At 35.2% G+C, this 41114-nt stretch carries 40 protein-coding genes and 1 pseudogene (1 of these 41 running past the window's edge); 7 read left to right on the top strand and 34 right to left on the bottom strand.

What is annotated here, in order from left to right; translation table 11 throughout:
* Nucleotides 1–434 precede the first annotated feature (434 nt).
* The 6 genes from J2W48_RS14515 to J2W48_RS14490 all read right to left on the bottom strand — a co-directional run bounded on the left by J2W48_RS14515 (nucleotide 435) and on the right by J2W48_RS14490 (nucleotide 8842).
* Nucleotides 435–1172, bottom strand: a complete 738-nt coding sequence (locus J2W48_RS14515; protein ID WP_310282356.1) for a GNAT family N-acetyltransferase — start codon at nucleotides 1170–1172, stop codon at nucleotides 435–437.
* 72 nt (nucleotides 1173–1244) lie between these two features.
* The gene (locus tag J2W48_RS14510) at nucleotides 1245–1850 is read right to left on the bottom strand and encodes a Crp/Fnr family transcriptional regulator (protein ID WP_310282355.1); all 606 of its coding nucleotides are present in this window, start codon (nucleotides 1848–1850) and stop codon (nucleotides 1245–1247) included.
* A gap of 221 nt (nucleotides 1851–2071) precedes the next feature.
* Complete coding sequence (locus J2W48_RS14505) at nucleotides 2072–3490, bottom strand: TolC family protein (protein ID WP_310282354.1); 1419 nt, start codon at nucleotides 3488–3490, stop codon at nucleotides 2072–2074.
* Nucleotides 3491–3620: 130 nt separating this feature from the next.
* Nucleotides 3621–6785: an efflux RND transporter permease subunit gene (locus tag J2W48_RS14500; protein WP_310282353.1), complete on the bottom strand. Its 3165-nt coding sequence runs from the start codon at nucleotides 6783–6785 to the stop codon at nucleotides 3621–3623.
* 11 nt (nucleotides 6786–6796) lie between these two features.
* Nucleotides 6797–7939 (bottom strand): efflux RND transporter periplasmic adaptor subunit, encoded by a 1143-nt coding sequence (locus tag J2W48_RS14495; protein ID WP_475690762.1) that lies wholly within the window; start codon nucleotides 7937–7939, stop codon nucleotides 6797–6799.
* A 309-nt stretch (nucleotides 7940–8248) separates the two neighbouring features.
* Nucleotides 8249–8842 carry a TetR/AcrR family transcriptional regulator gene (locus J2W48_RS14490; RefSeq protein WP_310282351.1) on the bottom strand — a complete coding sequence of 198 codons (594 nt, stop codon included), beginning with the start codon at nucleotides 8840–8842 and terminating at the stop codon, nucleotides 8249–8251.
* Between the two features lie 417 nt (nucleotides 8843–9259).
* On the opposite strand from J2W48_RS14490, the gene J2W48_RS14485 reads away from it, so the two are divergent.
* From J2W48_RS14485 to J2W48_RS14475, 3 genes are read left to right on the top strand one after another with little or no spacing between them, the layout of a single operon-like run.
* The gene (locus tag J2W48_RS14485; RefSeq protein ID WP_310282350.1) at nucleotides 9260–9439 is read left to right on the top strand and encodes a type II toxin-antitoxin system HicA family toxin; all 180 of its coding nucleotides are present in this window, start codon (nucleotides 9260–9262) and stop codon (nucleotides 9437–9439) included.
* 21 nt (nucleotides 9440–9460) lie between these two features.
* On the top strand, nucleotides 9461–9856 hold the full coding sequence (locus J2W48_RS14480; protein WP_310282349.1) for a type II toxin-antitoxin system HicB family antitoxin: 396 nt from the start codon (nucleotides 9461–9463) through the stop codon (nucleotides 9854–9856).
* 44 nt (nucleotides 9857–9900) lie between these two features.
* Nucleotides 9901–10341: a cupin domain-containing protein gene (locus J2W48_RS14475; RefSeq protein ID WP_310282348.1), complete on the top strand. Its 441-nt coding sequence runs from the start codon at nucleotides 9901–9903 to the stop codon at nucleotides 10339–10341.
* A gap of 31 nt (nucleotides 10342–10372) precedes the next feature.
* On the opposite strand, the gene J2W48_RS14470 is transcribed toward J2W48_RS14475, so the two are convergent.
* From J2W48_RS14470 to J2W48_RS14410, 13 genes are all read right to left on the bottom strand, one after another.
* Entirely contained in the window at nucleotides 10373–10930 is a 558-nt protein-coding gene (locus J2W48_RS14470; protein WP_310282347.1) for a glycosyl-4,4'-diaponeurosporenoate acyltransferase CrtO family protein, read from the bottom strand.
* 77 nt (nucleotides 10931–11007) lie between these two features.
* Nucleotides 11008–12678 (bottom strand): serine hydrolase, encoded by a 1671-nt coding sequence (locus tag J2W48_RS14465; RefSeq protein WP_310282346.1) that lies wholly within the window; start codon nucleotides 12676–12678, stop codon nucleotides 11008–11010.
* Nucleotides 12679–12956: 278 nt separating this feature from the next.
* Nucleotides 12957–13331, bottom strand: a complete 375-nt coding sequence (locus J2W48_RS14460) for a DoxX family protein (protein WP_310282345.1) — start codon at nucleotides 13329–13331, stop codon at nucleotides 12957–12959.
* 6 nt (nucleotides 13332–13337) lie between these two features.
* The gene (locus J2W48_RS14455; RefSeq protein ID WP_310282344.1) at nucleotides 13338–13802 is read right to left on the bottom strand and encodes an SRPBCC family protein; all 465 of its coding nucleotides are present in this window, start codon (nucleotides 13800–13802) and stop codon (nucleotides 13338–13340) included.
* A 1-nt stretch (nucleotide 13803) separates the two neighbouring features.
* Nucleotides 13804–14124, bottom strand: a complete 321-nt coding sequence (locus J2W48_RS14450) for an ArsR/SmtB family transcription factor (RefSeq protein WP_310282343.1) — start codon at nucleotides 14122–14124, stop codon at nucleotides 13804–13806.
* Nucleotides 14125–14258: 134 nt separating this feature from the next.
* Complete coding sequence (locus tag J2W48_RS14445) at nucleotides 14259–15119, bottom strand: hypothetical protein (RefSeq protein ID WP_310282342.1); 861 nt, start codon at nucleotides 15117–15119, stop codon at nucleotides 14259–14261.
* 62 nt (nucleotides 15120–15181) lie between these two features.
* Complete coding sequence (locus J2W48_RS14440) at nucleotides 15182–16024, bottom strand: SMP-30/gluconolactonase/LRE family protein (protein WP_310282341.1); 843 nt, start codon at nucleotides 16022–16024, stop codon at nucleotides 15182–15184.
* Between the two features lie 135 nt (nucleotides 16025–16159).
* Nucleotides 16160–16492 (bottom strand): DNA alkylation repair protein, encoded by a 333-nt coding sequence (locus J2W48_RS14435; RefSeq protein ID WP_310282340.1) that lies wholly within the window; start codon nucleotides 16490–16492, stop codon nucleotides 16160–16162.
* On the bottom strand, nucleotides 16492–16800 hold the full coding sequence (locus tag J2W48_RS14430; RefSeq protein WP_310282339.1) for a hypothetical protein: 309 nt from the start codon (nucleotides 16798–16800) through the stop codon (nucleotides 16492–16494). Before J2W48_RS14430 ends, J2W48_RS14435 begins: the two co-directional genes overlap by 1 nt.
* Nucleotides 16801–16972: 172 nt before the next feature.
* Nucleotides 16973–17272, bottom strand: a complete 300-nt coding sequence (locus J2W48_RS14425; RefSeq protein ID WP_310282338.1) for a hypothetical protein — start codon at nucleotides 17270–17272, stop codon at nucleotides 16973–16975.
* A gap of 357 nt (nucleotides 17273–17629) precedes the next feature.
* Nucleotides 17630–18307: a hypothetical protein gene (locus tag J2W48_RS14420; RefSeq protein WP_310282337.1), complete on the bottom strand. Its 678-nt coding sequence runs from the start codon at nucleotides 18305–18307 to the stop codon at nucleotides 17630–17632.
* On the bottom strand, nucleotides 18307–18621 hold the full coding sequence (locus J2W48_RS14415; RefSeq protein ID WP_310282336.1) for a hypothetical protein: 315 nt from the start codon (nucleotides 18619–18621) through the stop codon (nucleotides 18307–18309). Before J2W48_RS14415 ends, J2W48_RS14420 begins: the two co-directional genes overlap by 1 nt.
* A 38-nt stretch (nucleotides 18622–18659) precedes the next feature.
* The gene (locus tag J2W48_RS14410) at nucleotides 18660–19175 is read right to left on the bottom strand and encodes a hypothetical protein (protein ID WP_310282335.1); all 516 of its coding nucleotides are present in this window, start codon (nucleotides 19173–19175) and stop codon (nucleotides 18660–18662) included.
* Between the two features lie 385 nt (nucleotides 19176–19560).
* Here J2W48_RS14410 and gnd point away from each other — a divergent pair, with 385 nt between their 5' ends.
* The 3 genes from gnd (at nucleotide 19561) to J2W48_RS14395 (ending at nucleotide 23271) form a co-directional block, all read left to right on the top strand.
* Entirely contained in the window at nucleotides 19561–20460 is a 900-nt protein-coding gene (gene gnd / locus J2W48_RS14405; RefSeq protein WP_310282334.1) for a phosphogluconate dehydrogenase (NAD(+)-dependent, decarboxylating), read from the top strand.
* A gap of 67 nt (nucleotides 20461–20527) precedes the next feature.
* Nucleotides 20528–21847: a gluconate:H+ symporter gene (locus J2W48_RS14400; RefSeq protein WP_310282333.1), complete on the top strand. Its 1320-nt coding sequence runs from the start codon at nucleotides 20528–20530 to the stop codon at nucleotides 21845–21847.
* A gap of 5 nt (nucleotides 21848–21852) precedes the next feature.
* Entirely contained in the window at nucleotides 21853–23271 is a 1419-nt protein-coding gene (locus J2W48_RS14395; RefSeq protein WP_310282332.1) for a gluconokinase, read from the top strand.
* Nucleotides 23272–23527: 256 nt separating this feature from the next.
* Here J2W48_RS14395 and J2W48_RS14390 read toward each other — a convergent pair whose 3' ends face one another.
* The 9 genes from J2W48_RS14390 to J2W48_RS14350 form a co-directional block, all read right to left on the bottom strand.
* On the bottom strand, nucleotides 23528–24211 hold the full coding sequence (locus J2W48_RS14390) for a YiiX family permuted papain-like enzyme (RefSeq protein ID WP_310282331.1): 684 nt from the start codon (nucleotides 24209–24211) through the stop codon (nucleotides 23528–23530).
* A 219-nt stretch (nucleotides 24212–24430) separates the two neighbouring features.
* Complete coding sequence (locus tag J2W48_RS14385; protein WP_310282330.1) at nucleotides 24431–24928, bottom strand: hypothetical protein; 498 nt, start codon at nucleotides 24926–24928, stop codon at nucleotides 24431–24433.
* 336 nt (nucleotides 24929–25264) lie between these two features.
* Nucleotides 25265–25720 (bottom strand): response regulator, encoded by a 456-nt coding sequence (locus J2W48_RS14380; RefSeq protein WP_310282329.1) that lies wholly within the window; start codon nucleotides 25718–25720, stop codon nucleotides 25265–25267.
* A 171-nt stretch (nucleotides 25721–25891) separates the two neighbouring features.
* Entirely contained in the window at nucleotides 25892–27136 is a 1245-nt protein-coding gene (locus tag J2W48_RS14375) for a cation:proton antiporter (protein WP_310282328.1), read from the bottom strand.
* 104 nt (nucleotides 27137–27240) lie between these two features.
* The gene (locus J2W48_RS14370; protein WP_310282327.1) at nucleotides 27241–28497 is read right to left on the bottom strand and encodes a glycosyltransferase; all 1257 of its coding nucleotides are present in this window, start codon (nucleotides 28495–28497) and stop codon (nucleotides 27241–27243) included.
* Between the two features lie 191 nt (nucleotides 28498–28688).
* On the bottom strand, nucleotides 28689–29507 hold the full coding sequence (locus J2W48_RS14365; RefSeq protein ID WP_310282326.1) for a helix-turn-helix domain-containing protein: 819 nt from the start codon (nucleotides 29505–29507) through the stop codon (nucleotides 28689–28691).
* A 275-nt stretch (nucleotides 29508–29782) separates the two neighbouring features.
* Nucleotides 29783–30778, bottom strand: a complete 996-nt coding sequence (locus J2W48_RS14360) for an SDR family NAD(P)-dependent oxidoreductase (protein ID WP_310282325.1) — start codon at nucleotides 30776–30778, stop codon at nucleotides 29783–29785.
* A 118-nt stretch (nucleotides 30779–30896) separates the two neighbouring features.
* Nucleotides 30897–31361 (bottom strand): 2-dehydro-3-deoxyphosphooctonate aldolase, encoded by a 465-nt coding sequence (locus J2W48_RS14355; RefSeq protein WP_310282324.1) that lies wholly within the window; start codon nucleotides 31359–31361, stop codon nucleotides 30897–30899.
* A 115-nt stretch (nucleotides 31362–31476) separates the two neighbouring features.
* The gene (locus J2W48_RS14350) at nucleotides 31477–32079 is read right to left on the bottom strand and encodes a hypothetical protein (RefSeq protein WP_310282323.1); all 603 of its coding nucleotides are present in this window, start codon (nucleotides 32077–32079) and stop codon (nucleotides 31477–31479) included.
* Nucleotides 32080–32561: 482 nt separating this feature from the next.
* Between J2W48_RS14350 and J2W48_RS14345 the strand changes: the two genes are divergently transcribed.
* On the top strand, nucleotides 32562–33128 hold the full coding sequence (locus tag J2W48_RS14345) for an REP-associated tyrosine transposase (protein ID WP_310282322.1): 567 nt from the start codon (nucleotides 32562–32564) through the stop codon (nucleotides 33126–33128).
* Nucleotides 33129–33434: 306 nt separating this feature from the next.
* On the opposite strand, the gene J2W48_RS14340 is transcribed toward J2W48_RS14345, so the two are convergent.
* The 6 genes and pseudogenes from J2W48_RS14340 to J2W48_RS14315 form a co-directional block, all read right to left on the bottom strand.
* A complete protein-coding gene (locus J2W48_RS14340) occupies nucleotides 33435–34301 on the bottom strand; it encodes a pirin family protein (protein ID WP_310282321.1) in 867 nt (288 codons plus the stop codon).
* 9 nt (nucleotides 34302–34310) lie between these two features.
* Nucleotides 34311–34835, bottom strand: a complete 525-nt coding sequence (locus tag J2W48_RS14335; RefSeq protein ID WP_310282320.1) for a YceI family protein — start codon at nucleotides 34833–34835, stop codon at nucleotides 34311–34313.
* 15 nt (nucleotides 34836–34850) lie between these two features.
* Nucleotides 34851–35237 (bottom strand): DoxX family membrane protein, encoded by a 387-nt coding sequence (locus tag J2W48_RS14330; protein ID WP_310282319.1) that lies wholly within the window; start codon nucleotides 35235–35237, stop codon nucleotides 34851–34853.
* Between the two features lie 146 nt (nucleotides 35238–35383).
* Nucleotides 35384–35566, bottom strand: a pseudogene (locus tag J2W48_RS14325) (helix-turn-helix domain-containing protein); the annotation flags it as partial.
* A 243-nt stretch (nucleotides 35567–35809) separates the two neighbouring features.
* On the bottom strand, nucleotides 35810–36610 hold the full coding sequence (locus J2W48_RS14320; RefSeq protein ID WP_310282318.1) for a ThuA domain-containing protein: 801 nt from the start codon (nucleotides 36608–36610) through the stop codon (nucleotides 35810–35812).
* A 224-nt stretch (nucleotides 36611–36834) separates the two neighbouring features.
* A protein-coding gene (locus J2W48_RS14315) for a RecQ family ATP-dependent DNA helicase (RefSeq protein WP_310282317.1) crosses the window boundary here: on the bottom strand, nucleotides 36835–41114 show its 3' portion. Its footprint extends 541 nt past the window's final position; 4280 of the gene's 4821 nt are visible here — the last part of the coding sequence; its start codon lies off the right edge, out of view — the gene reads right to left on this strand; it ends in the stop codon at nucleotides 36835–36837.

Here is a 41114-nt window from a genome sequence, read left to right as displayed (position 1 = left end):
GAGTAAAGAGTAAAGAGTAAAGAGTAAAGAGTAAAGAGTAAAGAGTAAAGAGTAAAGAGTAAAGAGTAAAGAGTAAAGAGTAAAGAGTAAAGAGTAAAGAGTGAAGAGTGAAGAGTAAAGAGAATGGAAAATAGAAGGAAGGGCATAGATGTGTTTAATACCCTTTAGAAATATAAAATAATCCGATTTTTTAACTTCTTTGGAGAGGGCTGGGATGAGGGAAACAAAAAACTGTTTTATATTTCAAATGGTATAAATCTGTGGAATTAGGGTGAAATTTTTTAGATAAAGTAATCACACTAGTAACTCGACAACAGTGCGTTGCTCTCCCTCAGTGATTTGCTACGCCTGTTCGCTATCGCTCGAGTCTCCTTTCGTCGAAATGACAAAAAATCCGTGTTTTCGCTTAGCGAATCTGTGTCATCAGTGTTCCGTTACTCAGTTTTCAAAACATAATTCTTAATCACAAATAAATCCTCAAAACCCAGCCTTGTATATATGTCTTTGCCCATTGCAGATGCTTGCAACAAAGCATATTCGATATTAGAATCAATTGCTAAATTAAGAGCAGACTTCATGATTTCTTCGGCAAAACCTTTTCTTCGCATTTCCGGAATTACACCAACACCATGAATTCCAATATTATTTCCGGTTTGGAATAACATGCAAGTTCCAATTGGCTGATTTTCCAAAGAAAACAAATAGAATTGAACATTCTCGTTATTTTGAACCAGGATTTCTTTGCTGATTACATAACCAAATGCATCAGGATAAATATCCGTCCATATTTTGGCATCTTCATTATTTAAAACGCGTTTACAACTGAGATTATTTTGCTGTTCAAATTTTTGATCCAGTTTCAGTGACATGCCGACCTGTTCTGTTTTTTTGGTTAAACCTTTATTTTCCAGGATTTCATAAGAATTGGTTCCGAAGATATCCAAATACGGAAGTACCAACCCCGAATTAGATTGCATGGTTTCAATCGCTTTTTCAGCATCGTTTTCGGTAATATCCTGACAAAACCACAACTTATTGGGCCAGCCGGAATTTTCGATTTTGCAATATTCGAAAGCGTCGTTTTTATGATAGGCAAGAAAAGGAATTCCAACAGTTTTCCATAAACCGGTAAGATTGTTTATGTTGCCTTCGATAAGAGATTTATTTTTCATTTCAGGAGTAATTATAGAAATATAAAACAAAGATAAGTCTCGTTTTTATCGAAAACCTTTACATATGTTGATTTACAAATCTTTTTCCAGTGCTTTTCTGATTCGGCTTAATTGTGTTGGCGTGATTCCTAAATGTGAAGCGATATGATGCAATGCAATTCTTTCGGAGATATCAGGATACTTGGATAACAATTGAAGATATCTTTCAGTTGCGTTTTCCATAACCAATGAAATTTCCCTCTGTTCTTTTTCGATTACCCAGTTTTTTTCTAAATAAGCAATATAAAAGTTTTTTAAATCCTCATTTTGGAAAATCAATTCACGATATTTTTTATAATTTATTTTTAGAAGAATAGCATCTTCTAGCGCTTCAATTGCAAATTCAGAAGGTGTTTTTTGCAATGATGAAGCCATTGATCCGGCAAAATCGCCTTCCAGAAAAATATTTTTGTTGTAGCTATTTCCTGTTGCGTCTGTAATAAAAGCCCTTGCACAACCTTGGGCGATGAAATAAATTTCTGTTGCAATTTGCCCGTTTCCTAAAAGTAATTCTCCTTTTTTGGCTGATTGAAATTCAATACTATTTTCAATTAATTGCCAGGAAGTTTCCGAAATAGGAGCGTAGCTGTTGAAAGTTAGTTTTAGGTTGTTGAGGTATTTTTCTTTATTCAGCGTCATTTTTCCTGAAGGTTTTTTAGCTTATCAAAAGTAAAGAAATAAGCGCATAAATTTTACTGAATTTCTTTGAGCAGAACAAAAACAGGAATAAAAAATCCGTTTAAATCCGCGTCTTCGCTTAGCGAATCCGCGTCATCCGCGTACCATGACAAAAATAAAAAACACTGCAAAACCTAAGTCTTACAGCGCTTTCAAAAAATAAATAATAATTAAAACGGGTATTATCTCCAGCCTCCGCCCAATGCCCGGTATAAATCGGTATTGGCAGAAAGTTGTTCTCTTTTCATGTTCGCCAGTTCTAACTCGCTTTGCAATAAATTTGCTTGCGCAGATAAAACTTCAAGGTATTCCGCCATTCCGTTTTTGAATAACAAATTCGAATTTTTAATGGCTTGTTGCAATGTTTTTACTCGTTCTTGTAAAAAAGCTTCCTGTTGTTCTAATTTCTCCACTTTTACCAAAGCATCAGCTACTTCGCTAACGGCAACCAGAACGGATTGTCTAAAATTTAAAACCGCTTTTTCTCTTTCTGCAACGGCAATATTGTATTGTGTCCTTACTCTTTTATTATTGAGCAAAGGCTGTGTTAAACCTCCGGCAACAGTTCCGAATAATGAAGCCGGAATGTTGAACCAACTGCTGGTTTCGAACGAATTTAATCCTCCCTGAGCGGTAATTTTAAGCGAAGGATACAAATCGGCTTTTGTGATTCCAACATTTGCATTGGCTACTTTTAAAGCCAATTCAGCACTTTTTACATCCGGTCTTCTGCTTACTAAGGATGACGGAATTCCGATAGATGCGTTATCCTTCACTTCAAGTGAACTTAAACGAATCGTTCTCTCTTTCGAATTTGGAAAAGAGCCTGTCAAAACACTCAATGCATTTTCCTGAATCGCAATATTTTGTTCCAATAACGGAATCAATTGTGCGGCACTTAATTTCTGTGCTTCCGATTGTTGAATCCCTAATGATGTCACTTGTCCGGCATCAAATTTTAATTTGATAATGTTCGTTGTACTGTCATTCAATTTCAGGTTTTGTCTGGCAATTTCTAATTGCGCATCCAACATTAAAAGATTATAATATCCTTTAGAAACATTCGCTACTATATTAGTCTGCAATGCCTTTTTTACTTCTTCAGATTGAAGGTAAGTGGCAAAAGCACCTTGTTTTTGACTTCTGATTTTTCCCCAGATATCAGCTTCCCAGGAAAGGGAAACTCCGGCAGAATAATCATCAATGTGTTTTTGACCTAAAGCCTGATTCAGGTTCATTCCGGTAAAACTATTGTCAGATGGGTTGCTGGTACTGGCATTTACAAACAAATTAGCCTGAGGCACATTTCCCCATTTCGATTGTGTAAATCTGTATTGAGCGATTTCAATGTTTTTAACAGCGATTTGCAAATCGTTATTTCTGGCGACTGCACTATCAATTAACTGGATAATATCTTTTTCTGTAAAGAAATTTTTCCACTCCAAATCGGCGATACTTGTCGTATCTGTTGAAACCGATGCATTCCTGAAATTCTCAGGAAATGCATCTTTTGGAGTTTCAATATCCTTCGAAACGGTACAGGATAGTACTGTGACGATCAAAATAGCGATCATCACAATTTTGGTTATATACTTTTTCATTTTATATGTTGTCATTAAATTTCTTTACAAGTATCTTTTCTGGTTTCAAGATCTCTTGAAATTTTATAGGATATGTAGGCGATGCCAATAATAATGGTCACCAGTATTGTCGTTATATAATTTTCCATTTTTATTTTTCTTCGTTATGAATTACGGCAACGGGTTTTCCGGAAGCCTTTTCTTGTAAATGTTGAAATACGATGAATAAAACCGGGATGATCAACAACCCCAGAATTACTCCTGAAAGCATACCTCCGGCGGCACCAATACTAATGGAGTGGTTACCCTGAGCTGACGGTCCTGTAGCACTCATCATCGGAATTAATCCCACAACAAAAGCAAGAGATGTCATGATAATTGGTCGTAAACGTAGTTTCGCAGCATCTATAGAAGCTTTGACCAATGACTGGCCGGATTTTCGTTTTTGAACGGCAAACTCGACAATCAGGATGGCATTTTTGGACAACAGTCCTATCAGCATGACAAGGGCAACTTGTACGTAAATGTTGTTTTCAATTCCGGTCAGGCCGATGGCTACGAAAACTCCAAATATACCTGCAGGAATTGAAAAGATTACTGCTAACGGCAAAATGTAACTTTCATACTGTGCGGCAAGTAAGAAATAGATAAATATCAAACACAGTAAGAAAATTGTTGCCGACTGACCTCCCGAAGAAATTTCTTCACGGGTTTGTCCTGAGAACTCAAATCCGTAACCCGCAGGTAATTGTTGTGCTGCTACTTCTTCGATTGCTTTAATGGCATCTCCGGAACTAAATCCGGGTTTCGGAATCGCATTAATCGAAATCGAATTAAATAAGTTATACCTCGAAGCTGTTTCAGAACCATAAATACGGGTCAGTTTTACCAAAGTATTGATCGGAACCATTTCACCATTTTTGTTTTTCACATATACACGATCAATCGCTGACGGATCTGCCCTGTCGGCAATATCAGCCTGAACAACCACTCTGTAATATTTACCAAATCGGTTAAAGTCGGATGCCTGTGCGCTACCAAAGTAAGCCTGCATGGTTTGCAGAATATCTTTGACCTTTACACCCAATTGATCTGCTTTGGCATCATTAATATCCAATTGCAATTGAGGATAATCAGCTTTGAAACTGGTAAAAGCTACAGCAATTTCCGGACGTTTCATCAATTCTCCAATAAAGTTTTGAGAGATACCGCTAAACTTATCCAGTTTTCCTCCGGTTTTATCCTGAAGAACCAAATCTAAAGCCTCAACGTTACTGAAACCAGGAACGGTTGGGAAACTAAATACGAAGAAACTTCCACCTGAAATTTCGCCTAACTTGCCACGAACCAGATTCATAATTTCGTCGATATTTTTAACATCGCCACGTTCTTCATTTGGTTTAAGCAATACGAAAACAACTGCTGATGACGGACTTGTAGAATTCGTCAATAAGTTGAAACCTGAAATAGCGGTTACAAATCGTGAAGCATCCAAACCTCGTAAAGTGTTTTCTGCATCGGTCATTACTTTTTGGGTTCCGTCAAGAGATGTTCCGGATGGTGTATTTACCGCAATCGCAATAAATCCCTGATCTTCTGTTGGTATAAATCCTGAAGGCGTAGTTTTAACCATTACAACCGTAGCGAACGTAATTAAAGCCAATCCGCCTAAACTAACCCATTTGTTACGAATTAAGAATTTTAATCCGCCTACATAACGGTTGGTTAAAGAGTTAAAACTATTGTTGAATCCGGTAAAGAATTTCTCTTTAAAACCTTTTTTAACGTATGGAGTATTTCCATCGTGATTTGTGTGATTATCTTTTAAGAATAAAGCGGCCAGGGCAGGACTTAAAGTCAAAGCGTTAACAGCTGAAATTACAATTGCAATAGCCATTGTAAAAGCAAACTGACGATAGAAAACTCCGGTTGAACCTTCCATAAAACCAACCGGAAGGAATACAGCAGCCATTACCAGCGTAATCGAGATAATAGCACCCGTAATTTCGTGCATTGCTTCATGTGTTGCCACTTTTGGAGACAAATGTTTATGCTCCATTTTAGCATGCACGGCCTCGACGACCACAATGGCATCATCAACCACAATACCAATCGCCAGAATTAAAGCGAATAATGTCAATAAGTTAATCGAGAATCCGAATAACTGCATGAAAAAGAACGTACCTAAAATCGCTACCGGAACTGCAATGGCCGGAATTAAGGTTGATCTAAAATCCTGCAAAAAGATAAAAACCACAATAAATACCAATATAAAAGCTTCTATCAAAGTATGTTTCACCTGATCTATCGATTGATCCAGAGATACTTTTGTACTATAAAAAATATTGTGTTTGATACCCGGTGGAAAATCTTTAGAGGCTTTCACCATCAATTTATTAATCGCAACCTGAATATCATTTGAGTTAGAACCTGCCAACTGAATAACACCAATTACGATTCCTTTTTTACCATTTAAACGTGTCAAACTGTTATAAGAATAAGCACCCAATTCCACTCGGGCAACATCTTTTAAGCGAAGAACAGAACCATCAGCATTAGAACGAATCGCAATATTTTGATAATCCTCTGGTTTGGTTAGTTTTCCTTTGTATTTAATTACGTATTCAAAAACTTCTTTACTTCTCTCTCCAAATTTACCCGGGGCTGCTTCCAGACTTTTGTCCTGAATGGCTGCCATAACTTCATTGGGCGTAACCTGATAAGTTGACATTTGAGTTGGGTTTAACCAAACTCGCATCGAGTAATCTTTAACTCCACCAAAAATACTGGCGGCACCAACTCCCGGAATACGTTTGATCTCCGGAATAATATTAATCTGCGCATAATTGGCAACAAAAGTCTGATCATATTTGGCTTCATCATCGGTATACATACCAATCGCCATGATAAAACTGTTTTGCTGTTTTGCAGTCGTTACACCTTGCTGCACAACCTCTGCGGGCAACTGGCTTGTAGCTTGTGCAACCCTGTTCTGCACGTTAACAGCAGCCTGATCAGCATCAGTTCCCAGTTTAAAGAAAACGGTAATGGCTAAAGTACCATCGTTACTTGCCGTTGAACTCATGTACGTCATGTTCTCAACACCATTTATAGATTCTTCCAGAGAAGGCGCGACAGAGCGCAAGACCGTTTCTGCGTTTGCTCCCGGATATACTGCCGTTACCAAAACCGATGGTGGTGCAATATCAGGAAACTGTTGTAAAGGCAACTTCGTAAGACCAAGTATACCTAATATTACCAATAAAATGGAAATAACGGTTGCCAGTACAGGTCTTTGTATAAATATTTTGAACATTGTCGTAAAAATTATTTTTTGTTAATGATTTGGGCAACTTTGGCAGTTGTTTTTTCAGGCTGAATAACCTGACCTTCCTGAAGTTTGTCGATACCGCTTAATACAATTTGGTCACCGGATTTTACACCATCTTTAATCAGATAGTTGGTACCGCTTTTTCCAACAACCGTAATAGGCATTTTGTTCACCTTGTTATCTTTTCCTACGGTGAAAACAAAAATCTTATCCTGCATTTCAACCGTAGCCGATTGTGGAATCAAAATAGCATCGTCATGCTGCACTCCTAATCGAATTTTCCCTGTATTTCCAGAGCGTAAAGTCCCGTTTTTATTAGGGAAAGTTGCCCTAACGGTAATGGCCCCGGTGTTTTTATCAAACTGTCCATCAACCATATCGATTTTTCCTAATTGTGGGTAATCTGAATTATCGGCAAGAACCAGAGTAACCGGAGGTAATTTTTTGATTTTATCGCCAAGAGTATTTCCGGCATAAGCTGATTTGAATTTGATAAAATCGGTTTCGCCTAATGAGAAATAAGCATACACTTCGTGCACATCTGATAAGTTGGTTAACGGTTCAATATCAGTTGCTGCTACTAAACTGCCTTGTTTTTTTGGTAATCTTCCAATGTAACCACTTACCGGGGCTGTCACATTAGTATATCCTAAATTAATTTTGGCAGATGCTACCATTGCTCTAGCCTGTTCGATATTGGCAGCTGCAATTTTTTGAGAAGCTTTAGCCGTTTTTAACTGATAATCAGAAACGACTTTGTTCTGAACCAAAGGTGTTAATTTATCAACTTCCAACTGAGCGTTGATTAAAGCCGCTTCAGAAGCATGGAGACTAGCCAATGCATTGTTTAATTGCTCACGGTATGGTCTTTCGTTGATTTTGAATAGCGATTGGCCTTTAGAAACATACGCACCTTCATCTACCAAAACGCGGTCAAGGTTTCCATTTACCTGTGGACGAATTTCAACATCTACTGTTCCTTGTATCGAAGCAGGATATTCAGTATCAGTAATCGTATTTTCACTTGTGATGGCTGCAACAGGTAATACTGGAGCGGGTGGAGCCGGGGCTTGCGATTTATCGGCACAACTGCTAAGTACCAGTGCCAGAATAAAGCTGGTTATAATTACATTTTTCATTTTTCTATTGATTTTAATTTGTTGGACATTTTCGTTTTTAAAATTTTTATTTCGGGTATGCCGTGGATTCATGTTTAATTCTATTAAATTTTCTAACATTGTTAAGTAAAGTGATGCAAAAAATCAAATAAAAGTGCTTTCCAATTCTGTTTCATAATCGGTATTAAATTATTTATCGTTGTTAAGTAATGAGCTAAAAAGAGCTTGTATTTATGTTAATTAAATTATTTATCACTGTTAAGTTAAGGAGTAAAAAAAAGGATTACCTATTAAATCATTTATCACTGTTAAGTTAAAATGAAATTTTTTTTATTGTATTGATTTTATGATTCCACCAATTGCATCTTTTAGAATTTGGTTGTTGATCGTTTCCATTACGTCACTTTTGTTGATGATATTAATCGCAATTAAACCATGAATGACAGAAAAGAAAGTAAAATATTTTTGTTTGATCACTTCTTCAGTCGGGTTACTGTTTTTCATGATTTCAGCAATGACCGAAGTAAACAGCTTATAGGGTGTTTTAGCAGCATCACATTGTTCAGAACAGCAGTTCATTTGCACACCAAACATCACCTGGTACATTTCGGTATCCGTAAAGGCAAAATCCCAATAGGCCATCCACATGGCTTCCAGTTGCTCTTCGGGTTTTTCAAATTTAGATTTAGCTTCCTCAAGCTCTTTACCTAATTTAATGAAACCTTTACCCGTTAATTCTCTTAAAATAGCATCTTTGTTCGAGAAGTATTCGTAAATAATAGGGGCAGTGTATTCAATCTTGTCAGCAATTTTTCGCATACTCAGACCGTGCCATCCTTCTTCCTTGACGATAGCATACGAAGCTTCAAGAATATTATTTCTTGTCTCTTCTTTTTGTCTTAAAATACGATCTTTACTAGCCATTTTGATTAAGTATTAAATTGTTTAACACCGTTAGGCAAATGTAGGGTGGTTTTTTTAATTATAATAGAATTTAATTATAATTTTTTCTTATCGTTGTATAGATGAGTAATAAAAAGCTGGAAAAGCTAAGTAATAATAAGGAATTAATTAAATAATTATTTTTTAAGGAGCAGAGGTTTTCGCATTTAAAAGACCATTTGTCCCGCTGTCCACTATATCTTTTATGGCAAACCCCGCCATAAAAGGATGCCGTTTCCATCTGGGCTAAAGAAAGACATTTTTAATACCAAGAATAATAAGTAAATATTTTCTTACTTTTGTTTAAGTTTCTTACCTTTAACTTTTTAAAATCCAAAAAAAGTAATTTTGAAAACTATTTAAGATAGTAATTCTGCTATCTTTGTAAAACATTACATAGTGAAGTCAAGAGAATTTATTAGAGAAGCTATACGAAATGGCTGGGTGTTCTTAAGACAAGGTAAGGGAAGCCATGAGATTTATCAAAAAAAGGGTAAACAAATTGTGATTCCCAATCATGGATCAAAAGAAATTGGGAAAGGATTAGAACAGAAATTAAGAAAAGAGATGGGACTTTAACGTCTCAAAAAATATTAGAGTATGAAAACAATTAAGATTATTATCGAAAGAAACGAAGATGGGTTTTGGGGTTATGCTGAAAATGAAAAAGCAATTGTTGGAGGAGGCGATACAGTTCAGGAATGTAAACAAGATATATTAGATTGTATTGAAACTTTAAAAGAGTTAGATGAAGATAATAGGCCAGCCTTTTTAGAAAAAGAATATGAGTTAGTTTATAAGTTCGACACTGCTAGTTTATTAAACTATTACAAAGGAATATTTACAAACTCAGCACTTGAACGAATAACAGGTATAAACCAAAAGCAAATTCAGCATTACGCATCGGGTCATAGGAATCCAAGATTAGCACAGCGTATAAAAATAGAAAATGCCTTACATAATTTAGGAAAAGAACTTTTAGCGGTAGAATTGTGAACTTTAGAGTTACCTTTTTTTGTATTATTACGAAAATAAATAAAATGAAAACATCATCAATAATAAAAATTGCGATTGTTACCCTAATTACACAATCATTTCAGGCTCAGGAAACAAAAAAAGAAACAACACCAAGTGACCAGAAATATACGATTGAAAATTGTATCAATCATTTTGAATTAGACAAAGCCACAAAAACCAAAGTAGGGTATCAATATTGGTTTGCCGATAAAAACTTCACTCAGGAGAACACACTTAAAATGAGCATAGTAGAACCCGGAAAATCAACCCACGCCCCACACCATCATCCGGAAGAAGAGTTCTTTTATATCCTCGAAGGTACTGCCGAATTCTTTCTTGACGGAAAAACGGTAACGGCCGGACCAAACACTAGTTTTTATTGTCCGCCCAATGCTGAGCACGGCATTAGCAACGTTGGAAAGACTGATTTGAAGTATTTGGTAATTAAGAAGGATTTGAGGTAAAACTTCCTTGTAAAAAAAGCGAAAACATAGCTTAGATAGTGCCCGATCGTCCTGATTTATACCGAAATAATTCTAAGGCTCTTTGAAGTCTTGGCCGGTTGTAACGCTGGAGAAGAATTGGATAAAAGTTGAGAATTACATTTAAAAATAATAACCATAAAGATGCGACAAATGTAAATTTTAGGGAAACATAGATCGTAAAGCCAAAAACAATAAAGAAGATGATCAGATGTCCTAACTCAGATTGTTTTGTGCGATACTCTAAAAGCAACAAAGCCTCCAAATCATTTTTAACCGGATTTGATTTTTTATTAAGTTTTTCCCAGCCGACTAAAACGAGTAGTTTCCTAAAAAGATTTATCCCGAAGGTTTCATATATTTTCCCTTTGTTTTCCCAATCTTTCGTTTTATAATAATTTGAGCCAAATTTGGATTTTAAAGTTTCGGTAAACATCAAAACACACATCATCAGCATAAAGTTTAAAATCCATGCAAACAGAAAACCTGTAACTCCAATATATTTTACAATTCCATAAGTCAATCCTATAGTGACAAGAATGATCAAACCGAGATGTATTTTTTTTCTCATAGATTTTAAATTTCAGGTTTTAAAATGATGTATAAAAGTTGTAGCTGTTGTGCGTTCGTATTTTTATAGACACTTGTTTAGTCCACCTTTTTAGCATTCATAATTTTCCCCATATTCAATGTCAAACTATCAATATGCCCATTTTCATCGCTATTAAAAGTAAACTGAGCTGTAATTATCTTACTGTAAAATCTATTTTGTGCCATTGGATATACAGTTGTAATGCTTTCGCCTGTTCCTTGTATATACAATTGCCCTTTGTCTTCGGTTACTGTAAAAGAATAATTTTCATTTAACTGATATCTTCCCAAATAGGTTTTAAGAACTTCTGGCGCAATTTTTACTTCAGTAATCAGATCAGTTGTCTCAATGTTTAATTTTTTCAAAACCTTTATTGCATTTGCATTATCTGGATTTAATGTTACTGATTTTTTATAATTATCGATAGCTTTAACCGTATCTTTTTGCAATAGATAAATTTCACCTAGACTGTCATAAACATTTGAAGAATTTGGATTTAGTGCTACATTAAATTTGAAAATGGAGAAAGCATTTGCTAATTTATTTTCGTTTAGGTATTTGTAACCCAATTCGTTAATAGCAGCATCATCCATCACAAATTGATTTGGATTAGATTTTATAGATGTGATTGTTAAAGAAATAGCATCGTCTACAGAGTTTGTTTGTAACGCTTTTTGAAATTCTGAAAAAACAGTTATCTTAGGTAATTCGTAAGGTTTAGAAGCTAATATATTTTCTATTGTAACATTCAGAATCCCAGTATGGATGGCATTTCCAGAATTCGTAAGCCAGATGTAAGTTTGTTTCTTATCTAAATTCCTCATGATAAATGTGCGGTACCCGAAATCACTCCCCGAATGGTATACGGATTTCTTTTCTGGAATAAGAAACCAACCAAATCCGTAATTAGACAATGAACCGTTATTTAAAACTACAGGAGTAAATGCTTCCTCAATTGTTTTCTTAGAAACTAATTTCTCTGTATATAAAGCTTGATCCCACAAAAACAAATCATCAACGTTTGAAAACATACTTGTAGAACCAGTATGTGAAACTGTGTAATCATCAAGTTCACCAATAACAGAATAACCCAAAGCCCTATTTTTTAAATTAATATTTGATGTATCACCAATCAAACTATTTTTCATTTTTAATGGTTTAAAAATATTTTCTTTCAAAAATTCCGCTAAGGACATTTTCGAAACTTTTTCTATAATCAAACCCAACATAACATAACCACCATTATTATAGACATATTGCTCTCCAACATTGGCGTCTAACGCTTCTCTTTCCTCAATTATTTGTAAAATTTCTGCATTTGTCAAGTTATCTTTATTAGCGAATGGCTGATATAAAGGCATACCCGAAGTATTATTTAGTAAATTTCGTATCGTAATATCTTTCCCGTAACTTGGAAATTCAGGAAAGTATTTGGTGATTTTATCATCATAGGACAGACTATTTCGTTCCTTTAACATCATAATTCCCATAGCAGTAAATTGCTTAGAAACGGATGCCAAATCAAAACAAAATTCTGGTTTTAATAACTGTTTTGTTCCTTTATTTGCATATCCAAAAGCTTTACGATAAATCACTTTTCCGTTTTCAACAATTAAAACACTTCCATTGAAGATACCACTTAAATTAGCTTGATTCATTAATTTGTCCAATTCTGCAGTTTTATTTTGTCCTACAGCATTTGTTAGAGTAGTTAATAGAATAATCATGTTTAAAAAAAATATTTTTGCAACTGACGGACTTGTTTTTTTCTTCATAGTGATTTTTAATGTGGATTATAGTTTTTTAGATTTAGTTAAAAGGACGCACAACTTGTATATACACAAAAAAAACTTCGGCAATCAACCCAAAATTGGATATAAACGCAAAGGTCTGTTTCGCATATTCTTTTCAAATATATTTATTTTTTCTTACAAATTGGTAAGAGAAATTTTGAAAATATTAATTATGTGATAAAATGGTAAATAGTATCATTTTAAATCACCAACTAATTTATTTTCCTGTCTGCAGGCCTAAAGTACCACGACAGAAAAGTCAGCGCTAGCAATAATGCCGGCCCAAAATATTCCACAGCACCATCCCCAACCGCAAAATGAGAAAAAATAGCACCCGTCATCAAAAAGAAAAACCCGGCATAAGTCCATTCCTTCAATAATCCTGTTTTCGGAAGAAGAATGGCAGCCGTGCCTAACAATTTCCAAATACCAATAATAGTCAGGAAGTAAACCGGGTAACCTAAATGTAAACTGGTTTTGTCTACTTCCTCTTTCATTTTGATAAGCTGTACGATTCCGGTTGAAACCATTCCTAATGCTAACCAAACGGTAGCTATCCAATAAATAATTTTATTTCTTTTTGTCATGTGTAATTACTTTAGTGATGATACAATTTCCTGAAGTCGGTTATGGGCTATATTGATGCCTTGCGCGAATGGCATTTTTAGCAATTGGTCTCTAAATTCGATGGACTTAAATACCAATTGCATGGTAAGTCTGCTGGTCGTGTCAGTCAGTTTTTCAAATTCGAGGTATTCCAACTGAACCGGAAATGGTGTGTTCTCCATTTCAAACGTCCTTGTGATTTTTTTGTTTTCAACAAATTCATGGATGACACCGTTTGCCTTGAATACCACATTTCCTTCGTAGGATGTTTCAAAGGCATAGCTTCCGTGTTTTTTGCTTTCGAGTTTCAACACTTTTGTTCCCATCCATTGTTCAAGAAGTTCCGCTTCTGAGTAGGCTTTGAAAACCAATTCAACAGGCAGGTCAAATTCTCTGGTTATGGTTAATTCCTGTTTGCCGTCTTCGGCATGTACTTTTGTTTTTTCTTCCATGCTATTCTTTTTTATAATTTTTCATGACTTCCTCCAATTTATTGAATTTCGTATCCCACATTTGACGGAAAGGTTCCAGAAATTCGGCTATCTCTTTCATTTTATTTGGGTTAAAATGATAATAAATTTCCCTGCCTTGCTGCTCTTGCCGTAGTAATTCACATTCGGTCAGGATTTGCAAATGTTTTGACACCGTAGGTCTTGCAGTATCAAAGTTAGAAGCAATGGCACCGGCAGTCATCGATTGTGTCGTTAGCAACAAAAGGATTGATCTTCTGGTAGGATCGGCTATGGCCTGAAATACGTCTCGTCTTAAGTTCATTATGAAGTTATTTGACTACAAATATAAATGTAGTTATTTAACTACGCAAATTTTCATGTGATTTTTTGATGATATTTTGGAAAGGAGGAGAGTGGTTACGAATATCTAGAAAGCATCCAATTTACAATTATCATTCAGGCCTGCCATTTTGTAATCTCTTCTTTTACTTCAGTTATAAGTAAATCGACATTGTAACATAGCTTGTGTTTGCCGACTTTTTCTTTGACATCATCTAATGTCTGGAGCAGCAGTTTTTCAATTATTTTTTTTCTTTCAGTTTCTGAAGCGGCTGCATATTCTTCTCCAAAAAAGGCTTCTGCTTTATATTCCTTTGTCTTAGGATAATAGGTTCCTTTTAAAAAAGAGGTAGCCGTTTTGTCATTAGATACAGCGGTTAGGTAACGAATTGAAATCTTGTCAATTCCTTCTCCATATAAATCTGTATGGAGAGTGTGGTCAAAACGATTTCTAAGATCTAATAATTGCGGAAACAGTATATCTCGTTCAATTTTGGAATGAAGAGGATAAGTTCCGCCAAACGTAATGGGATTGACTTTTTGCTTGTTTCTTTGATCTGAGAGTTCCGGTACATTCACTTCTTCAAATTCAGTTTTTGGATAATCTTGCCAGGCTATATCTTGTTTTTCCGGGACATCAGGATTAAAATGATAACTTGGATTGCTATACACAAATCCATTTTTTCTTTTTGTCCAGCTGGCACTTAAAAAGCGAAGTTCTTTTTTATTATTCCGAAGTTCGGTATTCCAATTGCTGCCGTTTTTACAGCAAATAGCATCAACTCTTTCTAAATTTTCCCAGCCAATAATAGATAATGCTTCGCAGATTCGTACAAGCTTATTCCATTCTTTTGCCGTTTTATATTCTGTTAAATTTTTAAATTCATTTTCAAGAAATTTACTTATTTCGGATTTTTCGAATAATTTCAAAAAGGAGGTCAGTTCATCGATGGTTTTGAAATCGTAAATTTTTTCCATTTTAAGTTGAAATCAGGTTTATAAAATTTTTGCAAGTAATACCAGCAGCCAGAATATGCTGATTATTTTATTCCCCTAACGTTCATCTCCAACGTATAAACAGCTTTACCGGCAGTAATAAATAAGGTTTTGAATTTTTTTCCTCCAAAACACACATTCGCTGTCCAGGGTTCCTTAACATCAATATGGGCAATTTTTTCTCCTTTTGGATTAAATACCGTAACTCCTTTTCCTGTTAAGTAGAGATTTCCTGCTTCGTCGATCGTGATTCCATCAGAACCTGATTCCGTAAAAAGCGTTTTTTCACTCAAAGAACCATCATTGTTGATTGTATAAGAATAGGTTTTGTTGGCTTCGATATCTGCTACATACAACACTTTCCCATCCGAAGTTCCGATAATGCCATTGGGTTTTACCAGATCATCAGCAACGTTGGTAATTTTAGATTTGTCAGGAGATAAATAATACACACATTCTTTCTCTATTTCTTTTGAGGTATGTGTCCAGTACTCTCTTTTATAAAAAGGATCTGTAAAGTAAATACCGCCTTTAGGATCAACCCAAAGATCATTGGGACCATTCAGCCTTTTTCCTTCAAAGTCGTTTACCAATACCGCAACATTTTTGTTTTGATCGATCTTCCAAATTTCATTTTTTTCATCGGCGCAAGCCAAAAGGTTACCTTCGTGATCGAAATACAAGCCATTTGATCTTCCGGCATTTTCCATATAGACAGAAAGCTCACCATTGGTTGACCATTTTATGATTTTATTATTAGGCTGATCGGTAAAGAATACATTGCCTTTTTTATCTGCTACAGGTCCTTCTGTAAAGCTGTACTGATCTGATAGTTTCGTGAGAACTGCGCCTTTTGCTATTAGGTTGTGTTTTTTATTTTCTGACATCTGAGAATATATAAAATTTGTAAACGTGAAAGAAATAACAAATATAAGGAGTGATTTTATTTTAAATTGGGGATGATTCATAACGAAAGGTTTAATTATTGAATAGAAGTTTAGACAAAGTTTTTCTCAAACAATTTACAAATTTCTTTTGTTACTTTCAATCGTAATGAACTCAGGTAGATAATCTGGAGTACATTCTTTTGAAACCATTTGACCTTTGTACAGTCCTGTTTTTTCACCAAGAGCAATGCAACGACTTCGATACTTTTTCTCATAAACCCCAATCCAGCCAGTTGTAAAATTCATTGCCCATTGTACTTCTGCCGATTCTTTTTCAATTCTGTTTTCGATTTTAGAAAGCAGTTCTTCGCTGTTGGGTTGTATTTGCCCTGTCCAGCGCAAGCGGGCCTGATAATACCAATAAATTCGTCTTTTAAGTGATGATGGATTTTCTTCCCAAGTCTCCATTAAAGCAATTGTCTTTTGTCTTTGGTGAGTTGGTTTGCCATTAACCAATCTATTAGCTGAAGTTTTTCATTTTGGCTGTACTGGTTAATGTCACTGACTAAATTGTCAATCACTTCTTCAGTAAGAAATTTTTTGTCCATTATCAGGATTGCCAATTGTCGGACAAAAAAATGTTTCGATGACCAAAGTTCCATTGCTAACTGGTGGTCTTTTTTTATGTCTTTGGCAATGGTTCGTAAGTCGCCCAGTTTGGTATTCTTCCCGGTAATTTGTGTAATTATATTTTCTGCTTTCGTTGAAAGTTTCATTTCGATATAGTTATTGGGTTAAACGATTTTTGTAACGTTACGGAGTCTGCGTGGTTGCTAAATCCGTAACGGGATTCTTTCTATTAAGATAAAAATTTCTTGCGAAACATAGACTTAATTTACCACAAAATTCGAAATTTTCATAAACGACTGTTAACAGCAGGCCTTAATATTAAGGACTGTATTTTTTTATAAACTCCTTAGCATCACTTATATTTTTTGGATAATTTACTTTTAAAAAGATACCTTTTTCTATTTGTTCATAAACTGCTTGAAACTTAAAACCATTTTCAACTAGTAGTTTTACCATTTCCCAATTTTTTGTATCAGATTTTTTAGGAGGTTTGAATTTATGATTTACCAGAATCATTTTTTTACCACATTGTGGACAATTAGATTCTACTTGATTTTCATAATCATTTCCTTTACTATATGAAGTTCTACATTCTAAGCAGATATTTTTATATCCCATTTTTATACAAACTTTGGAAATATTTTATGATTTTGATTGGCAACTTGTTCCTAACGTTTTGCAACTACCCCGCTGCTCAAAGTCTTCAGACTTTACTTCTTTTTTCAAATGTTCTTAAAACTGTAAATCTAATAAAAGTCTCCTGACTTTTCCGTGAGCGTCTTAGGAATTCAACACCTTTGTTGATACTTTAGTTTTTTTACAACTCTTTAATCGCATACCTTACAAAGGCATACCCATTAAAAGTCAGGAGACTTTTGACACTTTTATGGATTTTGCAACAAGATTTTAAAAATTGCGCAAAGTCTGAAAAGACTTTGCGCAGCGGGGGCCGTCTACTCGATTGTTAGATGTTTTTTAATAGTAAATTATTTTTCTTTCAATGACAGTATATAATTCACCTTCGTATATTCTAATTTTCTTTATCCAATTATTTTGACTGTCAAAAAAGTATTTTACAGTTTCAGTAGTAGTTTTCTTTGTGTTTGACATATATTGATTAATTTCTGTAACGTTACCAAAACTGTCATATTTTCGTTTTTCAATTGAATTAAGAACTCCATCTTTTTCATAAACTTTTTGTTCTATTAAGTCATTTAAGTTATTGAACTTATTTATTACTTTAAAATTTAAAGTTTCGTCCTCATTATTATAGATAATTTCACTGATGTTATTATTTTCATCAAATCTATAAGTTTCATTAAATTTATATCCTTTTATTATTACTGGTTCATTTCCATTTAAAAAAGTCTTATAAGTTTTTTGTTTAATTGACCCTTCAAGGTCTAACAAATTAATGCTTATAATGTTTCCAATTTTGTCAAATTGAATTAAGCTATTGAAATCATAAATATCATTCATTGAGTTTTCTGACATTATTTCGCCAAATTTTTCAATTGCTTTAAAACCTCTTTGTTCTATTGTTTTAATAGCTCCTTTCAATTTTAATTTGTCTTTATCACTTTTTTGATTTATTTGCGAATAGATATTATTCATCGTAAGTAATAAAAAAAATGCAAGTAAAGTTTTTTTCATTAAGCTATTTTTATGTATTTATGGATTTCTACATTGTTTATTACAATTACCATATTTCCATTATTAAGATTTTCTAATTTAGAAACACATTCTTCTAAACTATTAAAATGGTAGTATCTTTTTTTATTAATTAATTGTCCAATAGAAGTATATAATCTCCATTTGGTCTCATTTCTTTTGCCTATGTAACCATAGTTGGTTTTAAAATTAAAAGTTATTAAATAAAAGTTGGTATTTGTAACTTGTTGATTCTTTTTATCTTTAATACATCCAACATTTATAATTCCATCTTTAACTAAATAAACGTTATTCATTATTATAATTTTAAGTTGTCAAAAGACTTTTAGATTTTTTAATATTTATAAATCACTCCTGTAATACTCCAATTTGGACGGTCTATCATTTCTAATTGCCCTTTTTTTCCAATTGTTGTTAAAAGAAGAATTATATGACAACCTTTTTTTGCAGCCTCTTTTTTTAATTCATCCTTTGCATTATTAAATTTTACAGTATTATTATAGACCCAATCTTTACTTAATTTCACTGTTATTTTTTCCACTTGTGCAAGACCTGCAATATCGTATTCGCTATTTGTTATTGTAACTTTCTGCCAATCTGATTCCTCATTGATTATAACTTTATCAGAAAATTTTTGAATTCGACCACTTGCAAATTTAACGTGTGAAACATAGTTTTTGAAAACAGAGTTTACTAAATCTTCTCCGTTATATTTATAGTTAATAGTTTTTTCTCCAATTTCTGTAATTTTACATAGTATAGAATCATTTTTATGCGTAAAGATTTTATCTTGGGCATAGCTATACTTGCTAAATAATATAATTGAAACAATTTTTAATATTTTAAGCATAGTTGTAAAATTTAATTTTCGTTTATTGAGTTTTTGCTTCTTTAAAATATCTACCAACTAATTTATACCTGCCACAAAATGGCTCCAAGTAATCTAAATAAAGCTAGCTTTATGATATAAATTTTTTTATTCCTATGCTAAAATAATCTTTTTTTGTTATGAATTGCCAAAGGCTTTTTTTATTTGAATGATTTTTCTTCATTAATTGCAATCATCATTTTAGTATTTTTGACTTTAAACACAGCAGATTTTCATTTAATTCACCCACCTCAAAATCAATATATTTAACACATTCCCTCCAAACCCCAAAAATTAAAATCCAAAATAACAACCCATAATTAATTGAAAGTAATATTTTTACGAAACATAAACTAAAATACACATCATGCAAGTAGGAATAATCGGATTAGGAAAAATGGGATTTAATCTCGCCTTGAATTTAAAACGTAACAAGTATCAGGTGGTGGCACAGGATGTTAACGCCGATTTTGTTTCACAAATTGGCGATCAGGGAATTGAAACCGCCTATACGGTAGAAGAATTATGCCAAAAACTAACCAGCCGAAGAGTGATCTGGCTAATGGTTCCGGCGGGTGAAATTGTAGATGCCGTTATTGTTTCCTTGCTTCCGTACTTGTCCAAAAACGATATTATTATTGATGGAGGAAATTCGAATTACAACGATTCAAAACGTCGTTATGCCCAACTAAAAGAAATGGAAATAGATTTTCTGGACTGCGGCACTTCGGGCGGCACTTCGGGTGCTTTAAACGGTGCCTGCACGATGATTGGCGGGGATGCGGAGGTATTTGAGTACGTAGCCGGAGTTTTTAAGGATATTTCGGTAGAAAACGGATTTCTGTACACCGGAGCAGCCGGAAGCGGGCATTTTACCAAAATGGTCCACAACGGAATCGAATACGGTATGATGCAGTCAATCGCTGAAGGATTTGAGGTTTTTGAACATTCCGAATTTGATATTGATTTTGAAAAAACGGCCAAACTATTCAATCATGGTTCTGTAGTCCGCAGCTGGCTGATGGAACTGACAGAAAATGCGTTTTCCAAAGATGCCCGACTGGACGGAATCAAAGGCATCATGCATTCTTCGGGAGAGGGAAAATGGACACTGGAAACCGCTTTGGATTTAGGCGTTCCAACTCCGGTAATTGCCCTTTCGATCATGATGCGTTACCGTTCTCAAATGTCGGATACGTTTTCAGGAAAAGTGGTAGCGGCACTTCGAAACGAGTTTGGAGGACACGCTGTTGAAAAAAGTGAATAATAGTTGGGGCTGATTTCCTAAGATTATTTTCGAATACTATTATTTATCATCTCTCACACCTCACACCATGTCATTACTGATTCTGATTGCCAGTATTCTTTTATTATTGCTCCTCATTTCCGGGGTAAAACTCAATGCTTTTATTGCCTTGATTATCGCAGCCTTTTTTGTAGGAATCGCAAAAGAAATGCCTTTTCCGGATTTAATCAATTCCATTCAGCAGGGAGTTGGAAGCACATTGGGTTCTTTAATTTTGATTATTGCATTTGGTGTAATACTAGGAAATCTGCTTTCAGATAGTGGCGCTGCGCAGCGAATAAGTTCGGTTATGATTCGCTCGTTTGGCGTCAGGCATATTAAATGGGCAATGGTCATTACGGGTTTTTCAGTGGGGATTTCGATGTTTTACAATGCCGGATTTATCATTTTGATTCCGATGGTTTTTGCAGTTGCCAAAAGCACCAAACAGCCTATAATTTATCTCGGAATTGCAATGGCTTCGGCACTTTCCATCACACACGGTTTTTTACCGCCACATCCCGGACCTACAGCGATTGCCGTTATTTTTAAAGCCAATATAGGAAAAACACTTTTTTACGGACTCTTGGTTGCATTGCCTGCACTTTTTGTTGCCGGAATTGTGTTTCCCGAATTCATAAAAAAGATCAATGCTTTTCCTCCAAAAGGATTATTTGAAAGCAAAACGTTTACAGAAGCCGAAATGCCTTCTTTCGGAATCAGTATCCTGACCGCATTGGTTCCGGTTTTTTTAATGGGAATGGCGACTTTCAGCGAATTGGCTTTGCCGGAAGAATCTTCATTGCGTTCTGTTTTTCTTTTTATAGGAAACCCAACCACTTCGATGCTGATTGCCGTACTTTTTGCGGTATTGTCATTGGGTATTTTTCGCGGAAGAAAAATGCAGGATATTATGGACAAGTCGGGTAGTGCCATGAGTGCTGCGACGATGATTATTTTGATTATTGGGGCAGGAGGGGCTTTCAAGCAAGTCCTGATCGATAGTGGAATGGGTTCGGATTTAAGTATATTTTTCGAGAAATCATCGCTTTCGCCGTTGGTTTTGGGCTGGCTGATTGCTACTATAATCCGGATTGCTTTAGGATCTGCTACGGTTGCCGGATTAACAGCCGCAGGAATTGTACAGCCTTTGGTAATTGCTTCGGGTGTAAGTCCGGAATTAATGGTGCTTTCCATAGGTGCCGGAAGTTTGATGTGTTCGCATGTCAACGATACCGGATTCTGGATGTTCAAGGAGTATTTTGGCATTAGTGTTTCGGATACGTTTAAAACCTGGACGGTGATGGAGACGATTATTGGTGTGATGGGATTAATAGGCGTATTGCTAATGAATTTATGGATCAAATAAAAGAAATGGAATCACTTTATATCGGAATCGACATTGGAACAACGGCTACAAAAGCAATTTGTTTTGACGAACGCGGAAATGTAGTCAGACAGGTTTCATATTCCTATCCGATGCACCATCCAAAACCAAATTGGAGTGTCCAGAATCCACAGGAAATTTTGGAAACGGTTTTGAATTGTATTAAAGAAATCACTACAGGAATTGAACCTGAATTTATAAGTTTTAGTTCGGCGATGCAGAGTATTATTGCGATTGATGAAACCGGAAAAACATTGACAGCTGCTATTTTATGGGCCGATAACAGAGCCAGTGGAATTGCTGAAAAACTGAAAAACTCTGAAAAAGGAAAGCAATTTTACCAAAAAACCGGAATTCCGATTCATCCTTTTTCACCCATGACCAAAATTGCGTGGTTTAAAGAATTTGATTCGGATATTTTTTCGAAAACCTATAAATTCATTAGCATTAAGGAATACGTCTGGCATCATTTGACGAATGAGTATTGTACCGATACTTCAATGGCTTCCGGTACCGGATTATTGAACATTCATACTTTGCAATGGGATGATGAAGTGCTGGAATATTTAAACATAAACCCTGAGCAATTATCTGCTGTTTGTAAAGTTACACACCAATGCAAAGGAATTTCGGATGACTTTCTGTATGTGATTGGAGGCGGAGACGGTGCTTTGGCCAATTTAGGAACGGGAGCAATGAACAAAAATTGTATTGCCCTGACCATAGGTACAAGCGGTGCTGTGCGATTGCCGATTGATAAACCGTATGTCGATGAACAGATGCGAACGCAATGTTACCACTTGATGGAGAATCAATACCTTACTTTGGGAGCGGTAAACAATGGCGCTATCGTTTTGCAATGGCTTCGCGAAGTATTATTAAAAACAGACCAGTCTTTTGAAGTCCTTTTTGAAGAAGCACAAAAAATCCCTGCCGGTTCTGATGGTTTGCTTTTTGTACCTTATTTGTTAGGCGAAAGAGCACCAATTTGGGACGCTTCTGCACAAGGATCGCTTTTGGGAATGCAGATCACACACACACAAGCACATTTGACAAGGGCAACATTAGAAGGTATTTTATTTGGACTATTCCAAATTACAGAAATCCTGCTTCCCGATCCCGAAAAAAGAAAACATACCAAAGTGATGGTCAGCGGCGGATTCGGAAAAAGTGAATTGTGGCTACAAATGGTTGCTGATATTTTTCAAATGCCCGTAGCAACTTCGAAAACCATTGAAGGATCTGCCTGGGGCGCTGTTTTGATAGGCATGAAATCTTTAGGAATTGATGTAAGTAACGAAAATAAAACCGGAAAGACTTTTTTTCCGGATACTTCGCATAAAAAGGTGTATGAAGATGCTTTTACTAAGTTTAAAAAGGTTTATCCTGTATTGAGGGATTTGTAGTGATTCTGGGATTGATATTAATTTTTAACACATAGAATCATAGTTTTTTGTTAGAATAAAAAAGTCGTTTCACTTATATAAAATACATATAGCTATGTAAAAGAAATATATATTATTTATGTATTCCTTTTAAAATAAATCTATGTTTATTTGTTGGAAATATAGCCACAGATTTAAAAAAATCTGCTCAATCTGCAGAATCTGCGTGAAAAACATTTTTTCTGTACTGCCAATAAAAACATTTATAAAGAAACTTCTAATACGTATCAACCACAGTCACCAATAGATCAGAATCTACCAAATCAGAAGGCGAAACCACTTTCTCGTCCAGCGGAATATCATTACCGTATCTTTCTTTTAAAACCTTTTTCACCCTTTCATCCGTTAGATTAAAATCTTTCAATTTCCGCAGTTTTGATAATTCGATATTCGCTCCGTTTTTATAGATTTTCCAGACTAATTCCGAGCAGTAAATTCGGGTATCGGTCCATTCAAAAAAGGCGTCGTACTCTTTACCGTCAAATTGCTGGCTGTAGTCTTTCATTTTTTGCAGTGTATTTGGGGTTAATACTTCAGCAGCATTTTTTAATCTTTTTACAACATAATTTTTATCTCTTCCATGCGTAATCCAATCGTTTAGAGGTGTTAGTTTTACGGGCTGAACGGCTTCAAAAACAAATGAACTTCCGTTTATTTTAAAGACGATTCCACAATGCGAAAACTTGGAATTGGTTGCAATTCGTACCGCTTCACACTGGCTGGATTCTGAAGTTTGAAAAATAATATCACCATCCTGAATCTTTTCCGGTAAACTGGTTTGTTCTTTTGAATTTGCTGCCAAAAACGGATTGCTCGGAAAAACCTGCATCGTCACGTATAAAGCACAACAAAAGCTAAGTAAAAAGGTAATTCCGAGTACGAGGTATTTTGTTTTTTTCATCTTGAAATTTAAAACTTAAAAGTATTATTTATTTTTTACGATCTGACTATTCTTAAATTTAAAATTACAAATGTACTATTTTCAGCTTGTTATTTGATTTATGGGATTAAGGTTAAAAATAACAGACCTGCCCTTAGAAAAAGAGCAGGTCTGGTGTGTAATAAATCTGGTTGTCCACTTATTTCAATCAATATTGTATATCGGGTATTGTGAAGTGGGTTAAATATTAGTTGGTTGTACTTCCTTAGATTCTTTGGCTTCCTCTTCTTCTTCTTCCTCATCTTTACTCGGGTAAATACCGTAAAGAATAAGTCCGATAAGTAAAAGTAAAATCGCTTTTCCGCCATATCGGGTATAAAACCCTAATTGCAGCAGTTCTTCTTTATCTAATTTGTTTTCCTTTATAATTTCTGCAAGTTCTGCATCTGTTACTTCATAATATTCATCTGAATCTTTTTTAGACAATACTAATTTTGGCTCAGCTGTAATCCAGGCCGGAATCACCCATGCAATATTATATTCCTGATGTAATGTTGCCAAATCCAGATATTCTGTCGAACCCGGAGTAGCAATATATCTTTCATCATTGGGCAAATCTGCAACTATTTCAATTTTATCGATTTTACCAAATGGGATCTTCACTTTTGCAGACGCCATAATGGAAGCGAAGAGTGTAATTATGGTAATTAAACACGTTTTTGTTGTCATATTTGTCATGTCTTTATAAATTTAAATGTTCAAAAAAAAATCAATTAAGATTTATTTTACAAATATAAAGTCAAAATCAAATACCGTTAGTAATCATATTTAGTGATTTTATAATCGGTTTTTTACATAAAAAAAGTGCTTTAAAACTCTAAAGCATTAGCTTGATATCTAAAGGGTTGAAATTCTTTACTATGTAAAACATAGAAAAAGATAGTTTTAGTTTAAAGTGAACAAGATAGCTCAATAAGTAAAACTGTTGGGAAATTGCTAAAGCTTTAAGAATAGAAAATTTTTAAATTGAAAAAACAGAACAATAAATCTTAATTGTTCTGTTTTTGTTAGTATCTATTTGACATAGTTAGGAGAAACACAGGTTTCCCAATAACTTACAATAGTTTTAATGGTTTCTTTTATTTCTTTATAGCTGGAAGGCTTAACAAAAAAGCCCTGAATAGATTTTGAATAGGCATCTACAACGTGACTTTGCTCAGCACTTGTCGAAAAGAATAAGTAAGGAATTGACTTGAGTCTTAAATCTTCGTTTTGATGAATTTTTTCCCGAAGTTCCATACCACTCAGCTTTGGCATATTGATATCAGAGAAAATAATAAAAGGCTCAACTTCGGTTGCTGTTAAATACTCCAAGGCACTTTCTCCATCATCAAAGAAGATAATTTCATTTTTATAATCAAGTTCCTTAAAAACTTCTGTTAAAATTTCCTGATCATCTAAATCGTCTTCAATTATAATTATTGGCCCGCCTTTGTTCATTTTTTTTGCTTTTTTGGTAAAGGTACTCATTTATTTGGGTTGACAATTTTTATGCAACTTGATTAGAGAATTGGCATAATAAAACTCCATCTGAAAGTAAACAGATAGAAGTTGGAACTTTTAAAATAAAATAAATGATTATATCATTCTTTGTATAGTTTGCTGAAATCCAGATTCGTTATATACATGAATTGGCCAGACTCATTTGAGCTTTTTTTGCATCATAGCTGCCGAAAGACCATGGATAAGCACCGAAAGCACAATTACAACTGTAGATACCCGGATCAGTTCGTATGAATTTGGAAAGTTAGCTTTCTCAAACGCATACATCAGATAAAATATCGAGCCTACACCGCGGATTCCGTAAAATGATAATGCAAATTTTTCAAATGCTGATAAATCTGTACGGTATAGCGCTATCCATCCACTAAGAGGCCTGATGATAAACAACACAATCAGTGCTGTAGCAATAGTCATAAAATCTAGCAGTTCATCAACAGAGGCATAAACATAGATGCCAACAAAAATAAATAGGAAAGCAACGAAAATTCGCTCTATTTCCTCTGTAAAGTCGTGGAGAGTGTCCATGTGTTTTACCTTGTCCTCGCTGTTGCTGAAGGCGCAAGCCGCAATAAAAACCGCAATGAATCCGTAACCGCCCAATAGTTCTGTTAACCCGTAAGGCAATAGTGTCAGCGCAAGAGACAGAATTCCCTGGCTTATGCCGGAATGATAGCTTTCAGACGTAATCTTAAATATCAGCTTGTACAAAAACCATCCTGCCAGTAATCCTATTATCCCTCCAACAGCAATTTTGTAAAGTACTTCAATATAAAACCATTTGCCAATCCATTGGCTGTAATCATGACCGTTGGCTGCAAGAAAGATAGCGAAGTAGGTGAAAGGGAATGCCAGTCCATCATTTAATCCAGCTTCGGAGGTCAGGCCAAGACGAATCTTCGACAGGTCTTTTTTGCTCGGTCGGCTCGTTTGAAGTTCTGATGCAAGTACAGGATCAGTGGGAGAGATAAGAGCACCAAACAGTACTGCAGCAGCCGGTGCAAGACCAAGTAACCACCAGCCTGCATACGCAGCGCCAATGATGGTAAGCGGCATTGTAATCAAAAGTAATCTGAATGAGTATTTCCAAGTCTCCCATGAAAAAGGTTTTTTTATTTTCAAACCTGCATTCGTCAACGCAATAATTACGACAAATTCTGATACGCGCCTTATAATGTTTGAATGCTGCATTACGTCAAAGTCGGTATATCGCCTTCCTGCAAATGCAATAACAATACCTATAAAGAGGTAAATTATAGGAGGTGTCAGGTGTTTTTTCTCAAAAACATTCGGAATTATAGCGGCCAGAAGCGTAATGATTCCGCCAGCTAATAGATAGTAGTTATAAGATTCAAGGTTAAGTAGTTTCATCATCGCAATATACATATGAATGTAAAGTTAAGTATTGCCAGGGGGGCTGCCAAGTTATTTTATAGTTACTTTGGCAGTTTATGCTTGCCGTCTGGTAGAAATTCCGGGTTATAATTTATTTATCTCATGATTGATTCGTATAGCTCATTTTCAAAATTCTCTTCTTTCATCTTTTTAGAAATTTCCACGGCTTTTATTTTATAGGATTCGTTTTCAAACAAGTCAATGATTTGAGGTTTTAGCTTTTTTTCAGAAATTTTATTAACAGATATTCCTTTGGGGCCTAAACCTGCTTTGAATATTAAATTATTCCAACCGTATTGATCAAAAACATGAGGTATAATCATAGTAACACACCCATTTTTTAATCCACTATGAGTTGTTCCTGAACCTCCGTGATGGATAATTCCATAACATTTTTCTAAAATCCAGTCATAAGGAATTTGTTTAATGAAATAAAATAAATTATGTTCTTCAAACTCTTTTAGTTGTATTATACCACCTGCGGCAGTGTTAATTATAGTTGGTATTTTAAGTTCAGAAAGTACAGATAAAAATTTCTGAGCCGTCTTTTCCGGATCTGGATTAATCATACTTCCAAATGTCAAAAACAATATCTTTTGATGCTTACCAATAAACTCAATGAGATTTTCATCAGGCTGCCAATCCAATTTTTTATTCCTTTCATGATAACCCAAAACCTGAACATTTGAACTCCAGGTCATTGGTCTTATCAATAATGAGGGTGATAGGGTATAAATCAGTTTTTCAGACAATAATTTTTCTTTTATTTGTTTCTTTGAAAAGAGTATATCCTTTGTACCTAATATCTTTTGTGCGTCATAAATTGTTTTAACTAATCCGAAGTTTGCGATTTTGTAAGTCAATCGGTTAATAAAAGAACCGTAATTTCCATCAAAGCCTGTATGGCCATTACCTTCAATATAGTGAATGAAATATGGAATCGGACTAATTAAAACTATTTTTTTGCCTGTTGATAAATGCCACAATAATGGATAGTTACATTTTCCGTTGTATATGATTAAGTCAGGTTCCTCATTTTTTACAATATCATATTGCTGTATTATCATTATTTTGTTTACAGCCATTCCTTTTTTGTAAAGCCTTAAAATGGATTTTATTTTTTTTATAAACCCAACAGAACCACCCATTACAGCTCTTCCGCCTTCACCTTCAATAAGTGCTAAAAATTCAGGGGTAAAAGAGTGATATTTATCCTTATTGGGTATGAGGTGACTGTATTGCTCAGGAATAGCATACGTTAATTTATGCTCTTTTTTGCTAAGTATTTCTCCTATTGCCAAAAAAGGCTCAATGTCCCCGCGTGTTCCAATTGACATTAATAGTATTTTCATTTTAGTTAGTTTTCATCTTTAATAAAAAATTCACACTGCTTTTTCGTGTTTAGGAATTATGAAACCGAGTATTTTGGGCTAAACGAAAATACGAATTAAACCATTAGTCCAACTAAAATATAAATACGGTAAAATGAGTGGACGGTGAGGTTGTAAAATTCAAAGGACATAAGTGCTGAATAGCCATAGTCTTAACGTCTGGCATGTTTTTCAGTCAGACAGGTTGGTGTATAACCAAAATGTTTTTTAAATGCATACGAAAAGTGTGATAGATTTTCAAAACCAACTTCGTAGCAAACATCAATTGGCTTCTTTTTATTTTCAACAAAATGATAATGAGCTAATTCTAACCTTTTTTTAGTAAGCCAACGCTGTGGGGTAGTGCTGAATATCCTGCTAAAGTCACGCTTGAAAGTTGTCAGGCTGCGACCTGTCAGATAACTGAATTTTTCTAAAGGCAGATTGAACATAAAATTCTTTTCCATATAATCTGCTAAATCAATTTTGCCCGGCTCATCAAAATTTGCCAGTACAGTGTCAATTTCTTTATCAATAGCCCTGAGAATACTGATCGCTTCTGTAATTTTTAGCGAGGCAATATCCTCAGGAAGTTCTTTCATTTCAAAGTAAGGAATCAATGAAGCAAGACAACTCTCCAATAAAGGATGATTGTTGAAAGAATATATTTTTTGTGGCTGCAATGCTTTAGATGTCACATTCAGGTTCGCGTAAAAATGTCTTAGCCTGTTTGTAGACAAGTGCATTACTACTGTTTTATGTGGCTGGCCATTTTTAGGATAATTAATAATCGTTGCCAGTTGATTTCTGGGGATTAAAAATATATCATTTTTCTTGAAAAAGTAGGTAGCATCGGTCTGTACGATTTTTGTCTCACCCGAAATGAACCAAATTAGCATATGCTGGTCAAACATAATATCAGACTTGAAAAACGTATCTTCATAGCAGGAAAGTTTTATATCCCCGGTTATATATTTTGCCTGATATTCCATAGTTAACAATTAAAAGCCTTTCTTAATTAAACGAAAGTGGTAATACAAAAATAGAAATAATCATAACGATTTGAGGTTATCGACTGACCAACATCGACCGCAAATTAAATAAAGCGCTTTCTTTCTTTCTTTCTTTCTTTCTTTCTTTCTTTCTTTCTTTCTTTCTTTCTTTCTTATATCCGTTATGATAGTATCTTTTCGCTCAAAGTTTTTACGGTGCCTGTTACCGACTTAAATGCCGGCAACTTTTTTTCAAATGCTGGTATGTTATTTAATTAGCTAATGTTGAACTTTATACCTGTCATTTCTTCGCTCCATTTCCATAAACGTTTAGCATTGCTTTCATCTAATGAATAGCGTTTTACGCCGTTTGACATTAAATTATCAGAAGCTATTTCGGCAATTTCAACATCTTCACAATAGACTCCACCGACTTGGTTGAGTAAAGATGAGGTGGCACACCAAACTGTTGTGGCTGCTCCTTGTGGAACTGTTTTCAATGATGCGGCTACTTCTGGCAAAAGAATTCCTTCTGCATCGCAGAAACCCATTTTTTGAAACAGCTCCAAAGATGCTTCTCTGCCTAATTCTGTTCCATTTATTGAACCTGGATGTAATGAATAAGCTCTTACATTAAAGGCTTTAGCCAAATTGTCTAACTCAAGTGCGAATAGGTTACTGGCAGTTTTTGATTGCCCATAAGCTTGCAGGGTTTCGTACTCTCGATTAAGAAAGTTAGGGTCGTCAAAATCAAAAGGTGCGAAATGATGCCCCTGAGATGACACATTAATTACCCGTGCACCATCTGCTTTTGTGAGGGCTGGCCAAAGTCTGGCAGTCAATTGAAACTGTGCTAAATAATTAGTAACTAACTGTGATTCGATGCCACGGCTGTCCCTACGCAGAGGTACCCACATAATGCCCGCATTGTTGATGAGTAAATGAAGGGGTCTGCCCGAAGCCAAAAAAAATTTAGCAAAGGTGTCAATTGAGTCCGGATTCATCAAATCCATAGTTTCCAATTCAACATTGGCAATTCCGCTTAAATTTCTTCTTGCTTTTTCGGTATCTCTTGCCGGTACAATTACTGTTGCCCCGGCTGCTGCCAACGTTTTGGTAGTTTCAAGGCCAATACCGGTATTGCCACCTGTTACTATGACAATTTTTCCTGTAAGGTCAATCCCTTTGATAACATCACTTGTTGTAGATGTGGCGTTGAAACCAGAATCAAGCGATTTCTGTAATACTCCCTGATAATTGTTTTGTCTCATTTTTTAAATTTTTAATTGTTTTATTGAGACAAATGTAGAGAGGATGTTACAGAAAAACTTTGTTTAAACGTCCGAATATACTTTGTTTAAAAGGTCAGAGACAAGTATAAAAACCAACTTATTTCTTTATCTGCGCTTTCAATCCAAAAGGAATTTTTAAATCGCCGGCATCGTACATATTAATGTAAATGTCGATAGTGTCTTTGCTTCCAATTTCGCTTAGTCTAAAACGATCTAACATGCCCATATTGTTTATAAAGCCATTCGGGGTTTTAAATGCGCAACAGCTGCCTGCCCTGAAATACATCATTTTTTTATCGTTAGGTCCAAATAATGCATTTAGGAATCTTCGTTCATTCAAAGGACCGTCTTTGTCATGAACTCCGCCAACCTTAATAGGATTCGATTTGTCATATCCGTAGGTAGTATCTTCGCTCATTTCGGTTAACAAATACGTGTTGTTATCAATAAGTTCGACTGGTTTTGTCCTGGTATCACCGATTCCTTTATCATCAGAAACATTCGATTTTTTTGTTGAACATGCTAGTGTTATCAGTACGGCAAGCAGTATTAGTTTTTTCATATTAAGTAGAGTGTTTAATTATGTGGGTTACTTCCCTGTAATAAATTTCCTGATCGTGAAGGCAATCAAAATCTCCGCTGACGCAAACGTCTCTCTGGTGAGTTTTTTTTTACTACTAGTTTGCCTTGACTGTGTAGTATGTGCTAAGGCTCGTGTACATTTGCGTTTCTTTTAACTGTCCTTTTTTGTAGATTTCAATTTTTGTAGTAGTTGCTGATTTTTTATCGATATACCTTATTTTCGTCAATTGTTTTTTGCTGTCAAAATGTTCGGTTTTACTATTTCTGCCATCTTCCTGATAATGTGTTGTTTCTAAAACGCCATTTTTTTTATAATTATAATTTTTTGAATTGTAAAAATTGCCTCGTTCATAAGTTATACCTTCATAAGTGTATTTAGCTGTATACATTCCTTCCGTTATCAACTGCTTTTTATCGTTGTAAATTAGATAATATACACCGTCTTTGGGATTTATCAATTCATACAGTACTGCTGCTTTGGGTTTGCTGCAAGGACGATGAATCATGGTTTCGATTTTTCTGAAAAAAGCTGTATCATTTTGCGAAACCCATAAGGTATCTGTTTTGGACTGAGTGTTTTTGTAATCAATCTTTGAAATAATAACATTTTCATTTATGGCATCGCCATTGGTTCTGGTGCGGTTAATTAAACTGCAGCAGGTTATAATAAACACACTTACTATTGTAATAGTACTCATAAATTACATGATTTACTTTGTCAACTCTTGTATTGCTAGCGCTCGTCCCGCTCGTAAACGTAAACAAAAAAGCGTTTGCGGCTTTATACAGATATACATCTTAAAAAGTTTTAACCGTCCTATCGATAAATTTATATTGCACAAACGTTTTTTTTCTTCAAATATATGATTTATAAGAAAATTACGGAATAAAAAAGCAGAAGTATTTGTTTTAAGAAATACTTCTGTTTTGTTGAACCGCGTTGCAAACGCTATGATTTATTTTTTTTGTTTAGGTAGGCACTTCGTTGAAAACGAGCACAGATACAATGGCAAACGAGGACGAGTGGGGGACATTTACGCTGCTTTTCATAAGGAACTCTATACGCTACCGCCCTTTCGTGTGGCTTTTGAAACCCAATTTTCTCGCTTGCTACTAATTAATTCGGGATATAATTAAAAGTAATAATTTTATATATTTACAGAATAATCTTATTTTTTTAATGAGTAGAAATTACAAATTTCATAATCCTGAAGGATTGTATTTTATCAGTTTTGCTGTAGTTGGCTGGTTAGATGTTTTTACCCGAAATGAATACAAAGATTTGTTTATAGACAGTATTCTTTATTGTCAAAAAAACAAAGGATTAGAAATTCATGCCTGGTGCATTATGAGTAATCATGTACATTTGGTTTTCAGGAGTATACAGGGGCAAAAACCTGAACTATTAGTGGGTGACTTAAAAAGGTTTACTAGTAATTCAATAGTAAAAAGTATTCAGGAAAATCCGAAAGAAAGTCGGAAAGAATTTCTGTTGGATTTTTTCAGAAAAGAAGCCGAGAAGAGTTCCAATGTAAAACATTATCAATTTTGGCGTCATGATAACAAACCAATAGAGTTGTGGAGCAATAAAGTGATTCAGCAGAAAATAGACTATGTTCATAATAATCCAGTAGAAACTGGCTTAGTATATAAACCTGAAAACTATGTATACAGTAGTGCTATTGATTATTCAGGACAGCAAGGTCTTATTGATAATATAGTTTTATTTAGAATGTTTGAAATATGAGAAATCCTGGTTTCAAAAGCCACACGAAAGGATTCGTGCGGAAGCGGTGATTTATTGGTCTCAGATATAGTTTAACAACTATGTACTTTAGTGTATTTTACTTTAGCTTCTAAAGAATATTAGCCACAAATTACACAAATTAATTAGTAATTCGTGTAATTTGTGGCTAATAGTGTCTACAACCTTGCAGGCTTTCAGTCTGCCAATCAAATCTATGGACTTTCAGTCCATAGCGGTTTGGCTTTCCATAAAACTTTTTTGATTCCTCGCTGTTTCTGAAGAAGATGAATCCTGCAGGCTTGTTGATTATTTTCCGTAGATGATTTTTCCGTATTTTCCGGCATAGAAATCGTTGTATGCCTGTGTGATTTCGTGCTGAGTGTTCATCACAAATGGTCCTGTGGCTACAATTGGTTCGTTATAATATTCACCTCCAAAGAACAGCAGTTCTATTGCTGTTTGTGAGGTGTTTTTAATTTCAATTACTCCTGCTGATCTGTCAAATTCCACAAATTCACCTGCCTGAAATTCGCTATCATTCAGGATTACATTTTGAGTGGGAAGAAATGCAGCTATTTCAATTTTCTCAGCAAAAGGAATTGTAAATTGTTTGTTCGCTTCAATCCTGATGTGATACAAAAACTGTTCGGTATAATTTGGAATTTTAGAATCCAGCTCTTCATAACTACCTGCAATTACTTTGAGCCAGCCACTATTATCTGTTAAAATTTTCGTTGGAACTTCATTTGCCTGAATACCCAAATATTCGGGTTTCTCCGCTTTTATTTCTGAAGGCAGGTTTATCCAGAATTGAAAGCCGTGCATATATGGATTATCCGTTTGGGAATCCGGATTCATCGTCTCATCATGAATGATGCCGTTACCGGCTTTCATCCATTGAATTCCTCCCGAACGAACCATCGCATGATTACCGGCACTGTCAAAGTGTTCACCCTCGCCATTCAGCACATAAGTAAGCGTAGCTATGCCCCTGTGTGGATGTGCCCCCGTTCCCGCTTTCATTTCTTTGGTGTGTTGTAACGGACCCATGTGGTCGAGAAATACAAAGGGGCCCACCGAATTGGTATACCGATTGGGTAATATCCGGTGAATTGTGATTTCGCCAATATCGGCCCTATTACCTTTTCCGGAAAAACTGATTTTCTTTTTCATTTTAAACGATTATTTTAAGATACATGTGATTGTAATCTTTGCTTCTTCGCCCACCATAAAAGTCCCTGTGTTTTTACCAAGTTTGTAATCCTGTCTTTTTATGGTGAATACTCCTGTAAATTGTTTTCTGGTTACATTAAGTGGGATTTCTATGTCATTTGACACACCGTGTAAAGTTAATTTTCCTTTGGCTATATATCCTTGGTTTGACTTGATAACCTGTGTTGATTTAAAACAAATGGAAGAATACTTTTCGACATCAAAAAAATCTTCAGTTCGCAGATGATTATCTCTTTTCTTGTTTCCTGTATTTACAGAGGAAGCATCAATACACACATCAAAAGTCGATGTGTTGAGGCTGTTTGGGTCGAAGCTCACAGTTCCTTTCATTCCATTAAATGTACCTTTCACTGTATTGATTTTCATATTGCTGATTTCAAAAGCAACAACTGATTTTTCTGTATTTATGTTTTGTGCCATTAGCGAGGTAATGGCAAAACAGAGGCATATAGCAATTAAAATTATATTTTTCATAGACTTTTTTAAGAATTACACAGTTGGCTTTACCATTGGTAAATACTTTTCACGATTTTCAAAAATCACCCAAATGTTGATGAGGAACAAGAACAGCCCTATTCCTATACCCGCAACATCATGTGTGAGATGATGAACAACAATGCCAACAATCACCGGGAAAATGGCAATAGCTCCCAATGCCCTGGTTTTTGGAATGGCAAATAAAACCCCTCCGGCTATTTCGGCAATAGCAACCAATGGTATCAACCATTTAATTGTCATAAGTGCGCCAAATACAGCCATCATTTCCTCCGAGGGCTCAGGCATGGGCATGTAATTGAAAAATTTGTTGAGTCCTGAATTGACCATCATCAGACCAAAAAGGATACTTAGAACTAAAATGATTTTGTTTTTCTTCATGTCTTTGTATTTTAATTGAAAATTTAAATTAATGATGCAAAGTTGTGAAAAGGCCAATATAGAAAACGATGACAAATGATAAAAAAAAACGATGACAAATGTCAACGTAAAATAGATGAGGGAATGATTATTCCTTCATTGATTTGTTACGAACCCGGCTCATCAGTTGGAATATGTGTAACTTCGTGTAATTTTCTAATCATTTCAAGAGATAGTTTTCTTTTACGATTTAGAATTTTGCTTGCGCGACTTTTTAGGCCTATAATGTTTGCCAAATCATTTTGATTATAGCCCATTTGTTCCATTCTGAATTTTATTGCTTCTATTGGGTACTTTATGTTTTTGTGTTGACGAGAAGACTTTGTGGAGCCTGGGTTATTCTTGACGTCTGCTAATTCATAATTTGCTTTTCGTCCGCCTTCGTTTGTTTTGTCGTAAAATACCTTTCTCTACTAAGTCTTTTATATCTCTTAAAGCTGTGTCGGTTGAGATTTTAGTAATTTTAGCCCATTTTGATGTTTGTAGCTTTCCTTCAAAACCATCAAAAAGATAAGCACAGACCCAAAACTTTACTATTTATTTGCCGCCCATAAAATACCTCTAACCAACAAATCAGTAAATGCAGAATCTTTAAACGTGTCATCCGAATGGCCGAAAGTTGTGCCAAATACACGGGCTTTTCCGTATTGATTAGTCCAGATTACAGGGTATGTTTTACCGTTAACCTCACTCACGGAAGTAGCCAAAATCTTTGTTTTGGGGCCTGTTTTTTCTACAATGTATAATTCATCCATGGGACTGGTCCAATTATCTGGAAATTTATTCATGATAGGGTGTTTGCCTTCCACTTTTTTTACGGTGTATAAACTTTGATGATCATGCGTATAACTACTTACGCCAAGAAACTCTCGCCAATCATCCGTTTTTGCCGAACGGTAAGTGTGCATGGCGCAATGAATAACCACTGCCGGAACTCCCGCAAAATGCGCTTGGGTAATCTTTTTTATATACTCCGAATCCTGGGTATCGGCAAAACATTCATTATGTATTACCACATCGTACCCTTTTGCCCAATTGCTGTCATTGAATAAAGGAAGGATAGCGTTAGTACCGGTTCCTCCCTCGTTTATAACAGTCCAATCGGCTTTTTTATATTTTGCTAAAGCATCCTTTAATGCTTGAGCTTGAAACGTATAATTATGGCAGCATCCGCCAGTAATCAGCAACACGCGAAGCTGCTTTTCCTTGGCCAAACCATTGGCAGAATGGCTGTTTAATACAAATAATAGTAGAAATAAACTATAAAAAAAATGTCCGAATTTTAAATGTTTTCCAATAAATGCAGCCGGGTTAAACCTGTTGTGTATTTCCATGTCTTTTGTATTTTTTAGTTAAAGCCTGATAAAATTCTTAAAATTCCTTAAACATACGCAATTTTATGTAAAACAATTGTTCTTGCCCGTAAAGTTCCGTAGGAACGATTTATTTTGCACCCGAGCCTTTACTTTGGATTAGTTTAAAAAGAGTAAATTTCTTTTAATTTAGCATTTTTACCTGCATTACGCTTATACATTTAAGGCATCGTACTTTTACTCATTTAATCTTCATTCTGTTGTTTCTCAAAGTAAAGTTCCGGTAAAATAATTTTCACCTCGTGTTCTGCTCCTTCTTTTAACCAGTAAACAATGAAGTTTACTTTAACATCTATCAATTTATAATTCTTTTCTTTTAAGCTCTCAATTTGTCTCAAATAGTGCTGTGAAAATTTCAAAACTGATTGTCCTTCTGAGTTCAAACATTCATCACCGTTCAAAGTCAAGACATTCCCGCTCATGAGTTGAGAAATTAAATGTTGTCTGTTTACGAAGTAGTCAAGCCAAACATCTTTGTAGGCTAAATGGATTACCAGCTCTTTTGGTGGTAAGTAAATTTCACTATCCTCAATCCGTTCTAAATTTTCTGCTGAAAGATTATCAAGAAAATTTGAGTTAAGATGCACTGTCAAATTCTGTTTTGCTCTTGTCATGGCAACATATAACTGTCTCTTGGCTTCGTCTGTTGCAGAATTGAAATTTTCAAGCATCAGGAAAACATTGTCAAACTCTTTACCTTTTGCCTTATGAATGGTTGAAACGAAAATTGTTTCACCATTCTCGTTGAAAAAGTCTTCAAGTTTGGATTCGCGAATGAAGACTTCCAAATCAGATTTGTATTTCTTCTTTGGATTGGTCGCCTCAAAATCCTTAATGATATTCATGCATACTTCCAACTTTGTGCTGTTTCGAAACTTGTTTATCAATTCCCGTTTAGCATTTGCCCAAACATCATCACTGATTATGAAAACATCATCAGCCAAATCCAGTTGATTCAAAAAAAACCTGACTTCCAAAAGATTATACAAACTAAAACCGTCATTTGTCTGAATCAACTTCGCTTGCATTTCATTTTTTAAAAGCAGCCCTGTGATTTGGAGTGCTTCTTCATTAGTCTTTGTAAGCACACATGTAGTTCCAGTAAGCCCTGTTGTAAGAATGTCACTAACAAGCGGTGTAATGAGATTGCCACTTTGATACCGCACCAATTTTATTTTTCCGTTGTCGGGTTGTTTGGCAATAATTGGAATGTCTTTTAAACGGTGATGGATTCTTTTTACATACTGATTTGTGAATTCTACAAGATTGCTTTTGCTTCTGTAATTCTCGACTAATTCATGCTTGGCTGCTTTGTTTACCTGAATAAACTGGTCAAGATATTTTGAGTTTGCTCCTCTGAACTCATAAATATTCTGGTCGTCATCACCAACTGCAATTACTCGCATTTCTTCGTTCTGTTCCATCAAGGCATTTATAAGGTTGAACTCATCTTCGTCCATGTCCTGTGCTTCGTCAATCACCAAAACGGTTTTTGTGATTCGACTTGGTTCAACTTCCCGACTCTTGATTTTATCAATCGTCTTTTTCAAAATCTCGTCTGACTTTTCCAAGCTACCAACCTTTCCCAATAAGTCAAAGCAATAGGAATGAAATGTTTTTATTTCAATATAATTTGCAGCATTGCCAATCAGTTTTAGTAAACGCTTTTTGAATTCTGTTGCTGCCGCTCTTGAAAAAGTCACCATAAGCAACTGCTCGTGTTTTACATCTTCCATCAAAAGCAATGAAGCAAGTTTGTGAACCAACACTCTTGTCTTTCCGCTTCCAGGCCCGGCAGCTACAACAATGTGTCTCGTCTCATTGTCATTTATGATTTTCAATTGTGTTGGCGAAAGTTCTCCGAAAAGCTGCCTGAACTTGGCAGGTGTTAAGTTGCGTTTGATTTCATTCTGACGGCTGCCTTTGAAATATTTATTGAGAAACGACTGATAATTGAGTTGGAAATAATCTTCTACAAACTGTAAAGCATCTTTGTAGTCGCTTATCATTTTCTTAGCATACTCCCCAACAATATGGATTTGCTGAACCTTGTTCTCGTAAAACTGATTCAGTTTTTGATAATCTTCAACTTTATAGCGTTTTTTGGTGTCTTGCTCAACTCGTTCAATGGTAAGTCGGTTATAAACAACAAGAAAACCACCTTCAATTTTGATTGCCCCAATCTTTGAAAGATAAAAGAGTGTATCCTCAATATCATCGATGCCAGTATCAAGTTTGAAAAGGCTTTGATGGTTTTCATAAGCGGTTTTTAATTCGTGAACTGAGAACTCAACTAATACTTCTTCTTTTTCAACTTCAGTTACATTCAAATTACTTTTCTCATGAAGAAATTCTACAATGAATTTTGCCAACTCGTGCCGCTTCTCCAATTTCTCTTTCAATATTTCTTTCGATTGGAGGCAAAGCACCACAAAATGATTCTTAGAATATTCTAAGTTCTGCCGCCTAATCCAATTCTTGATTGCCCAAAAATTAATAAGTGTTTTAATCTTATTTGGAGATACATCATCACAACCTTTTTGTTCGGCTTCCTCATTCAACTCTTTGATGTGAAATATTTTTTCCTGTTCCTCAAAAACTGGCAAAAGAACATTTTCAATCTTACCGAATGATTCAACAATATTAAGAGAACGATTTTTGTGTTCACCTTTCTTGATGAAGGCGGTCAAATCTTTTGCATCAGCCAAAATCTTTTCCTCGCGAAGAAGATTGACAATATTTATCACTTCTTCTTTTACAATTCCCAGATGATCGCTGATATAATCAATTCTCGATTCAGCAGGCTCTTCGTTTGTTTGCTTTCTGCTTTTGCTTGAAAAAAGTTTCTTGATGATTCGGATTCCTTTTTCTTTTTGCTTTTCCTCAAACCTTTCCGAAGCGTTGATTTTGTCAATGGCTTCTTGTGCATTTTTTGACAGGATACTGTTGGCGAAAATTCTCGGCATATTTTGCCCTCGCTTCAAATAACCTGCATCTTCTAAGGCTGCAATAGCTGTCGTAACTCTGGTTTCAATCTCAACTACGTTATCGTCCCAACCTGCTTTTCGCGCAATTTCTAAGGCGGAGTTTGAAACTTTTGACCGGAATCTGGTAATATCTTTTATTGCTTTCCAAATCTGCTGTATCTCTTTGATGGAAAGTTTAGTTTGGTTCAATAGAATGAAATGTTTGCTGAGGTCTTCTTCGTTGAACAACACGAAGCAGTCAGCAACAATATTTTCATCTCTGCCGGCTCTTCCTGCTTCCTGAATGTAGTTTTCAAGTGAATCGGAAATTTCATAGTGAATCACCATGCCAACGTCCTTTTTGTCAACTCCCATTCCGAAAGCTGAAGTCGCTACCATAATTTGGGTTTCACCGTTGATAAAGGCATCTTGATTTTCAGACTTTTCTTGCTTGTCCATCTTTCCATGGTATGGTTTAGCATTAAAACCATCCTTGGTTAATCGTTCTGCAAGGAGATAAGCTTTTCTCGTTCTTGAAACATAAATGATAGTTGGACAATGCTTATCCTCAATCAAATCTCTTGCTGCCTGATATTTTTCTTCCTCGTCACCCTTTTCAAAAACTTTGTATTGAAGATTTGTCCTTGATGCTTTGGAAGTATAGAGTTCAAGGTCAAGAGAAAGCTTTTCTTTGAAATACTCGCGAATATCTTCAATCACTTTCTGCTTTGCAGTTGCGGTAAAACATGAAACAGGAATTCCATCCTCAAGATTTTTCTTCTCCTGAAGTTGTTTAATGAAATCACCAATGTATAGGTAATCAACTCTAAAATCCTGACCCCATGAAGAAAAACAGTGTGCCTCATCAATAACAAAACGGACAATCTTTCTACCTAAAATCAATCGCTCAATTGTCTTTGAACGAAGTGATTCAGGTGAGATGTAAAGAATAGTTGCTGAACCATCTTCTACTCGTTCAAAGGATTTGGCTCTTTCAATCGGGTCAAGCAAACCATTTATAGTTACAGCTTCTGTAATTCCTATTTTTTCAAGATTATCAACTTGGTCTTTCATAAGAGACTGCAAAGGAGAAATCACAACCGTCAAGCCCTTGGTTGCTTCACCACTCATTAATGCAGGAACTTGAAAAGTGATTGATTTTCCGCCACCAGTCGGAAATACTGCAAGTATCGATTTGTTGTCAATTGCTGCCTTAACCGCTCTTTCTTGGAGTGGCTCGCCTCCGTAAGTTCTAAAGGAATCAAAGCCAAAACACCTTTTCAAACCTTTATAACTGTCTAAGGCATTGTTGCAATACTCACAACCACTAACACACGGCTGGTTGCGCAAGCGAAACATGATTCTTTCAACTTCCGGATAATTTTTCAGTACCCAAGGTGGTGTGATTGAGTTAATTTTTTTGTGCTCAATGAAGGAGTTTACAAGTGATAAACAGTAGGCAAGTTCAATTGGGTTTTCTGAAATTATTTTGGGAAGGT

Source organism: Flavobacterium piscis (genome assembly GCF_031457575.1).
GTDB lineage: Bacteria > Bacteroidota > Bacteroidia > Flavobacteriales > Flavobacteriaceae > Flavobacterium > Flavobacterium piscis_A.
This window is presented reverse-complemented; position numbering and strand designations above follow the sequence as displayed.

Coding starts and splice junctions, on each gene's coding strand:
- J2W48_RS14515 (WP_310282356.1), bottom strand. CDS start 1,172: ATGAAAAATAAATCTCTTATCGAAGGCAACATAAACAATCTTACCGGT.
- J2W48_RS14510 (WP_310282355.1), bottom strand. CDS start 1,850: ATGACGCTGAATAAAGAAAAATACCTCAACAACCTAAAACTAACTTTC.
- J2W48_RS14505 (WP_310282354.1), bottom strand. CDS start 3,490: ATGAAAAAGTATATAACCAAAATTGTGATGATCGCTATTTTGATCGTC.
- J2W48_RS14500 (WP_310282353.1), bottom strand. CDS start 6,785: ATGTTCAAAATATTTATACAAAGACCTGTACTGGCAACCGTTATTTCC.
- J2W48_RS14495 (WP_475690762.1), bottom strand. CDS start 7,939: ATGAAAAATGTAATTATAACCAGCTTTATTCTGGCACTGGTACTTAGC.
- J2W48_RS14490 (WP_310282351.1), bottom strand. CDS start 8,842: ATGGCTAGTAAAGATCGTATTTTAAGACAAAAAGAAGAGACAAGAAAT.
- J2W48_RS14480 (WP_310282349.1), top strand. CDS start 9,461: ATGAAAACAATTAAGATTATTATCGAAAGAAACGAAGATGGGTTTTGG.
- J2W48_RS14475 (WP_310282348.1), top strand. CDS start 9,901: ATGAAAACATCATCAATAATAAAAATTGCGATTGTTACCCTAATTACA.
- J2W48_RS14470 (WP_310282347.1), bottom strand. CDS start 10,930: ATGAGAAAAAAAATACATCTCGGTTTGATCATTCTTGTCACTATAGGA.
- J2W48_RS14465 (WP_310282346.1), bottom strand. CDS start 12,678: ATGATTATTCTATTAACTACTCTAACAAATGCTGTAGGACAAAATAAA.
- J2W48_RS14460 (WP_310282345.1), bottom strand. CDS start 13,331: ATGACAAAAAGAAATAAAATTATTTATTGGATAGCTACCGTTTGGTTA.
- J2W48_RS14455 (WP_310282344.1), bottom strand. CDS start 13,802: ATGGAAGAAAAAACAAAAGTACATGCCGAAGACGGCAAACAGGAATTA.
- J2W48_RS14450 (WP_310282343.1), bottom strand. CDS start 14,124: ATGAACTTAAGACGAGACGTATTTCAGGCCATAGCCGATCCTACCAGA.
- J2W48_RS14445 (WP_310282342.1), bottom strand. CDS start 15,119: ATGGAAAAAATTTACGATTTCAAAACCATCGATGAACTGACCTCCTTT.
- J2W48_RS14440 (WP_310282341.1), bottom strand. CDS start 16,024: ATGTCAGAAAATAAAAAACACAACCTAATAGCAAAAGGCGCAGTTCTC.
- J2W48_RS14435 (WP_310282340.1), bottom strand. CDS start 16,492: ATGGAGACTTGGGAAGAAAATCCATCATCACTTAAAAGACGAATTTAT.
- J2W48_RS14430 (WP_310282339.1), bottom strand. CDS start 16,800: ATGAAACTTTCAACGAAAGCAGAAAATATAATTACACAAATTACCGGG.
- J2W48_RS14425 (WP_310282338.1), bottom strand. CDS start 17,272: ATGGGATATAAAAATATCTGCTTAGAATGTAGAACTTCATATAGTAAA.
- J2W48_RS14420 (WP_310282337.1), bottom strand. CDS start 18,307: ATGAAAAAAACTTTACTTGCATTTTTTTTATTACTTACGATGAATAAT.
- J2W48_RS14415 (WP_310282336.1), bottom strand. CDS start 18,621: ATGAATAACGTTTATTTAGTTAAAGATGGAATTATAAATGTTGGATGT.
- J2W48_RS14410 (WP_310282335.1), bottom strand. CDS start 19,175: ATGCTTAAAATATTAAAAATTGTTTCAATTATATTATTTAGCAAGTAT.
- gnd (WP_310282334.1), top strand. CDS start 19,561: ATGCAAGTAGGAATAATCGGATTAGGAAAAATGGGATTTAATCTCGCC.
- J2W48_RS14400 (WP_310282333.1), top strand. CDS start 20,528: ATGTCATTACTGATTCTGATTGCCAGTATTCTTTTATTATTGCTCCTC.
- J2W48_RS14395 (WP_310282332.1), top strand. CDS start 21,853: ATGGAATCACTTTATATCGGAATCGACATTGGAACAACGGCTACAAAA.
- J2W48_RS14390 (WP_310282331.1), bottom strand. CDS start 24,211: ATGAAAAAAACAAAATACCTCGTACTCGGAATTACCTTTTTACTTAGC.
- J2W48_RS14385 (WP_310282330.1), bottom strand. CDS start 24,928: ATGACAAATATGACAACAAAAACGTGTTTAATTACCATAATTACACTC.
- J2W48_RS14380 (WP_310282329.1), bottom strand. CDS start 25,720: ATGAGTACCTTTACCAAAAAAGCAAAAAAAATGAACAAAGGCGGGCCA.
- J2W48_RS14375 (WP_310282328.1), bottom strand. CDS start 27,136: ATGTATATTGCGATGATGAAACTACTTAACCTTGAATCTTATAACTAC.
- J2W48_RS14370 (WP_310282327.1), bottom strand. CDS start 28,497: ATGAAAATACTATTAATGTCAATTGGAACACGCGGGGACATTGAGCCT.
- J2W48_RS14365 (WP_310282326.1), bottom strand. CDS start 29,507: ATGGAATATCAGGCAAAATATATAACCGGGGATATAAAACTTTCCTGC.
- J2W48_RS14360 (WP_310282325.1), bottom strand. CDS start 30,778: ATGAGACAAAACAATTATCAGGGAGTATTACAGAAATCGCTTGATTCT.
- J2W48_RS14355 (WP_310282324.1), bottom strand. CDS start 31,361: ATGAAAAAACTAATACTGCTTGCCGTACTGATAACACTAGCATGTTCA.
- J2W48_RS14350 (WP_310282323.1), bottom strand. CDS start 32,079: ATGAGTACTATTACAATAGTAAGTGTGTTTATTATAACCTGCTGCAGT.
- J2W48_RS14345 (WP_310282322.1), top strand. CDS start 32,562: ATGAGTAGAAATTACAAATTTCATAATCCTGAAGGATTGTATTTTATC.
- J2W48_RS14340 (WP_310282321.1), bottom strand. CDS start 34,301: ATGAAAAAGAAAATCAGTTTTTCCGGAAAAGGTAATAGGGCCGATATT.
- J2W48_RS14335 (WP_310282320.1), bottom strand. CDS start 34,835: ATGAAAAATATAATTTTAATTGCTATATGCCTCTGTTTTGCCATTACC.
- J2W48_RS14330 (WP_310282319.1), bottom strand. CDS start 35,237: ATGAAGAAAAACAAAATCATTTTAGTTCTAAGTATCCTTTTTGGTCTG.
- J2W48_RS14320 (WP_310282318.1), bottom strand. CDS start 36,610: ATGGAAATACACAACAGGTTTAACCCGGCTGCATTTATTGGAAAACAT.